The following is a 57,671-nucleotide window of genomic DNA, read 5'->3' on the forward strand; positions in this document are numbered from 1 at the left end:
TTCACCATATTCAGAGTGTAAAATTCTCGCTCCTTCCTTGATTGTGCGAATGTAAGCTTCTAATTCTTCTACTTTTTCTGAAGGAGCTAAATCGGTTTTGTTCATCAGCACGATATCTGCAAATGCTACTTGTTTTAAAGCTGCTTCGCTGTCAAAATGATCGGTGGTGAATGTTTCGCTATCGATTACAGTGAGTACAGAATCTAGACTGGTGAAATCACGCAATTCCGTGCCGAGAAAGGTCAATATAATCGGCAGCGGATCGGCAACTCCGGTGGTTTCAATTACCATGCAATCGATACGGTCTTCCCGCTCTAAAACTCGGTATACTGCATCAACTAAGCCTTCGTTGATGGTACAACAAATACAGCCGTTGCTGAGTTCTACCATGTCATCTTCGGTAGAAATTAAAAGCTGTGAATCGATGTTGATATCGCCAAATTCGTTAACTAAAACTGCTACTTTTAAATCTTGACGATTTTTGAGGATTTGATTGAGTAAAGTGGTTTTGCCACTGCCTAGAAAGCCGGTAATTATAGTTACTGGCATCCCTCTCTTGGGAAAATCGGAAATTAAATCTGGGGTTTGTACAGTGAGATTAGTCATTTTCCCTCGTTGATTAATTGTAGAGGCCCTGCTGTTAGTTCAGAAAGCTGCTAAGTATCCCAAAGCTCTTGTGGATAGCACTTCCTAGCCAAAATTTAGGTGCGATCGCCTGTATTGCACTGATTGAACATGATAATCATTATCATAGTACCTCAGATGTGCTTTAAGCGCAAGCCCTAAAATTATTGCTCAGGTAGCTGATGACTCATAAACACTTGACTGTCATACCTTTTCCAGACAAATCCCATGTTACAAACGGGAAGTTAAGACAATGTATTGAGGGCGAGTGCGATCGATAAATCCCTCTTCTTCCAGCCTCCCCATCAGCCGCGTTACCGTAATCCGCGTAATTCCAATAGCTTCGGAAAGCTCCTGGTGAGTCAATCTCAAATCAATTAACACTCCTTGTGCGACTTCGCGACCAAATTTTTGTCCCAACCAAACCAATAGTTGCAGCAGTCGATCGCGCAGAGATTCGGTGCGAAGTATGTAGAATAATGCTTGAGTTTGCTGGATGTGTTTGAAAATTTCATCTAACGATCGATCGCACAAATTGGCAGGAATGTAGCTAATTTCTACATGAGTCTTGCACTCAATTTGATAAGGTTCGACACCTGACAGCGGCTGACCGATCACGTCCCCAACTCCCCAATATCCCAGCGTGATTGCTGTCCCCTGGTCGCTCCAAGTCACGGTTCGGACAGCTCCCCGTTCTATTCGCAGCAAGCCTTTAGACGGCACGGGCACTAACTGACGGTGGGTATAAGTCTGGTGTTTGAAACTAGCGTACAAGCCTGGAGTGTAGGTGGAAAGAGTCATGGGATTCACCGCTACTTTGAATACAATATGCAGTTTAAAGTAATTGATAATTTATGTCAACTAACTCCCGCGGAAATCAGGTCGGAAAAATCAAAGAAACCCGGTTTCTCTGGCGATCGAGTGCGTAAGTTCTAGGAATTTTTGTCAGCATCGATCCAGGGGAATGCTAAGCCCCAAACCCTTTGCGCCTGCTGTAGGAGAGGTTTCTGAACTTCACAATATCCGTGTCGGGGTCGTAAAGAGTATAGGTTGCCCGATCGGGCAACCTACCAACATTCCCCACTCCAACCACCCGCCGCGGGGTCGCAGAGACCGTTGAGGGCGGCTCTTGAGAGTCAAGAGTCTGGACAGAGTTATTGATAATAGTTTGCTGTAATTGATACTCAAATGCTAAGCCCGTGAAGCGAAGCTATCCCGTAGGGAATCGCCCGCAAAACAAAGTATTAACATCAGCGCGGATTACGCGATCGAGCATCACAGGCGGCGGAGTCTCCGGGGTAAGCTCATCAGACGCGCTAACGGTACTCCCGTGAATCAACAAACAATCCAATTCATGAAAACCAAAGTTCAAAGAGCGCAACCACTCTACAGTTTTCCGGCTAACAGAATCCCAGAGCAACTTAATCGTGTCTGCACCGTATTTTTCTCGGAGTTCTGTCGCATCAGGGCTAGAACCCACTCCGTGCAGGTTAAAACACTGTTCTTCCCACCACCCGATACAGATTTGAGGTTCGATTTCTCCTCGTTTGGGCGATCGAACTCGCTGCACTAATTTTTCGCACTCAGGATTCGGCCCGACTAAATCGCCCAAGATATATAATTCGTCAACGCGAATTTTCAGGCGTTTTATGTCAGCTAGTACAGCTTCATAAGCAGCTAAATTTCCTTCGATTCCTGTTAGTATTGCCCAATTTTTCATTGTTTATATTTCCGAAGATTAGGTTCGTAGTAACGACTTCAGTCCTCTTCTAGGTTCGTAGTAAGGACTTCAGTCCTCTATCTGTGAATTTTAGTCAATTAGGACTAAAGTCCTTACTACAAACAATTGCAAGGAGCGGTTTCAACCACCGATTTATATCGTTTCCGGTTGCATTGAACTGTCAACTGTCAACTGTCAACTGTCAACTGTTTAACTACCTCTCACAAACATGAGTAGGATCATCAGCTCTTTCGGCATATTCCAAACCTCTAGCCAAACGCCATGCAAAAATCGGTGGCAAACCTTTTTCAATAATTGCAGCGCAAGTAGCCTGATAGTCATATTCTACTTCTCGCAATGTTACCTGTTGCGCGTCAACATCGTAAATCACGTAGGTAGCATTGGGTCTTCCGTGGCGCGGTTCTCCTACAGAACCAACATTTACAATCCGCTTTAAAGGAGCATTGAAACTTAAATTTTTGTCTCCTTCAATGCTCGGCCCGCTGACTCGAACTTGCATATTTCCAGCATCTAAAGTGCGAACGTAGGGTACATGAGTGTGACCACAAAACAGCACGTCAGCACCCGCCGAGAATACCCGCTCTAAGGCAGAAAAAGCATCCATTGTCGGCAGTAAATATTCATGATTGCTGTGAGGGCTGCCGTGAACAAAACACATATTGTCTTCTCGCAAACTATGTGGCAAAGTGGCTAAATATTCCCGCGTTTCTGGGAAGATTTGATTGTTAGTCCATTCGTGGGCTAACTTCCCTCTTTTTTCAGCTAAAGCTGAGGGATAGCTGCATTCGCAGGAGTTCAATCCTTCGACTATATCTTCATCCCAACAGCCGATGCAAGTGGGAATGTCGAGGGATCGAATCATTTGTACTACTGCGTGGGGATTCGGCCCATAACCGACTAAATCTCCGAGACAAAAGATTTTGTCTGCTTGTTGTTCGTCAATATCTGATAAAACTGCATTTAAGGCTTCGTAGTTGCCGTGAATGCAAGATATAACTGCTATTTTCATGATGTTTCTTCTTCTCCTAATAATAGTGATTCTTTGACTTGTTGCTGGTAATTCAACATGACTGCTTCGGACAGACAGCAATCTTCTAGGGTTTGTCCTAATGCTGTTTTGTCGAGATTTTCGCCGACTATTTCTATGCCGCTAAATCTTTGGGGACGGCCTTCGAGCCAGCGGGGAATTTGCAATTCTTCGTGGGCGGTTTCTTGAAATTTAGCGGCGAAGTCGAAGTAGAACGATCGCCCGTCGGCTATGTCAAAGATGCCTTTGGCTCTGTGAACTTTGCCGTAGGCTCCTTGGGTCATTTCTTCGTACCAAAACAGATCGAGGCTGGCTGGATCGAGGACTTGGCCGCTGGCGGGGCTACGCCAAATCGATAGTTTGTCCACTTCCCCGCTGACGGCTATTCCTTCTACAATTACATCGCCCCACTGATGCCATTCGGTGTCTTTGATTTCCGGGGGCACTACGCTGATCCGGCGACTGGGGAAGGCTTGGAGCAGGTTTTCTAGCGTTGTCAGTTGCAGGTGAAATCCCAGTTCGATGTAGGCTGAAACGCCGTTTTCTAGGTGTTTGGCGAGTAGGGACTCTTCGCCGTCTGTCAGGGTTTTGATTTGGCTAAATTCGGCGGCGATGCAGGTTTGGTCGATCGGCACATTGCCGCTTCCGGGGCAGAAATACAGCACGGGTGCTGTCTCCGCTGCTAGCTGCTGTCGAATCCAGGTAGTTTTGCCGCTTCCGGGCGGGCCCGCTACGGCGGTGATTGTAGATTGACTCATGAATACAATGATAATCGTTATCATACTTTTAGGATCACTAATCCGATTTTTTGTGACAAGGATCACCGAATTTCCCGATTCCAGTCAATGTAATATAAGTTAATAATTTGTTACATTTATTTACATAAAGCAATCAGGAAAAACAAATGAGCTCACCTAAACTTGTGATTGACGACCAAGGCCTGCTGAACAACTTCGCAGTCGAGCCTAAGATGTATGTAGACACGACAGTCAGCACTGGGTTTACCAAGTACGCCGAGAAAGTTAACGGACGTTTTGCGATGATCGGATTTGTTTCCTTGCTGGCGACAGAATTTTTGACCAGACAGAGCTTGATCAGCTTCCTCAAAGATGCTTTAGGCCAGGGCGATCGGTTACATAAATTTAAGATAATCTTCGTTGAATAGCTCATAATAAAAAATGTTTGTAGTCAGGACTTCAGTCCTAATTGCAAACCATTTTTTTGTTTAAAATATGTTTGCTATCGCCGCTTGTAGCGAATCAAACTGCACATTTGCTCAAACAGCTTTGCTTGCCAAAAAATCTCTCATGTACCGATTCACTAACTGCGGCTTTTCCTGTTGCACCCAGTGGCTGCAATTGGGAATATACTGAATCTGAAAATGCCGCACATAATCTGCGGTATCGTAGGTTAACTCTTTGCCGAGGGCGCGATCGTTTTCGCCCCAAATCATCAGCGTCGGAACTTCGAGGACATCCCAATGCGGGCGATCGACAAATCCGCGAGCAATATTCCGGTAATAATTGATAGTAGCAGTCAGAGCGCCAGGTTTGGCAGCCGCATCTTTGTAAGCTTGGATATCGAATGGGGTAAAGGTGCTTTTGTCAACTGCCATGCCTCGTAAAGCGCGATCGATCGCCCGATAGTCGCCCAACTTAATTAAAAATTCCGGCAAAAATGGCAACTGAAATAAAAAGATGTACCAACTTTTGAGCAATTGTTGGCGAGTACGCAACCCTTCAGCAAACTTTGCGGGATGCGGTATATTCATCACAATTAATTTATCCACCATCTCAGGATAAGCATAAGCAAAACTCCAGGCGATCGCCCCTCCCCAATCGTGGCTAACTAAGACGCAACTTTCGTATCCCAAACCCTGAATAACTCCCTTGACATCTTGCACAAACTCCGCCATCACGTAAGCTGATTTATCTTTGGGTTTGTCGCTGTCGTTGTAACCTCTGAGATCCACAGCCACAACTTGATAATCTGATGCAAATTCCGGGATTTGATGGCGCCAAGAATACCAGAATTCAGGAAATCCGTGCAGCATCAGCATCAGCGGCCCAGAGCCTTGAGTCACATAGTGCAGTTTGATGTTATTTGTAGTAATAAATTCGTGTTTCCAAGCAGCTTCTACGACAGACATGATATTTCCTATAGCTATAAAGATATCCTAGCAGTTAGACGATTTTAGATTTTAGAATTGAAGAATTCAAGAATCAGTGAGGACTATCATGCTTTTGTTATTCCTTTGTGGAACAGGCGTCTCGCCTGTAGGTATGTGTGGAACAGGCATCTCACCTGTAGTTTTTCGGCAAAAATTGCTCTCGAAGTTAAAATATTAGTATAATGTAGTTTGCATACCGAAAACCGTTAAGCCAAAAAGCACTCATTTTCTAGCTATCGAGCAGCTACAACCACAACAGTTGGATAATTGATGAGAGTGCCAGTCAAATAATAGGTTAAAGAATAGATAACTGTTGAGTCCACGAGGCATAAAAGGAGTTAATACCATGTCTGGCGATCGCCTGCAAAACATTGTAAACCGCTTGACAGAACGTCTCAACCGCGACGTATTAATCGAAAAGTCCCTCTACGAGATTCGAGAAGTTTTGCAGAGCGATCGCGCCGTGCTGTATTATTTTTACCGGAAGTGGCAAGGGCGAGTGACTTGTGAGATGCTAAGTGCGATCGAACTCTCAATCTTGGGATCAACCGGGCCAGACGAGTGTTTCAACGGCGAATACGCTGCTTTGTATGAAGCGGGCCGAGTCAGAGCAATTACAGATATTGAAACAGAGCCAATTCACCAATGTCACCGAGAGTTTCTGCACAGCATGAAGGTGCGCGCGAATTTATCTGTGCCAATTTTAACGAAAAAAGGACTGTGGGGGCTGTTAATTGCTCATCAATGCAGTGGGCCGCGCACTTGGTTGCGATCGGACATTGAATTCATGCAAAAACAAGCACAAAATATGGCAATGTCTCCCACAATTCAAGATAGTTAACTAATTAAAATTGACACTGGTTGCTGTAGATGATAGCCTAGCATTAGAAATTTATAGGCTATATTTATCATGTCACTCTTGAATAATGTTCAACTTTTAAATAAAGCATTGCCTACCGTTGTCTTAGGGTTATTCCTTAGCAGTTATACCACCAACATTGACTCGGAAAAAGTGCCTAACAGTAACTCGAAACTCAGCAACAATCAATTAACGGCACCTAGACTCACAACTTCAACAGAGATTCTAGCTGATAACAGCAGCGAGCAAGCAGCAATAAAATTATCAATTCAGCAACAGTTCAAAGCTTTGAACGAAAGAAATCCTGAAGCCTATATGGCGACAATAGATCCAACCTCTCCTGGTTTTCAACTAACAAAGAGTACAATTTCAGAAGTATTCAAAAGACAGTTAAAGTACGAACCAACAAAAATTGAAATTTTGGCAATTTCAGGAAACGAAGCACAAGTAAGAATCGAACAAACAACCACAAAGATTGAGGGGCAATCTTTCAGAGATAATAGGATGGTAATATTACATACGTTACGCAAATCAAATGGAGAATGGAAATTTTTTAGTTCTGTACCGGAAAATGTTCAGTATTTAAATTAGCCTAACTTATACCATGAGAGCAAAAATCGTCCTACACAATAATTTGGGGGCTTGCTTGCTTCACTCATTTGTAAGGTGCGTCGCCATGATACTTGCGATTGAATGCTAGAGATTAAACATGGCGACGCACCCTACGATCGGACTTTAACCGCCCGATATTCAACCCGCGGAGGCGGGTTTTGTTTGTATAGGAGCGATTTCAATCGCCGTCTTATCTACACCACTCCCTAATGGATGCTGCTGCAAAACAGCTTGCAAATACTTGCCAGTATAAGACCTCGGATTTGCCGCCACCTCCTCCGGCGTTCCCGCCACAATAATTTCTCCTCCCTTATCTCCTCCTTCCGGGCCTAAATCGATCGCCCAATCGCAGCACCGAATCACATCCAAATTGTGTTCGATGACCAAAATTGAATTCCCCTTATCCACCAATCTTTGCAGCACATTTAACAAATGGTGAACGTCATAAAACGACAAGCCAGTCGTCGGTTCATCAATCAAATACAACGTCTTCCCAGTAGCGCGGCGCGACAGTTCAGTTGCCAACTTCACGCGCTGCGCTTCGCCCCCAGAAAGCGTCGGTGCGGGCTGTCCTAACTGAATGTAACCCAAGCCAACATCAAGCAAAGTTTGTAGTCTCATGGCCGCCCTGGGAATATTTTTAAACATCTCCAAAGCTTCCTCAACAGTCATGTTCAAAACATCAGAAATTGACTTGCCTTTATACTTCACTTGCAGCGTTTCCCTGTTGTACCGCGCGCCCTTACAAACTTCGCACTGCACGTAAACATCCGGCAGAAAATTCATCGAAATTACGTTCACTCCTTGACCGCCGCAAGCTTCGCACCTTCCACCTTTCACGTTAAAAGAAAACTGTCCGGCTTTGTAACCTCTTGTCTTCGCTTCAATGGTTTCGCAAAACAAATCTCGAATCACATCAAAGACTCCGGTGTAAGTAGCAGGATTGGAACGTGGAGTGCGGCCGATGGGAGATTGATCTATTACAATTACCTTATCAACTACATCCTCTAGAGAACGTTCGCCCTTGGTTTTTAGGGCGTCCATATCGGGCGGCAAAGGAACTTTTTTAGTCAGATAGTGTTGCAGTGACGGATACAACAATTCGTTGATTAAAGTTGATTTTCCTGAACCGGAAACGCCTGTCACGCAGACGAGTTTTCCCAGTGGAATTTCCACATCGACGTTTTTTAAGTTGTTGCGGGTCGCATTTTTGATCGAGAGAGCTTTACCGTTGCCTTTTCTTCTTTCATTGGGAGTTTCAATTACTCGTTTTCCTGACAGATAAGCACCAGTCAAAGATTCTTCGGCCGCCAGCAAGTTTTCTAAGCTTCCTTGCGAGATGATTTTGCCGCCGTGAACGCCTGCGCCGGGGCCGATATCGACAATGTGGTCGGCGGCACGCATAGTTTCTTCATCGTGTTCTACCACAATCAAAGTATTGCCTAAATCGCGCAACTTTGTTAGGGTTTGCAGCAACCTAAAGTTGTCTCTTTGGTGCAGTCCGATGCTGGGTTCGTCTAAAACGTAGAGGACGCCGGTCAAACCAGAACCGATTTGAGTGGCGAGGCGAATTCGCTGGGCTTCTCCGCCGGAAAGTGTCATTGCTGCACGGTCTAATGTCAGGTAATCTAACCCGACATCGAGCAAAAATTGCAGCCTTGCTTTGATTTCTCTCAGAGCTAAATCGGATATTTGGAATTGCCGATCGCTCAATCCCAAATTATTGACTCGTTCGCGACAGTCGCGAATCGAAATTCCCGTTAAATCGACAATGCCATACTGTCCCAACCGTACCGACAGCGCCTCTGGCTTCAACCGCTTACCCTGACACACGTCGCAAGAGCGATCGACCCGATACTGTTCCAGTTTCTGTTTGATCAAATCAGACCCAGTATCGTCGTACTGGCGCTGCAACATGGAAATTACACCTTTAAAATCTCTCCTCAAATCGCTGGTGTTGCTGTCTCGTTTCTTGCTGTCTGCGGTTTGTTTTGACTCGTTACCATACAAAATCACCCGCTGGTGTTCGGGCCTCAAGCGGAACCAAGGAGTATCGATATCAAACCCGCAAGCATCAGCAACACTGCACAGCAAAGAGAGATAATAGGAGTTGTCTTTGTCTGACCAAGGGGCGATCGCACAATAAAGAGGCGCTTTCTCGTCGGGAATCACCAACTCGGGCGCAAAAGTTCGCAAACTCCCCAAACCGTGGCAGTTTGGGCACGCGCCGTAGGGCGAATTAAACGAAAACAACCGGGGCGAAAGTTCTTCCATTACCGCGCCGTGTTCGGGACAAGCAAAGTTTTCCGAAAAGACGATCGGCCCATTTGCTGGTTCGGAATTTTCGTCAGCAGGTAACTCTTCGACGATCGCAATTCCCTCAGAATGGCGCAAACAAGTCGAGAGAGAATCCACTAAACGTTCTTCTAAACCAGGTTTTTTAACTAACCTGTCAACAACTATCTCGATGTTATGCGTATGATTTTTATCTAATTCGATATTTTCCGAAAGTTCTAAAATTTCTCCGTTAACTTTCACCCGAATAAATCCTTCGGAAGCTAAACTCGACAGCAATTTGCGGTGAGTGCCTTTTTTTCCGCGTACCACAGGCGCTAGCAAGTGAAAGCGAGTACCGTCGGGAAGAGCCATGACTCGATCGCACATTTCATCAATTGTCTGCGGCGCAATGCAGCGATCGCAAATCGGACAGTGCGGTTCGCCAGCTCTGCCGTAGAGTAATCTGAGATAATCGTAAATTTCTGTAACAGTGCCGACAGTCGATCGCGGGTTGTGAGAAGTTGACTTTTGGTCGATCGAAATAGCAGGGCTCAACCCCTCGATCGCATCCACATCCGGCTTGTCCAACTGTCCCAAAAACTGGCGGGCGTAGGCGCTGAGAGACTCCACGTAGCGGCGCTGTCCCTCGGCAAAAATTGTATCGAAAGCCAGGGAAGACTTACCGGAACCGGAAACGCCAGTAAACACGATCAGTCGATCGCGCGGCAATTCCAAATCGATATTCTTAAGGTTGTGCTGTCTCGCACCGCGAATCCGAATCGTATTTTGGCTGTTGGAGTTAGAAGTCGTCACATTATGCCCGTTGTGGGATGCACTTGGCTGACTTTTTGAGGTTTTGGCGCGTTGGGACATGAGAGTAGTGCAAAACAGTGCTTAACCATCTTAGCGCTGCCTTTGGAATAGCTGGCATCCAAACTCAAGAATATCAAAGAATCTTAAACAGTTGACAGTTGACAGTTGACAGTTGACAGTTGAGGGTTCAGTTTTAATGCCCGCTGCTGTTTGCACAGTAGATTGCATAATGTTTACTTCTCCTCAATTAAGATTAACCTTAAAGAATTGTCAAATATGTTTCCGTCGGCCCGTCGGGCAAAACCTTCAAACTTTGATGCTTCAAATCCACTTCAATTCCCAGCGCTTCCATTGGAATTACACCTAACAGTGGAGTTTTCCCCTCTGGTAATTCTAAACACTCAAAAGTGCCTTCGCGCCCGCACAGAGAAATTTTAGCATCTTGAAAAATCCTCGCCTCGCTAATGCCAGTTGCAGTTTCAACAACCACTTGCTTAAGAATTTTCAAACCCAGTCTCGCAATGACATCTTTCGGCAAACACAAAGTTGTCGCGCCCGTATCCACCAAAACATTTTCTAGAGTAACATACCTGATTTGCTCTACTGGAATCATGCCTCGTTCGGCATCAGCCTGATCTATCAGATTTTGAATCGCTAGCGTTGTTATAACTTTTCCTATGAGGTTTTTAGTAGTTGATTGCATAATTTTTGTCCGAAAAATTGCCACCTTGATTTTAGCACATACTTCTTGATTTGAAGTTAATCTCAAATAGAATGGAAAATTGCTGTTTTACAAAAGTGTTTTTTGGATTGCGATCGTCTCACTCAGTCAACCAATTTTAGATTTTAGATTTTAGATTTTAGATTGACCCCACGGATAAATGCGGGGGCTTGAGGATTTTAGATTTTAGATTTTGGATTGATTCCACGGATAAATGCGGGGGCTTGTACCACCTTTGAAATTCTTGGTCAAGCATATATTTTAATACGATTTATATCGGATAATACGGCAGTTTAAACCGCCCGTTCTGGCTTCCCAATTATTACAATTTATGGCAAAATCCTAGGTCTCAGCAATCAAATCGTAGACAAAGTGCATTTCTCAAGTAAAATCGAGCATAATCCTTATGATTTGAGGCATCGTCTCATGCCCATTCCCAAACTCAGCGAAACGATCATCAAGAATAACAGTTCTGAGCGATCGCTCAACCGAGCCGAAGATTACTATCTCGGTGGCAATGTTACTAACGCCGTCCTCCGTGGCAATATGGTGCAAGCAACAGTATACGGTTCTCAATCTCAAGCCTACAGTGTTAGCCTGCCCTTTACTCATGCCGGATTAACATCTGGAGTATTCTGCACTTGTCCTTACGATAGCGATGGATGGTGCAAACATATTATCGCTACGCTGTTTTTGTGTCTGCGAGAACCAGAAAAAATTGAACAGGGCGAGAGGCTGGAAGACTTGCTTTCTAGCCTCAACGACGCCCAAATCTATGAGTTAGTAGAGCATTTAGTGGACAACGAACCGTTGCTCATAAATGCGATCGCACAATACGTTAACTCAAACGCTATCTCTGCGCCGACGAACCAACCGACTAAAATACCGCGCCGCAGTGCGATCGATCCTGCTCTCTTTCGGCGACAAGTACGAGAAATTTTCCGAAAGGCTGAGGATTATTGCGAGTATGAATATGACTATGATGAAGAAGACCTGATTACAGAAGAAATTTTAGAGCTGATTGATCAAGCCCAGGAATTTAGCAAACACGGAGATGGTAAAAATGCTTTAGTAATTTTAGAAGCAATTACGTCTGGTTGCGTTGATGATTGGCATGACGTAGAAGAATATGGTTTTGAAAGTTCTCAAATAACTAATGCTTTAGATGAAGCTTGGACAGAAGCCATTTTGACTGCTGAGCTAACTGCTGAAGAAGAAATAGATTTCCAGGTGATGTTAGAAGGTTGGAACGATGAATGGGATTGTGATTTTAGCATGAGCTTGGAAGCTTTACGCCAAGGTTGGGACTATCCGCCACTCCAGCAGATACTGGAAGGAAACATTAATGGGGAAGGGATTTGGGATGTTGACGCACCAGATTATGCTCATGACTTAACCTTGATTCGATTGCAAATTTTCGATCGCCAAAATCGCGACGCAGAATACTTATACCTAGCCCAAGCAGAAGGCTGTACTCAGCAATATCTGACCATGTTAGCTCGTTTGGACAGAATAGAAGAAGCTGTGGAAGCTGCTACAACTGAGATGACATCCTCGGGAGAAGCTTTTGCTCTCGTTCAAATTTTAGAACAAGACGGATACTCAAAAGAAGCTCTCATAATTTGTCAACTTGGCTTAGATTTGCCTGGTAATGACAATTACAAACTCGCAGTCTCTATGAATGACTTGGCTGTTGAATTGGGAGAAAATGAAATTGCTTTAAAGGCGAAAATCAGGATTTTTGAAATAGAACCTTCCCTGAAAGATTATCTGTTAATACAGAAGTTGTCAGGAGAGCGTTGGTCAACCTTGAAAGCAGATTTCCTGGCAGACTTCAAAACTAATAAAAATTACGGTGATACTGAAGCGCAGGTTGATATTTGGCTGCACGAGGGACTGATTGAAGATGCGATCGGCCTGGTTGACACATCCTACGGCTCAAAAGTGGTTCACCAAGTCATGGAGGCCGCAATCTTCCATAACCCCGATTGGGTAATCGCCAATGCTTGTCGGCGTGCAGAATCGATTGTAGATCAAATGAAATCAGCCCAGTACGACATTGCAATTGAGTGGTTGGAAAAAGCCTACACTGCGTATTTGAAAAATGGGCGCAATGCAGAGTGGTCTGCCTATCGTGCTGAACTTATGGAAGTACACGGTCGGAAGCGGAAATTCATCGGGCTGCTCAAAAGTGCAGGTTTAAGTTGAGTCTTAATTTTACCCTAAACTGGAACCAGTGAAAACGACAAAATAAAAAGTCGTAGGGTGCGTCGCCATCGACAATCCTTGCATAAAGAGCGACAATCTGACAGCGACGCACCTGACACGATTCCATACGGTTCAGTTAACGGTTGTCCGAAGAGAGCAACGAAGCAATCTCCGTATCTCTTTTTCATAGGTTTTCCCTGTTGGAATCTCTTATCCCAAGCGTATTGACACGATTCCCATGTGTTAGGTGCGTCGCCCTGAGATAGTCGATTAAATTTTGAGATTAAAGAATAGCGACGCACCCTACGATTACTATAACTGAACTTATGGAAGTACACGGTCGGAAGCGGAAATTCATCGGGCTGCTCAAAAGTTCAGGTTTAAGTTGAGCCTTAAGTTTACCATAAATTTTTGGCAAAAGTTGCAGACTATTTTGAAACAGTCTGCGTTTATCTGTGTTTATCTGCCTCACATCTGCGGTTGACATATCAATATTATTTTACCACAGCACTCGGTGCAACCATATTCCAATTTACCCGAGAAGCACCGTACAAAATAAAATTATTCAAAAGTCCGTAAGCATCCCCGCAATTGTAACCTTTAGCATTAACACACTTCTTATCCGCCCTCTGATTCACCGCCACAAAAATATCAACTCCATCCGGCAATATGCCCGCATACATTTGCAGATTAGCAAAATCATCAAGGATGCGACCTTTATCATCCACAGGCGGCAATTTCCACTCTTTCGGATTACTATTTCCTCCTAATTGAATTGCCCAAGCCTCAGTACCATCAAGCGCTCCGTTATGAGCAGTATATCGATTCCAAACATTATTGCGCTTTTCCCCGATGCGCGGATTATTCTCATAACCACCCACCCAATATTCTGACATAAATTTGAGAAAAACTCCAGCTTCCGCAGCCAGCGAACCAGTGCCGGGACTCAAATCTGTGCTTCTGCGGGCAAAAGGAACTTGGCTTAAATTCCAAGACCAGTTTATCGTCCCCGGCTGCGGATTTATCCATCTCGAAAAGTCGCAAAAGCTGCCATTCAAAATGCAATGCGGTCGCTTCAAATCCCATCCCTTACCATAGTAATTTTGCCCGTTCCAGTGGCGTTTTTCTGGCTCGCGGTCGCCAAAATCTTCTACTCCTTGGCTCATAAAAATTCCCTTGGTAGCCGTTGTAGGAATTCCCAACTCTGTTTTGAAGAACACTTCCAAAGCAGAGCCTTGATGAGTTTCTAGTTTACCCGTTTTAGCAGCATATCTGCCGGAAGCTACAACCTGCTGCAATATAATTGTAGGAAATGCCGGACTGGTATTAGAATAATGATATTGACCGAGAGGATACTGAAGGCAGCGCCCAGCCAAAACTATCAGAGTTTCTTCTAAAGAAGCACTAGGCAAAAAATAGCCTGCGTTAGCAGAGATGCCGAGTTGATTTTTAGCGGAACTGACAGATTTGTTGCCCCATTCATTGACAAGTATCTGCTCTTGTGATTTAAAGTCGGCTGGGGTTTTAAGATTTCGGAGGACTGGCAAATTTGCGGTGATATCTTCGCCGTATCTGGGCGCGCTCCGCTGAAGTCCCGATCGATGCGATAGCAGGTGTCCGAGGGTGACGTTTTGCCACTGTTTGTCTGCAAACCCCGAGTTAAGATTGCCACAATTAGTGTCTTTAATTGCCACGGAAAATTTTACTTTTCCCGAAAATAAGGCGTGCAATTTTTCAGGGATAATTGCTACTGGATATTGCTTGTTCAAACCGGGAATTAGCGGCGGATAATGCTGCGGATCGAACAATTTCATTCCTTCGATTTGCTCGTCAGTCAGGTCTAAGCCTGCCCGATCGCGCGCCGTCTGTTTTAGCGCCCAGCGCACCATCGCAAAGGTAACAGGCTTGCTGATACTGCCCATCCGCATGGGGGTATCTGCGGGTACGATCGCACTCAGAGGACTCTGCATATCGTCGCCGCAAGCCGGATTTGAGTTATTTGTCGATCGGCCTTTCATCCGCCCCAAACCCCAAACACCCACCGGCTTACCTTTGACAGAAACACCGAGGACAGCCGCACCGACGCAGCGGTAGCGCATAAATTCAGTTAGGGATTGCAAAATCGGCTGAAGTTGCGCGTCACCGCTACCGCTAACGGGGATGGTTTCTTCCGCTAAAGCTATGTTGTTGTTGGACTCGGAAACCTTTCCCAAACTTCCTAAGAGGCTAGCTGCAATTAAGGTCACAGTTGTGCAGAAAAGTCTGTTGATTTTTGGTCGATAGCCCGCAATCTTCATGATAGAAAACTCCTGTTTTAAAATATAGGACGGAACTCATTTATCCGCCCTTTCGTCGCAAAAATTAAGACTATTGAGGGATGGGAGGCGCGGACAAAAATACTTGATTATGGTTAACATTAGCTAAGTTTTTGTCGCGCACAACCCCAATCAAATTGTCCTTGTAGAAGATACCAGTATCTTGAACATTGTTGCCGTTCCAATCGCCAGCCTTGAGAGAATAGCCGTCTGCTAAATTACCTTTAATCTGGATTTTGTCTTCAGCTAAACTAAAATCGGTAATCGTAGCATAGCCAGTGCCGAGATAGTAAACATTATCAACATTGCCGAGTACAAATGTGTCCGCACCCGCGCCACCGGCGAGAGAATCGGATTCACTACCGCCGCCGATACCGTTACCAGCACCCGAAAAATTAGCACCGTCAAGATAATCGTTACCATCCCCGCCAATCAGATAATCTTTGCCGCTTCCTCCGAATAGATAATCGTTGTGAAGGCCGCCAGACAGTGTATCTGCACCGCCTCCTCCATACAGGAAATCCTCGCCAGCTTCGCCGTATAATTTATCATTACCCGCGCCGCCATCTAGGTTATCGCTGCCGAAGCCACCGTAGAGGATGTCATCTCCGCCGCGACCTGACAAGATATCATCGCCTTTATAGCCGTAGATTGTATCATTTGAAATCTGAATTTGACCTTGACCGTTGATTGTAAAATCATCTCCAACTAAGGATTTGTGGAGTTTTCCGTCGCCGTTGACAGTGTTGTTGTCGTTGAAGTCAGTGCCTTTGATAACTGATGACATTTTTGTTGATCCTTGTAGTTTTCCAATTAGTGCAAGGGTGAGAAAGACTCAACTAACTTGCTTGATGTATTTAGTTTCTCCTCTGAGCAAGCAACCGACAATGGGAATAAAATCCGGTGTTTAAATCAACAGTAAAATGACCCGCAGCAGTGATTTATAGTAAAAACTCAGGTGAAATCAGTTAAAATAGGGAAAAGTCAGGGTAAACAGTTGACAGTTAACAGTTGACAGTTGACAGTTAACAGTTGATAGTGCGAGATATTAAGCTCGCGCACCTTTTCATTTGACAGTTAAGGGCGAGGCTTTTATTTTTAATACGAGGATTTCAACCATCGCCATAAAACAACCCGCGCGATCGGGGGCGGGGGTAATAACTCTTAATATTTAGTAACTTTCCCGTGCAGGAACAAAAGCTATCTTGTCCAAGTCTGCATATTTACGTATATACGTACTTTCTGCAATCTAATGAACTCTGAATCTGAATTTCCGTGGAGCAAAACCAAAGAATCAGCCGATCGCATTTTTGCTCAAAACACCGGCAAATATCTCAGTGACATCGAAATGAAAGTCCTTCAAGGTTCTTGGGAAGGCAAAAGTTACGATGAAATCGCCAAAGCTTACGGCTACAGCGCTGAATACCTTAACAAAGATGTCGGTAACAAATTGTGGCACAAGCTTTCAGAAGCCTTGGGAGAAAGAATTACCAAGAAAAACTTTAAAGAAGCTTTGAGGAGAGCTTATGAAGCAGAACCAAGTCAATCTCTGCATACAAATCCGCCTTTACAAACATTGCCAACGGCAGCAAACTTGCAGTTTCCCGAAGGTTCAGTAGCCTTAGATTCACCTTTTTATATAAAGCGTGCCAGCATCGACTCTCTCTGTGGCGAAACGGTTCTCAAACCCGGTTCTCTGATTCGGATTAAAGCACCGGAGATGATGGGAAAAACTTCACTGATGACCCGGATTTTAGATCGGGCTGTCCGGGAAAACTATCATGCAGTTTATTTAGATTTGAGCGCTGCCGATCGAGGAATATTAACAAATCTCGATAAATTTCTGCGCTGGCTGTGTTTGATGGTCAGCCGACAGTTAAAGTTAGAAAACAAGTTAAATGAGTATTGGGATACCGATATTTTAGGCAGCAACGATAACTGTACTGTATATTTTGAAGAGTATTTGCTGGCCCAAACAGCAACTCCTCTAGTGTTGGGATTGGATGAAGTCGATCGCCTATTTCCCTACACAGAAGTAGTTGAAGATTTTCTGGGAATGCTGCGAAGCTGGCACGAAAAAGCCAAAATTTCTGATGTTTGGAAAAACCTACGGTTAGTAATGGCGCATTCTACAGAGGTTTATATTCCTTTGGATATGAACCAATCTCCGTTTAATGCGGGAGTCCCCGTGGAACTGCTGGAGTTTGACAGCCAGCAAATCCACGATTTAGCTGGGGTTCACGGCTTGGATTGGGGTGATGTGCAGTTGGGAAAGTTGATTTGGGCGATCGGCGGACATCCTTATTTAGTAAGATTGGCAATGTATGAGATTAGTTGTGGCAAAATCTCACTAACTCAGCTATTAGAAAATGCCGCGTCAGAATCGGGAATTTACAGCAGTCACTTGCGGAGGCATTTAGAAATTCTCCAACAAAATCCCGAATTAGCTTCAGCTTTGAAAAAAGTTGTTAATTCCCCTGAAGCAGTTGAATTAGATTCAATGCAAATTTATAAGTTGCACAGCATGGGAATTGTAAGGCGGCAAAACAATTATGTGATGCCGCGTTGCAATTTGTACCGCGAGTATTTCTGTCGTGTTTTGGGATGAAAAGCATAGTTTGCAGTTCATTGTATCCGATCGATCGACCACGATTGCTGTAGCGCAGTTAAGTGAATAGTAGGGTGCGTTGTTAATGCACCCTACAAATAGGGTCTAACCATTTTTTTTGCAAACCCGAGAAATTGTGATTATACCTACCCAAGTCGCGTTGATTTCAAAGCCCTTATTACCGCAGTAATCACTAGCCCAATCCATCCATTTTTTGTAAATCGCTAGATGAATTTTGATAGCCGTGGCAATAATACCACCTAATGGTTTGATAGCGGCAATAGCTGTTAAAAATGCGGTAACTGCTGGGTTGCTTACGCCTTCAATAATCTTGCGGCCTAAACACTCATTAACGGTAATCTGCAAACCAAACCAGCGCCATTTGTGAGAGGATTGATTTTGGCACGCCGCAGAATTGGTACTCGTAGTAACCGACTCATCAGCGTAGTCAAAAGTTGCTTCATAGCGGTACTGTTCGTCGGTCAAGTTGTTGAATTGATCCACCATACGCTGTACTTGGGCAACTTCTTCGCGGCTTAAAACCTGATAAATATCATGGTTTATGCGGGCGGTGCGACCCTCCTCGTACACATAATGGTCGGCTTTGGCAACCAATTCCCAGTTAGGGTCAGGTGTGGGCGGTATAAACTTATTACTGAAGTTAGTGCCTTCGATTTTCATTTCAGTTATTCCTTCTTGTTCAAAGTGTTCAGAGTATTGAATGTTAGCGTTTTTTTTGCTGCATCTTTCGCTTCTTGTTATCAGTTTGTTGCTAAAATTGCTGAACTGCAATGGTGAAACTATCAGGTATTATAGGAACTGATAAATAGCTTCAGATTGTGGATTTATAGGAAAAAATCAGGTGCAGCCTAACAAAGCATCATAAAAATCAGGACTTAGGTATCAGACTCAAGAAACCGGGTTTTTACCTAAGCTGTCGGCTACAACGAAAGATTTTTGTAAAAAACCCGGTTTCTGACTGCCGATTCGTAAGTCAGAAAAATTAGAAAAAGTCAGGTTTTTGGGTAAATCGTTAAATAGTCATGTTAGCTCTCTTATAATCAAGTCAAGATTTTGGTGCAAGCAATGATGAAAGAATTGCCAGTTAGTTATGAATATCAGATTGGCGGGAGTCTTCCAGCAGATGCGTCTAGTTACGTGACGCGGCAAGCAGACTTGGACTTTTACGAAAGTTTGAAAGCGGGTGAGTTTTGTTACGTTTTGAATTCGCGGCAAATGGGTAAGTCGAGTTTGCGGGTGCGGGCTATGCAAAGATTGCAAGCTGATGGTACTGTTTGCGCTTTTATCGATTTAACTGGGATTGGTAAGGAAGATGTCAATCCCGAAAAGTGGTATGCTGGTATTGTTAATTCTTTGGTCAGTAGCTGTCAGCTAGGAAATCAAGTTAATTGGCGGAGTTGGTGGCGCGATCGCCGGGATTTGTTCTCGCCTCTCCAGCGGTTTAGTTTGTTTATTGAAGAAGTTGTTTTAGTTGAAATAGAATCAAGTATTGTTATTTTTGTTGACGAGATCGATCGCGTTTTGAGCATGAACTTTTCTACGGATGAGTTTTTTGCTCTAATTCGCTGGTTTTACAATCAAAGAGTTGACAAGCCTCTCTACCAACGTTTGACTTTTGCACTGTTGGGGGTGGCGACGCCTGCGGATTTGATTGCGGATAAAACTCAAACTCCTTTTAATATTGGTAAGGCGATAAATTTAGGCGGTTTTACGATTGATGAAGTGCAGCCTTTGATTGATGGTTGGCACGGGCAGGTTGGTAATGCTGAAAGTGCGTTAGCGAAGCCCTCGCAGAGGATCGCCCAAATTCTAGATTGGACGGGCGGACAACCTTTTCTCACCCAAAAGCTGTGCAAACTGATGCTTGAGGAATCAGCATTGGGCAATTCGCGATCGGTTGAAGAGGTGGTGCAGTTGCGGATTGTGGAGAATTGGGAATCCCAGGATGAGCCTGAACATTTGAAAACTATTCGCGATCGCATTTTGAGAAATCAGCAAAAAGCAGGCCAGTTATTGGGGCTTTACCAGCAAATCTTGCAATCCGGAAAACCCCCCCAACCCCCCCTTGCTAAGGGGGGGCTAAATGCTGAGGAATCTTCCCTTAGCAAGGAGGAAATAACCGGAAACCCCCCCCAACCCCCCCTTGCTAAGGGGGGGCTAAATGCTGAGGAATCTTCCCTGACTCAGGAAGCAATCACCGGAACCCCCCCCCAACCCCCCCTTGCTAAGGGGGGGCTAAATGCTGGTGAATCTTCCCTTAGCAAGGAGGAAATAACCGGAAACCCCCCCCAACCCCCCCTTGCTAAGGGGGGGCTAAATGCTGGTGCATCTCCCTTTAGCAAGGAAGCAATCACCATAAAACCCCCCCAACCCCCCCTTGCTAAGGGGGGGCTAAATACTAAGGAATCTTCTATTAGCAACGAAGAGCTAAATGCCACTCTTACTCCCCCCCTTAGCAAGGGGGGGCTGGGGGGGGTTCTTGCCGATGGTAGTCGGGAACAAACTGAACTCCGGCTGTCGGGTTTGGTGGTTCATCATGCAGGTAAATTAAAAGTTTACAACCGAATTTATGCCGAAATTTTCAATATTGAATGGGTAGATAAACAGTTGGGAAAGCTGCGCCCTTATGCGGAAAATTTTAATGCTTGGAATGCTGCCAATTTTGAGGACAATTCGCGGCTGCTGCGGGGAAATGCCCTGCAAGAAGCTCTGGAATGGGCAAACTATCAAAGTTTAAGTCCTTTAGATTACCGCTTTTTAGCGGCGGCTCAGGATTTGGAAAAGCGGGAAGTGGAATTGGCTTTTAGGCTGCAAGCTGAGGAAAGTCAAATATTAGCACAAGCTAATGAAACTTTAAATTTAGCTCAACATCAAGCTCGCACAGAGTTAACGTTAGCTAAAAAACAAGCTAGAAAAATAATTGCGATCGGCTCAACTATTTTAACGCTATCTTTAGCGGCGGCGATCGCCATACAATTGCAAGTAGTCAAGGCAGATCGCTCCCTCGCTGAAACAAAAATTATCCTCGAAAGTGTGTCGTCAAAAACAACTTTAGTCTCAAACCCTTTTGCAGCAATGATTGAAGCACTGCAAGCAGCAGATAAACTGAAAAAATTAGAGGCCTTCAGTCCGGCAAAATCCGATACTAAAACGCAAGTATCGATCGCCCTCCAACAAGCAATTTACAGCATCCGAGAGCGCGATCGACTTGCAGGCCACCAAGCTTTCATCAGAAACGTCGTTTTCTCGCCCGATGGCAAAATCCTCGCATCCGCTAGCGCCGACGATACAATCAAACTCTGGAATCCTGACGGCACATTGATCAGAACCCTCACCGGACACGGCGATAACATTTTGACTGTCAGTTTCTCACCCGACGGCAAGACGATCGCCTCTGCTAGCGAGGATGCTACGATCAAAATCTGGAACCTCGCCAACGGCACTGAAATCAGAACCCTTACAGGACATAAGGGCTGGGTGAGAGGAGTCAGTTTTGCTCCCGATGGATTGACGATCGCATCTTCGGGCTCCGACGGCACTGTCAAACTCTGGAATCCGGCAGACGGCAGTGCAGGCACGGGGGCACTGCCCCTACGAACCTTTACAGGACATAGGGGCTGGGCAACAAACGTCACTTTTTCGCCCGACGGATTGACGATCGCATCTTCCGGTAGCGATCGCACTGTCAAACTCTGGAATCCAGCAGATGGAACGGAAATCGCCACGCTGACAGGCCATACCAAAGCTGTGAGAAGTGTCAGTTTTTCTAACGACGGCAAAACCCTAGCATCGGCTGGCGAAGACGGTTTAGTCAAGCTGTGGGATGTCCAAAACCTGACTCTCCTCACCACCTTGCAAGCCCACAACAAGGAAGTCTGGAGCGTCAAATTCAGCCCTTCTGGCAGCCACAGCCCAACTCTGGCTACCGCTAGCGAAGACGGAACCGCCAAATTGTGGAATTTATCGCGGTTGGGAGACATCGAGCCGCAAACGCTCAAAGGACACATCGGCAGGGTTGCAGGGCTTAGTTTCAGTCCCGACGGCCGCACTTTGGCAACGGCAGGTACCGATCGCACTGTACGACTTTGGCACCTCGCAGGCATCGAGCCGAAAGTTCTGGAAAGCCACCGCAGCCAGGTTTTCAGCGCTAGTTTTTCGCCAGACGGCAAAACAGTTGCTTCCGGTAGTGGCGATCGTACTGTAAAATTGTGGAATGCACAAAACGGTACCGAAATCAAAACTTTTATAGGACATCAAGGTGCTGTCACCAGCGTCAGTTTTGCCCCAGATGGCAAAATTTTAGCATCCGCGTCGGGCGATCGCACTATTAAATTGTGGAACCTAGAAAGCGGCAGCGAAATCAAAACTATTTCAGGACATCAGAGCGGAATAGACAGCGTTGTTTTCAGTCCAGACGGTAAAATTTTAGCATCATCCGCGATCGATAAAACTGTTAAATTGTGGAACCTAGAAAGCGGCACCGAAATCAAAACTCTCACAGGACATCGGGAAAGAGTTAGAAGTGTCAGATTCAGTCCCGACGGCAAAACCTTAGCATCCGCAGGAAACGATCGCACGATATTATTCTGGGATTTAAACAACTTAGAATCTCCCCCAAGAAGCATTCAGAAAGCGCATAACAGCCGAATTACCAGCCTCCGTTTCAGTCCTGACGGCAAAATTTTAGCATCTGCTTGCGATGACAGCACGATTAAATTGTGGAATGCAAAAACAGGCACCGAATTGAGAACTATTCAAGGACACGGAACTTGGGTAAAAAGCATTAGTTTCAGTCCCGATGGCAAAACCTTAGCATCTGCAAGTTTCGATCGCACAATTAAACTGTGGAATGTCGCAGACGGCAAAACCGCCTCGGAAGCTGTGCCGCTACAAGTTTTTGAGGGACATCGCGATCGAGTTAACGATGTTAACATCAGTCCCGACGGCAAAACTCTAGTTTCTGCCAGCGATGATGCTACTTTAAGGATCTGGAATTTGGAACTCGATTTAGATACCTTAATGAAGCTGAGTTGCGAATGGCTGAGCAATTATATTGCCAACCATCCTGAAGAAAAGGCGATCGCAGATTTGTGCGATCGTGCAAAAAATTGAATAATATCGTGTCGAATCGATTGACTGCAATAGACAAGATTGCAAAAATTACAAATTATCTTGAAACTATCTGCGTTTATCTGTGTTTATCTGCTTTTTATCTGCGGTTCCTGTATTAATCAAAGATTTTTGCAATCTTGTCTAATCAGATTATTCGATCGCGCGTGCGTCCTGGCGTCCGCTTCAATGCTGCGGACGCCAGGACGCACTACGAACCATTTTTTGTGATATTAGCAGATTTTGATAGATTGTCTGTGGGAATCAAAGATGGTTGGCTTTCCCCGCTCTTACAGAATTTTTGGATGTTTATTGCACACCAATAAACTTGTGAGTTTGCAAAGACAACCTATAACTCGGATGCTGTTTCAGTAACTCCAAAATAATCGGAATTGCCCGATCGCGTGTTCCCCATTCCGGCTGCAAGTATACAGGAATATTCACATTATCAACCAAATACTTACTGTAAAAATCAAGTTCTTCACCAGTGCTAACCACCAACTTAACTTCATTAGCTCTCTTCCATAAAATCTCTTGCACTGGATATTTAGGATTGATGTGCTCTTTAGGAGAAAGAGTAATCCAAGCCAGGGGCGAAACATTCTGCCAATAAGCGCCCGAAGTTTCAATACTCACCTGCTTGTCAGCTTCTAACAAAGCTAGAACTAACTCCGGCAAATTCTGGTGGATGAAAGGTTCGCCGCCAGTAATCACAACCCTCGGAGACTGGAGTTGAGCTAGCAATTGGGCGATCGACTGCGGCACCGACGGTAAACCTTTACCACCATTAGAATAGCCAGTATCGCACCAAGGACATCCCACAGGACAACCTGCCAATCTGATAAAATCAACTAAAGCACCAGTCCAGTAGCCTTCGCCTTGAACCGTACACTGAAAAGTTTCGTGAATCGGTAATTTTACTTGTAAATTTGATACTAGCATCTTTGTCTCAGATTAATTTAATGATATTTGTTATTAGTTTTAGTAATTGTAATTTTTTATCTGTAATTGATGTAGTCCTGGATGCACGGGTAGGTAGAAACCGGGTTTTTTACGACAATACTGTACCGCAGCGTTCAATACAGATAAAAACCCGGTTTCTTTGGTGTTAATCAAGTTCCCGCAGATTTGAAATCTTTAATTGTGTTCTTCAGGTTCCATCATAATAGCCCAGCGGCGTTTCAGCGCCAAAGTCAGTCCGTCACCAATGGGAACAACACTCAGAGTAATTCTCGGATCGTTACGCAACTTGTCGTTGAAACTGCGAAGGGCGAGGGTACTTGTGTCTTGTACTTGAGGATCGGCAACTCGTCCTGACCACAGAACGTTGTCAATTACAATTAAACCGCCATTCCGTACCAGTTGGAGCGATCGCTCAAAATAAAGCTCATAATTTTCTTTGTCGGCGTCGATGAACGCAAAATCAAAGGTTCCGGCTTGTCCGTCGGCTATAAGTTTGTCGAGAGTATTTAGTGCTGGGCCCAACTGCAAAGAAATTTTGTTTGCGACACCCGCAGCTTCCCAATAGCGTCGCGCGATCGAAGTATATTCCTCGCTGACATCGCAAGCAACAATTTTACCGTTTGAAGGCAGTGCTAAAGCTACGCACAGCGAACTATAACCAGTAAAAACGCCAATTTCTAAAGTTTTTGTCGCTCCCATAAGCTGCACCAGCATCTCCATAAACTGGCCTTGTTCGGGAGCTATTTGCATCATACCCATAGGATGATTAGCAGTTTCTTTTCGCAGTGAAGCGAGAATATCTGGTTCCCGCAGAGAAATAGATAACAGATAATCGTAAAGTTGATTTTCTAGGCCAAGAGTTGAGTTCGCCATCGGTTTGTCCTTGCTGCTAACTTTTAATTTTACGTGGTAGATGTGCAGTTATTGGAAATTGCAGACGGTAGAGTTAATTTAGGCACCTATTTTGCTGTCGTTTCTCTCGGGGTAAGACTATCGCCGTCTCCGTTACAAGCTGGTAACTTGCTCTCGCGGGCGATCGACCTCCCGATCAGTTTATCTCAGCTATAGGTGATTGAGTAGCCCTGGAAAAGAAAACACCTTCAGTTGACAGTTGACAGCTAGCCCTCGGAGCGAAGCCGAAGGGTTGACTTCGGAGGGCGACCTCTCCCGGTCAGGAAGAGGGTTGGAGTAATGAATCGTGTTCTTTTAATTTCTCGCTTACAAGGGAGATGCTTTCAACCAATTCTTTTTGGTAAAACCCTGAGTGATACCAGCTTAACAAAATAATCCAACCGCCGGCAAGCTGCCAACCCATACACAATCATTCATTCCCATCTCAAATTTTAAATCTCAAATGGTGTTAGTTGGGAAAATACGACTTCATCCTGACCGCTAATCGCCAAGGACTAATAATTCACAACTAATGAATACGGTTCAAGATGACGATTTGTCAAGTGTCACATCTTATTCATCCACATCGAAAAAGTTGTCGAGAATCTAAATAACATTCCATTAAGGCAATCGCAATGTATTATAGTTTTGCAGGTTTCGGTGCCTTCACAGGCATATTTTTATTGTTGGTTTTTGCGATTCTGCAATTGCTGCACGTTTCCGCCGGCAGTTTTATTGATTGGGTAATTGCCCTAGCTATTTTTGAATGGCTGTTGCTAATAGTTACAGTTCCCTGGAATATCCATTTTGAAGCTAAGGAAGTTTTAGCGCAAGGTGCAGAATCTACTAAAAAAAATATTGCTGTCGATTCCGAACAACTCAAATACGTTACTGTATTAGCTAGCCGATCGCTCTTTGTGGCGATCGCCCTTCACCTGTTTAGCGCGATCGCACTTTACGCCCTAGCCGCCACCGGCATTAGTTCTGTTGGCTATCTAAGTTCTGGTGCAGCACTCCTCTTAACCATACTGCGTCCAGCTATCCGAGGCTATCAATATTTAGCCCAGCGCCTGACAAGCATCCGCAGCCAATTCTTGCACCCCCGCGAAGATATTGTCGAACTCCGCAGCCGCTTTGCAGAATTAGAATCTACAGTCAAAAATTTGGCCGCTCAATTAAATTCAAATGATGAAACTTCTTGGGCTGCTCTCCAAGAGCGGCAGCAACGAGCTACCAAAGCAGGATTAACTACTTTAGCTGCATCAATAGAAGATTTGCGATCGACAAACCAGGCAGAACACACTAAACTTGCAAGAGATGCTGAAAGTGCGATCGCCCAACTCACCTCGGACGGACAATTTCTCAACCACGTCCGCGAAATCATCCGCTTCTTCAAAGAATCGTGAAGTCTGTTGACTGTTGACTGTTGTCAATTACCAATTAGCAATTACCAATTACCAATTCCCTACCTTTAGATAGATGTCAAATACTCGCAGATTGTGAATGTTTTAATAAAAAAATAAATTTATCAGTCTTGAGGAAGACTCAATAAATGTATTTTAGATAACAGCAATTTCTCGCAAACTCTAACCAAAGATAGTTTGTGAATGAGTTAGCTTCGGCTTAATATTTGAACATAAGCCAAAGACCTTTTGAAAAAATTGAAGAAGGAATAAATCATGACTAATCGCCAACCAACACCGCCCGACGAACAAATTAGCAAATCAACACCGGCCGACGAACAAATTGAAGCTAATATGGAAGCCCCCCACTACGATCGGGGTATTACTCCTGCTGAGACAGCAGCGCGCCAAGAACGCGAAGGCTCTAACTTCATGCACACAACCACTGAAGAGAAGCAGAAAAGCGCCAAAACAGACGACCAAACCGATGACGAAAGCATTCACACTACAGATGGTTATACAGTAGACAAAGAAGGTTTGGTTAACAATTACGCGATCGAACCGGAAATGTATATCAACGAACCTGGAGATTTGAGAGAAAAAGAAGAAGCAGAAGCAGCAGAACGTGCTCGCATTCTTGCAGAAATCAAAGATAAAAAAGGCGAAGAAGGAAAGCTGACCATGGATGCAGACACCCGCGGCAAAGGCCCGGGAATTATCTAGGTTGTTTGCTCGGTACTTGTCCTCTAGCGCTAGGGTTCCTAACTGTTGCCAAAATACCTAGATTTACCTATGATTTAGAGGACGAATTCTCGGCACGGCATGGACAGACTGATCAGTATTGGGGAATTAGCCCAATTAAAAGCAGTCAGCGTTGACACTATCAGGCGTTGGGAAAAAAACGGAAAAATAGAATCAGTCCGTACCTGTAAGATGTACAGATATGATTACATTGAGAGGTCGAATCAATGCCATCCCTAACCTACGTCAAAGGATTGCCCACTCCAGAGTCAGAACTGAACGCTTTAGGATTCAGTCAGATGGAGATGTTTTTGACCGCCTTTGCCCCCATTTTTAGGCTGGCTGCAATTGAGACAGTTAATCAGTTGCTGACTTGTACCGATTTCAAGAAGTCGAAATGGAATACCCACCTTCAAACAACTTACTCGCTCAACAAGCGTCACGCAAACGGGGTTATCGCGTACTCAAGGGGCAAAGTTGACGGTGCTGCATTGCATCGCTCATTGCATATCAAAACATTAACGGGCAAGGCGAAGTCGATTGAAATTTGGTTGGGTAAGGCAGAGAAAAAGTTAAAAGCAGCAAGTAAGTTTTATGCCAAAAAGAATTGGCCGGGCAGTCAAACTTGTTGTAATTTCCCTGTGTCTTGTTCGCTCAAGTATAGGGAAACTAATTGGCAAAGTTTACGTTGTCAAATTCATCACAAAAAGCGTAAACTTTTTCTCGTCCAGAACAAGCTAGCCACACTGAAGATATTACCAATCAAGGTGTTCGTGCCTCACGATCAAGTTTTCCTGGTGGGTTCTAAGGACGAAACACTGGGAAATGGTATTGCACAATGGAACGGTTCTACCTTAAAGATTAGAACCCCTGCTTGTCTTGAAGGGAGTTTCGGCAAAAATGTTTCAGCCGAGATTGGTAATTTTGACCGTAATATTAATCGCTTACCGACCTGCGGTGCAAAGACTTGGCATCTATTCAAGAAAGAAGGTAAATGGAAAGTCGCGGTATCTTTTACGCCAATCCCTGTAAAATCTCAATCTTTTGACCAAGTTTACGGCTGCATTGGGATTGACATGAACCCCGGTTCAATTGGTTGGGCTTATATTGATACCGATGGCAATTTAAAGGCTAAAGGTCAAATCCCCTTGCAGGTGGGCTTACCCAATGGTGTACAGCAGGCTCAAATCGTTGATGCTTGCTTGCAGTTGGCGACGTTAGCTCTGCTCTATCAATGCCCGATTGTTTGCGAGGAATTAGATTTTTCAGACAAAAAGCAGCGCCTAGGTGAAGCGAGTCGCAAATATGCGCGAATGCTCTCTTGCTGGGCCTACAACGAATTCTACAAGCAATTGAACTCAATCCTTGCCAATCGTGGAATTGAATTGATTACAGTCAATCCCGCTTTTACAAGCATTATTGGTTTATTTAAATACCTTAAAATGTACGGGCCGGCCTGCGATGAAGCGGCTGCTTTAGTGATTGCCCGTAGAGGCATGAGACTAGGTGAAAAACTCCCAGACTCCATAACCGCCTATGTCGAGGTGAACTCGGACAAGCACGTATGGAGTCAATGGGCCCAATTAAATAACAAGACCAAGCAATCCGGTAAAATAACTCGTAGACACGATTATTATACCGTTTCTAACTGGAGTTTTCTGGTCAACCCCAAAGAAGTCTGCGGGGAAGCGTTCGCGCACTAGAAAAGATTCGCTTAAACTTATACCGTAGAAGTTTATATCTAGATTTACCTAGGTTTTTAGAAGCGGTGCGCTAGGTAGCAATTGCCAAGCAAAGGGGCCGGTTTTTTTAGTTCCGGTAGTTGTCGCTCTTTCCGGTAAAACCCGCCCCTATTCTGGTGTCGAATTATGTAGTGAGATTTGAGACTTTACATACATTCAGATTGAATTAAAATTAATTAAGCCCTGACATTTTCGCTCAACCAATTAAATTTAGCTTGAGCAAGGGCTAAATTTTCCAGGACGTTAGGATTAATATCCTCGCGATCGAGTTCCTGCGGCTCCAATTCTATATTACGACCGTATTCTATATGTCTGATGGTACCGCGCATCCGGTCTGCCAGACACAGCGAAATTCCATAATAGAAGCGGGAAGCAAAGCCCATATCGTGTTGCAGCTTGATTACTAACTGCCGCCTCGGAATCGCCAGCAAGTGAGTTTCTTCGAGTGCCTTTACGGTGGCTAAAGGAGGGCGAGCATCAATGAAAGAAACTTCCCCCACAAGTTCTCCGCTGGATATTTTCGCCAGTTCTTTAGTTTCCTGCGCGTCGAGCAAAACGCTCAAATTGCCCCTCAAAACAATGTATAGCGCATCGTGCTGTCTGCCTTCATGGATCAAAATCTCGCCCGGAGCGAGAATCTCTTTTTTGCCTTTTTGGACGATCCAGTCAATATCGTCATTATTTAACTGGCTCAAAATAAAAAGTGCTTTTTTTCTGCTACTGTCGGCCATAATTTAAGCTCCAGATCGCTTCTTGATATTAAATTAAGATGGCAGGCGGTCGTAACTTCTTCCGAAGCAGTCACTCTTCGCTGAATATAGTTTTTTTATCCAGCCTAACTTGTTTGCAAAACGCTTTAAAGTCAGGCCTTGCCAATAGTAGATGAATCACACTCAATGATAATCTCTCAATACTAGCATTTGTTGAACAATCTTTTTTAAGTCGATCGCTATTTCCCCAAATCCTACTTCATTTCCGTCTTAAAACCAACAGAGCTCGCCCCCACAGCTAGGGCGCGGCAGGGGCGCAGCAGACAATACTCTGCGCCCCATCTCTTTCGCTAAATCGATCGCAAATCAGGATAGCCAGCCAACATATCATCAGCAGTTAGAGTGTCGCCGTTAGCTTGAGGAGTCCACAGCACCTCCACCGCCAGCAACTGCTCGCTCGACACTCCTCCAATCTGGCGCAAAGCTTGGCGCAAATCTTCAGAGTTTTTCACTGCTGGCAATTGCAACTTGCCTTGAGTACCGACAATCACCGTCACCACAATAAATTCTCCGGGTTCTGAATTCAAATCAGAACCAACTAACGCGCCGTTTTCCTGCACAACAGGCAGGTTATTGTTGCTCCCTGCTTGCCGGAGCTGGTTGTTATAATTCGAGAGCGTTTCTTCAGTAAACTTGCTGCGTTCTGCCAAAGAAAACTGGTTAAATTTAGCTTCCGCTGCTTCCAAACGAGTTTGCACAGAGTCAGCACCCGCGTAAACCCAATATTCAGGATGCCGCAGCATCGCCAGAGTAGATTCTTGCAGCACTTGAGCGCGACCGGCCGCTGTGTCTGTATTCGCTTTGCGCGCTAGCGAGTCGAGTTCGGCTTGCAAACCGCGGGCTTCTGCTAGCAAACCAACTTGCAAGCGGGCCACAGATACCGTGGTAGTAGCGGTGCTGTTGCCGAGTTCGTCAGTTCCACCCCCGGCGCGGCGGAAGCTTTGCACTAGGAAATTCGCGATCGAAATAAAAATCAAAATTGAGAACAGCCCGCCAAAACCGCCTCCAAATCCGAAAAACGGCAGCAAGAAGGGGAATCCGAAACCGCCACCAAATCCGCCACCATAGCCGCCCGGGTAGTAACCCCCTCCAGACGGTGCGTAGGTGCGGCTCGGCGACGAGTAACTGCGCGCAGGAGCTCTAAAAGATCCGCCCCCGATGCGTCCTCCGCTGCGGGCCGCCAGAGCTCCGTCAGCGTTACCGAGGGCTAGCGTCAGTACCAGACCGATCGCAAATAGTGATTTCAAAAGCGGTTTGATCTTTGAAATTAGTTGCTTGTACATAAGACCGTTACTATTCGATACATTTATAATTTACAGTCTATCCTCGCCGATGGGCAGCCCGGTTGCAGGTGTGCAGCCAGCGAGATATCCGTACCAACCCATCCCAGCACCCTCACAGAGCTGAGTCTGGGAACCAGAAAGGGTAGAGAGTAGAGAGGACTAAAGTCCTTACTACGAACTTTTGAGGACTGAAGTCCTTACTACGAACTTTTGAGGACTGAAGTCCTTACTACTAACTTTTGAGGACTGAAGTCCTTACTACTAACTTTTGAGGACTGAAGTCCTTACTACGAACTTTTGAGGACTGAAGTCCTTACTACTAACTTTTGAGGACTGAAGTCCTTACTACGAACTTTTGAGGACTGAAGTCCTTACTACGAACTTTTGAGGACTGAAGTCCTTACTACGAACTTTTGAGGACTGAAGTCCTTACTACGAACTTTTGAGGACTGAAGTCCTTACTACGAACCATGGATCTCGCGGGTTTTACAGAACTTTACTTAGGTTGACGGCGATCGGCCAACAATAAGCTTTAGACTTTTAAACAAAGGCCGCCAGTCCCAGAAAGCAGGACTTTATCTACCGTAAAAAAACATTATGTTCCCCACTCACCGCCCCCGCCGCCTCCGCAACCATCCCCAACTCCGCCGGATGGTACGCGAAAATATCTTGACAACCAGCGATTTAATTTACCCTCTCTTTGCCGTACCGGGGGAAGGTTTTGCTAAAGAAGTTAAATCGATGCCCGGAGTTTACCAGCTATCGGTAGACAAAATCGTAGAAGAAGCAAAAGAAGTTTACGATCTCGGCATTCCCGCAATTATTTTATTCGGCATTCCCGCTGACAAAGATACAGACGCGACAGGTGCTTGGCACGATTGCGGCATTGTTCAAAAAGCAACGGCAGCAGTCAAAGCAGCCGTACCAGATTTAATCGTCATGGTCGATACTTGTCTGTGCGAATATACCAGTCACGGTCACTGCGGCTATTTGGAAGTCGGAGATTTAAGCGGCAGAGTTTTGAACGATCCGACGCTAGAATTGCTTAAAAAAACCGCCGTTGCTCAAGCTAAAGCTGGTGCAGATATTATTGCACCTTCGGGAATGATGGACGGTTTTGTGGGAGCAATTCGCGAAGGATTGGACAGTGCTGGATTTGAAGATATTCCCATCATGTCCTACGCGGCAAAATATGCCTCAGCTTATTATGGCCCGTTCCGGGATGCGGCGGATTCGGCTCCGCAATTTGGCGATCGGCGCACCTATCAAATGGACCCAGGAAACGGTCGCGAAGCTCTCAAAGAAATTGCTCTCGACATTGCTGAAGGTGCGGATATGCTAATGGTCAAACCCGCTTTAGCTTACATGGACATTATCTGGCGCGTCAAAGAAGCAACTAATTTGCCAGTTGCTGCTTACAACGTTTCTGGAGAATATGCGATGGTGAAAGCCGCCGCCCTCAACGGTTGGATTGACGAAGAAAGAGTTGTGATGGAAACCTTGACAGGATTCAAGCGTGCTGGTACCGATTTGATTTTGACTTATCACGCCAAAGACGCCGCCCGCTGGCTGCAAAACTGATTGACTCGTGATGTCCCAATTTGGGTTCGGAATACCGGGCGGTTGAAACCGCATCTATACAAACACTCACGCGCAGGCGTGCTGGTTGAAGACAAGGAGGTAAAAATTACGAGATATTCTTCAGGAATACCGGGCGGTTGAAACCGCGTCTATAAAAACAAAACCCGCCTCCGCGGGTTGAAGACAAGGAGGTAAAAATTACGAGATATTCTTCAGTCCGCGGAGGTGTTCGGCGAGCGAAGTCGAGTCGCGGACTTCGCTTGTCTAGAAGCGGTTTCAACCGCCGTCTAATCTGGCTTTATACAAAAAAGTATTAATAATTACGGAAATTAGTTACAAAATATGTATCAATAAGTATAGTTTTGTAAATCGGGAATTCAATCATTGAAGGTTCCCAAGCAAAATTCACTTTCACTCCCTGCAAGACAGTAAAAGTAACACAGTTTAGATAAAACTTAAAGGCACATTGAGCATGACATCAACGACTAGGGATTCCAGTCACATTCAATTTTGCACAAGTCGCGATCGCGCCGACATCGTACAAATCCAAGAACTATTTAAAGCCGCCGCGTTTTGGGCGAGGGCGCGCAAGATAGAAGATTGGGAAATCGCGATCGCCAACAGCGAACCAGTTGTGACAGTTTGGGACGGCCCGCGGGCGATCGGCTTCGCCAGAGCCACCTCAGACGGCATCTATAGAGCCACCATCTGGGATGTCGCCATTCACCCCGATTACCAAGGTGCAGGACTCGGCCGCAAATTAGTACAAACCGTCTTGAGTCACCCTCGAATGTGCCGAGTAGAACGAGTTTACCTAATGACAACTTACAAACAAAGCTTCTACGAGCGCATCGGTTTTCAGCACAACGCCAGCACCACAATGGTACTAGAAAATCAGCTCCTAGAAGAGAATGTCGAATTAGAAATTAGCAACGGCGAATTGCTAACTGCTATTTGCTAAGCAAGCACAAAACTCCCACCAAAATCTCTAATAAGTAGGGTGCCCATTGTGCACCTTACTACCTATCAATAGACCAATACGGTTCACTTAAGGTTTATTTGTCATTGCGATCATAGAGAGAGCAATCGCAGCGTCTATTTGTCACATTATTTTCCCCGTGAACTGTCTTAAGTGAACCGTATTGATCAATAGACAAGATTGCCTCAGTCCTTTTAATCAAATTTTGGGACGGGCTAGAAGCCCATCCCACAAGAAAAAAAGATTTTTGTGGGACGTTGCTCCCAGCAGCGTCCTAACTATTTTTGCAAGAAGTCTAATAATTAAATCCGTTAAATTCGTTGCCCTCTTCTCGACCTCCGTTAAATCCGTTACAGAATCCGTTATCTTCTTCCTTCTTCACAAACTTGCCATAGGAATAGAACACTGAGTGCGGTTAAAATTAGACTCTTCCGACTCAGAAGGCACAGCCAGAACCTCCAACTTGCCATTCATCAAAGTTAAAAGAGTCTGATTCATCAATAACCTCATCCCAGAAGACACCTGAGAATTATCGCTAGTCTTAGTAGCATTACACTCCAAATCCTGCTTCAGGAGATCCCAAGACTCGCTCCAAGCACTAACTGAACGCTGATCGTCCACCCAAATCTGAACGCATCCAGATTCCGGCGAACAATGGGCAGAAACAGAAATACTACCCTCCTCCATCTGAGCAATAGCAGTATCTACCAAATTGACTAAAACTTGCCTAAACCTCGGCAAATCTGCCAATACATAAATCCCCGGATCCGGCGGCAAAATCTCCAAACGAATGCTGCGATTAGCAGCTTGCAAATAAGTTAAATCATCAAGTTCATCAAAAACCTTAGCTAACTGAATCGGCTCAATATCCATCTTGTCACTGCCGTGTTCAGTTTTAGCAACAGAGATAATTTCATCTATCAATTTCACCAGCTTGAGTGCTGCAACGTGAGCTTGTTCGACAAATTCTCGTTCTTCAGCAGCATCGTCGCACAAATCCGAGAGAATTAATTGCAGCGTGCCAATCATAGTGCTCAGGGGCGATCGCAACTCATGAGAAGTTCGAGCCAAAAAACCAGCCTTAAATAGACTCATCTCCGATGCCATCTGATAAGCCAATTGAGTTTGCTTCAGTTGCTCGGAAAGGGCATCAAACTTCTCTAAATCATTTTCTTGAGGAGTTGGCGGCACATAGGGCGCAGGTTCTGGCTGTTGCAAGCTTTTTTGCCGCGGGCGCCAAATCAAACTGCTGCCCAAACCCAGTCCCAGTCCCATACCTAAATATATCAAGTCGCTCCAGCCGATCGGCGCCATATTACTTTGCCTAGGAGTTTAGCTTTTAGCATTTTAGCTCGATCGCGCCTTGTCGCAATATTTCCCAACCGCCACCAGTCCATTTAGCTACAGTCGAAGGCAAACTCGAAGCTGTTGTAACTGTTGCTGCTGTTGCTAATTCAGCAGCAACTAATGTCAAAACTTCGGGAAACTGCGCCTCAATTTCTGCCACCGACTCCAAAGGCGCTTGGCCCGATAAATTAGCACTGGTAGTAGCCAAAGGGCCTGTCTGCTCTAAAATCTTGAGAGCAAGGGGAAAATTAGGCACTCGTACTCCGATCGTACTTTGATCGATCGCATTCATCGCAGCCGGCACCAGTGGCGAAGCCGGCAGCACCAAAGTTAGCGCCCCGGGCCAATAAGATGCAGCCATTTGCTGCCACAATTTGAACTCTGCTGGACTCCCCTGCACATAAGGCCACAAAGCCTCCGCGGATGCTGCCATCAAAATCAGCGGTTTGTCTTGACTGCGCCGTTTAGCAGCAAAAATCAACTCCGCGCGATCGGGCAGCGTCGCCAAAGCAGGTACAGTATCAGTAGGAAAGCTGACAATATAATTACCAGAAATTGCCCCTTGAACTAAGGCATTTATCGAAACTTGAGTCATCCGATTTTAGATTTTAGATTTTAGATTTTAGATTTTGCATAAATCTTTGATGCGAGCCGGTTAACCGCAGATTTCAGGCAGATAAACACAGATAAACGCAGATGCTTTTTAAGAACCCAGCATGAATTCAATCTTATCTATTTTATAATTGCAGCATATATTGGGAATCTAAAGACGATAAGCTAAAGCAAAGCGATCGATTCGGGCTAAATCCGAAAATATCTGAACTTCACCGTAACTCCCGTGACTTTGCAGCATATCAGCCACCACCTCAGCTTGTCCCGCCATCATCTCCACCAACCAAACTCCCCCAGATTCTAAATAATCGGGAGCCGTTTCTACCAAATGCCGGATGCAATCTAAGCCGTCTAAACCGCCATCTAAGGCTAGGTGAGGTTCGTGCTTCAAAACTTCCGGTTGCAAGGTCAGCACCGTGCTGCTGGGAATGTAAGGCGGGTTAGACACCATCCCGCTCACTTTACCTTTGAGAAATCCTAGCGGTTCCCACCACAAACCTTGATAAAAATTAACTCGCGATGCCAAGCCCAAATTCTGGGCATTCAGTCGAGCCACTGCCAAAGCTTCCGAACTGCAATCAACTGCATGAACCGTAGCATTTGTCAACTCTGAAGCCAAGCCGATCGCGATCGCCCCGCTACCCGTTCCCAAATCCACCCAATCCGATGTTGGATTAAATGAAGAGCTTTTAACAGCATCCACAGCCAAATCAATCAGCAATTCCGTTTCAGGACGAGGAATTAGCACCGCCGGCGTTACTTTCAGCGAAAAATCCCGCCAATGTGCAACTCCCGTTAAATACTGCACGGGCACCCGTTCCTGCAACCGCTGCTGCCACAGTCGATCGACTTCTGATAAAGGCAACTTTAATTCAATTTTTGGCAAATCTTTAAACCACTCCAAGCGCAGAGCCAACTTATCCAAACCCGCCAGCTCTTGCAGCAGCCAGTCGAGTTCTGATAAAGGAATGTCGGAGGCGATCGCCTCTATCTTAGCTTGATTCACCCATTGCCAAAGCTCTAAACCCGAAACAAACATCATACTTTTTGGTCATTAGTCATTGGTCATTAGTCATCTCGCCCGCTCGCGAAGTCGAAGGGTGGTCATTGGTCATTGGTCATTGGTCATTGGTCATTGGTCATTGGTCATCTCGCCCGCTCGCGAAGCCGAAGGGTGGTCATTGGTCATTGGTCAGTTGTCAGAAGTGCGAGCGCCCCCTCCGAACGTTATTAGTTATTGGTTATTAGTTATTGGTCAGTAGTCATTGGTAGGTTGAGTTGAGAACCCAGCCTACTAACTGTCAACTAAGTAGATGAGTGGGAAAACAAATAAGCCCTAGAGGTAAAGAGTGAAACGCAGTGAAACTAACTTCTGAGCGATCTCGCCATGAAAGAAATCGCTCTTGTTATGACAGGAATACACATTTTGTAACGAGTGGCAAAGTTTATTTGCACCTACCTACTTAATCACCAATGACTAATGACAAATGACCAATGACAACTGACAACTGACTAATGACTAATGACCATTAGCGAGCTGGTCGAGCTGGAGCTGGAGCTGGAGCCGATCGAGCTGGAGCCGCCGGAGTTCCTGGAGCCGATCGAGCTGGAGCCGCCGGAGTTCCTGGAGCCGATCGAGCTGGGGCCGCCTGTGGATTTTGGCCAGCACCGGCTGGTTGGAGCGATCGTACAAAATCCACCGACTCCCGCGACGGAACCAAAATCATTTGGCTCAAGGACGGGTCGTTCTCAGTGCGAAAAGCTTCCAAAATCCTTTCTAAGTTCACCACTTCAATTTTAATGGTGGAAGTCACGTTGGGCTGCTGCTGTTTAAAACGCTCCACCATTTCCTGCAAATCTTCCTTGTTAAAAAACAGGGGAAGCTCCTCTTGCTGGCCCCGCTGAATCGTCAAATAACCATTGTCTGCGCCACCTCTGGCCAAAAACAGAGGTACACCGTTTAACTCGGTAACTTGTTGTCCAGTCTGCTGAAGTAAAGTTTTAGCTGACTGCACCTGCTGCGGAGCCGGAATAAAAGCAAACAGCAGTTGATCCGGCTTGCCTTTATTTGCTTGAGCGATTTGATAAATTTCCTCCAGCGAAACCAGCATCACCCGCGCCGACGCCCCCAACTGAGGATTTTTGGTTTTCACCTGATCGAGAAAAGCTTGAGCATCTTTCTGGCTGATGAAAATTCTAGCGACAGAAGCATTGCCTGTTTGACCCTGACCAGGCTTGGGAACAGTATCGATCAGGAAGGCACCTTGAGCGTTTGTAATCGTAAATACCGGCACCGATCGCAATTTTTCCAAAACTTGCGGCTCGGGGAGTGCCAGTGCAGACATTTTGCCGATGGGAGAGGGGCCCAGCAGAGTGCACCCTACAATTCCTAATATTGCGCCGAGACGAACTAATGATTTCATGTTTTTTCCACCAGGAGCGATCCTGAAACACATTAACGCAAAGATTGCCCCATTGACACGATCGACAAAAACTGCCTCAATCAATTTTCATTTTCAACAAATGCAAACAGATTGAGACAGTTTCTGCTGGAATCTATGATTTAACGTTGTGCGATCGGGATGACAGGATTTGAACCTGCGACATCCTGCTCCCAAAGCAGGCGCGCTACCAAGCTGCGCTACATCCCGGTGTGATTTTTAGCTTTCCTTCGTCTATTAACACACAAAACCCCCGGCTTGTCAAGCTTTTTTTTATTTGAGTTTTCCTTGGTTTGTCGCACCTGCTTTGAGCTTGTGAAGTTTGACAATAGCTCCAGCTCGATCGCCGCCAAAGCTGCCGGGATACATCCGGGCGTAATTAACCGCAGCGCAGAGGCTTCTGAGGTATTGGTCGCGTCAACATTGCATTTTTGGCGGTATAAAAAGACGCCCACTTAACTTTAGTTGCTTAAAGCCTGTTGAAGTTGATCAACTACGCTATTGAGGAGTATTCGGCTATCTCAAAATAAGTAAGCACGATCTGAAACTCAAGGTTGTGTAGTTAAATTTGGCACCTAAACTTCAATCAGTATATCTAGAAGAACCGATCTTTCTCGATCAAATTTAAGTAGGTTTCTCAACTATTTGCCCCTTTAGTTACGCTCAACAAATCAACGCTGACGGACACCTCGCTGGCTAATCTGGATACCAGAACATACCTTTAATCCCTTCAGGATCGGACATAAAGCCCAAATTTCGGTAAAAATCCACAACCTGAGGGTCAGCAAATAAGGTAATGTTGCTGATGTCTTCACTGCGGAGTTTTTTAATGATGTATTTCATCAGCGCCTTGCCCATGCCCTTACCCTGGTAGTCAGGATGAACTACCACATCCCAAAGCGTGGCATTAAAAGCATGGTCTGAAGTCGCTCTGGCGAAACCGACCAGCCGTCGCTGGTTGCCCCGCATCTCCCACATAGAGACGACTAGGAAGCTGTGCTCAATAGCTTTTTTGACTTTACGCAGGGGACGGCGGGACCAACCCACTGCATTACAGAGTTCTTCGAGTTCGTAGAGGTCAATGTCCCGATCGCAACTGAAAAAGATGCGAGCGTTGCTGGCTCCGGCGGGTTTGCGAAACGTTGGGGAAAGCGGATCGCCTGACCCTAGAGCAACATCTTCCTCAAATTGAGCTGTTTGGGGTACAGAGGCAGACTCAGAACTACTAAATAAGTTTTTCCAAAAACCCATGCAGGCGCGGTTAAGGTAGTAAAAGTTGGACGGAGTAAAAGAGAACCCGATCGATAAACCCACTCCGAGTGGGGTGGGATGAATTGCGGGTAGCCTCTTGAGGAACAGTTTACGGTACACTCATCTTACGCCGAAAACAGGTATTTGTCGTCCTACATTGAGCGTTCGCTTTTTTGATTGTCGTCAATTTTGGTACAAATGTTGTGCTAGCCTGTGTCCGGACAACCCGCTGTTAAGGTAAAATTTGTTCCCTGGTCAGGACAGAGGCATTTTTTAAATTGCTTCTTTTGAGTCGGGCCGATCGCGCCGGAACTTATACTCTTGGTGGGAAGTACAGATAGAATGGCGCAACCGTGACATTCTAGTCCTACGTTCCCAGACAGATTTGACTTCTGCTTTTAGCGAGGAGACGGGCACAATTCGAGTCTAATCGTCAAATCTAAAATCCCATTGCCATAAGGCATGGGAGAGTAAATACCTAGTATGTCTCCCGCACCTTCCCCTCAATTATGGCTTCGGGTTTAAAACCATCTACGCTAGAACTTCTCAAACGCTTTAACCGAGCGTTTCCCCAGTTTTACGAGCAATTTGTCAGCAGCGAAATCCAACTGCAAAACCTCAAATTAGCTTATCAGCTTTACAAAACTCGACAAGCAGTCATCGAAATCAGAGCCGAAGGTAACAAAAGTGCCCTGCATTTTGCTTACCGGAACCAGTCTTTTCTACTGAGCGATATTTTTGGTGTCCTCGCTGCTTACGGACTGACGATTCACAGTCTCAGTCTCTACGGTCAAATTTACCCACCGATGCTGGTATTTATCAAATTAGTAGTATCTCGCGGCGGCAAGGTACTGGCAGATAAAACAGCAGAAAACGTCTGTAGGGCGGTTCGAGAAGCCTTGGCGGGGCATTTTGAGGTTGAAGAGATGTTGGCCGTGGAATTTAATCTAGACGCGGGTTTGGAGGATGTGGCTACTGAATTCTACGTCGATCCGGTTTTCCACTTGCCGGCTCTGCTGATCGAAGCAGATAACCAGCCTGGACTTTTTTACAAAGTTATGTATGCCATCTGGCAAGAGGATTTGTTGGTGGTAAATGCTAATTTGCTGGTTTGGCGGGGGCGAACTCGCCTGATTCTCTACTTGTTGGGGCCTAATGAAAGTTTAATTCCTGAGTATCTGGGGCAGAAAATTGCTGAGGGGGTACGACAAAGATTGCTGGGCGAGCGGTTTTAGGGATAGCACTGATGCTGGTGAAACTCGGTTTTTGCTGGATGTTTGGACTCAATCCTGACAGAACTTAGGCAGATTTACCAAAAAAATCGCGTTTTTTAGTACATCTGCTGGTGGTAACGGGTCTTTTCCTAAAACAACCCGTTTGCTGAGTGCCCTTGCGTCTGGCACTCCCTCAGAAAGTTAAATCGAGTCGATCGCCCGACTGGAACTGGCGATCCCTGTGTGTTGATTTCAAGATAGGATAAAATTATGGCAACCATAGACATCCTAGGGGTTCGGCACGCTTGCGATTTGACGGCTCCCACTGCAACTTCCCCGGTTCTGGTATTTGTCCACGGCTGGCTGTTAAGCCGTCGCTACTGGCAACCTGTGACCGATCGCTTGGCACCTAACTATCAGTGCCTCACCTACGATTTGCGCGGGTTTGGCGATTCTCAATCCGACGGCGGCGAGAGTCGCGAGCCACCAGAATCGCTAAATTCCTACTACACTCCGGCAGCTTACGCTCGCGATTTGGCAATTTTACTCGAAAAACTCGATATTTCTAATGCTTGGCTAGTGGGACACTCTCTCGGCGGTACGATCGCTCTGTGGGCAGCCAGCCAATTGTCCGATCGTATTCAAGGTGTCGTGTGCATCAATGCAGGCGGCGGCATCTATCTAAAGGAAGAATTCGAGCGGTTTCGAGCGGTGGGTACGCAGCTAGTAAAAATGCGTCCCCGCTGGCTGCCTCACTTGCCGTTAGCAGATTACGTGTTTGCCCGCGATTCTGTGGCAAGATCGATCGGGCGATCGTGGGGACGGCAGCGCTTAAAAGACTTCGTGGCGGCTAATCCAGAGGCAGCTTTGGGGGCTTTGTTGGACTCCACCACAGAAGCCGAGATTCACCTGTTGCCACAAATAGTATCCCAACTCAAGCAGCCTGTTTATTTTATTGCCGGCACTAAAGACAAAATTATGGAACCAAAATACGTGCTGCATTTGGCTAGTTTTCACTGGATGTTCCAAGGTTGTGGCGAAAATGTCCTTCAGCTTCCCAATTGCGGTCATTTGGCAATGGTGGAACAGCCGGATGCAGTAGCTAGTTACCTGCAAAATATTTTGAAAGAACATAATTAGAGGGAATTGGGAATGGGGCATGGGGCATGGGGCATGGGGCATGGGGCATGGGGCATGGGGCATGGGGCATTAGAACTTGCAAATAACCAATCACCAATAACAAATAACTAATAACCAATGACCAATCACCAATAACCAATCACCGATAATCAATAACCAGTAACAACTGACTTCTTCCTTAACCTAAAATCTGTTATGTTAAATAAAGAACTCTGCCCGATCGCCCTTTTGGGACAGAGGTTTCATCAAATAGCGGCTTTCAATTCTCAATCATAATTCTGCTTAAATATCTGTGCGCGTTAACCTCACCGATCGGCAACAACACATCCTTTGGGCAACGGTTCGCCACTACATAGCAACAGCGGAACCCGTTGGCTCAAAAGCTTTGGTTGACGAATACAACCTCAGCGTCAGCCCAGCTACGATTCGCAATGCGATGGGGACTCTTGAAAAAGCTGGACTGCTCTATCAGCCTCATACTTCTGCCGGACGAGTCCCCTCTGACTCCGGCTACAGAATTTACGTAGACCAGTTGATTCAGCCATCTGATACCCTCGCCCGCAAAGTGGAACAGGTACTAGATCAGCTCAACTGGTCGGACGGTCGCATGGATGCGGCACTTCGTGGCGCTGCTCAAATCCTGGCAACAATCAGCGGTTACATTGCCATGATCACCATACCGCAAACCAATATGGCTTGCCTGCGCCACTTACAACTGGTGCAGCTAGAGGCGGGAAAGGTGATGCTGATCGTGGTGACGGATGCCTACGAAACTCATTCGGTTTTAGTACAGTTGCCCAAAGGCGCAGAAGGTAATTTGCCTGATGTCGAAATTGTCGATCGCGAATTGCAGATTTTGTCCAATTTTTTGAACAGCAAGTTACGCGGGCGATCGCTCTCGGAACTCTCGACTGTAGACTGGAGCGAGTTAGACCGGGACTTTGAACTGTACGCTGAGTGGATGGAAACCATGCTGGCTGCCTTGAGCAGCCGCCAAAGCAATCCCACCTACACCCGGATTCTGATCGGCGGTTTGGCAGAAGCCCTGCGCTTACCTGAGTTTTCGCAGTTGCAGCAAGTTCAAACTCTGGTGCAATTGCTCGAACAAGAGCAGGAACTACTTTGGCCTTTGATTTTTAAATCCCCTGATTTGGACTCGCCCGGGAAACGGGTAACGGTGCGTATTGGCTCGGAAAATTCGTTAGAACCAATTCGGGGCTGTACTCTGATTTCTTCGACTTACCGCCGGGGATCAGTGCCGGTGGGTAGCGTTGGGGTTTTGGGGCCGACGCGGATGGTTTACGAAAATGCGATCGCGGTGGTGGAAGCTGCGGCGGATTATTTGTCCGAAGCTATTGGCGGAAATCGAGTTAATTTTCCCGAAGGATAATATATTGTTGTACTTACCACAATTTAGATCGCCCTAAGCTTAACAGGCTTGGGGTTTTATTGTTTTTGCCGGACGGACTGCCAACATCAAGAAACCGGCCTTGGTTGACAACAAAAGTCTGCTTTCACGCTCTTGTTGGGGCAAGAATCTAAAGCATCGTGCTGCGCGGGATTTTTGTCAAAAACCAGGTGGCAGCAGGAAGGAGCGGAGCGGACACTGGCAGGAGTTGCGGGCGATCGGGGTTTTTGATGACAAGTGGGGCGATCGGGCATTAACAAAAAGTTGTCGCCAACTCCCTGTTAATCTAAGAGTTTATCTGCCGAACCGAGCATTTTTGGTGCATACCGGGTGGGCGAGCCCCGATTTTTGGGCGCGGCTGCAAGCAATGAATTGAAGACCCGGGATCGATGCTCCTAGGGGGGCGCGAAGGCAGCAAAATGTCAAATTATTAAGACATTTTAGAGAGATCGTCAAAAAAATCTAAAAAAGATTAGTGTTGATCTGAAAGCTATATTTCTTTTGGAATAGCTCGGGTTAGACAATAGCCCAGAACTTGTAGCAATTTGGGCTTGATTGCCCGCTCCAGAAAAGATTTAAGCGCTGAGTTAAGATCGAAACTAAATTTAGGGAATTTTCTTTTACCATTCAATGAAATCGACCGATAAAACAAAGAATACCTTTGCAGTAACAACGCCTCTGTATTATGTCAATGATTTACCTCACGTTGGCAGCGCTTACACAACTATGGCTGCCGATGCCCTAGCCCGATTTGAGGGGCTGCGGGGTAAATCAGTGTTGCTGGTTACGGGGACGGACGAACACGGGCAGAAAATTCAGCGCACGGCCGAGAGTTTGGGACGATCGCCCCAAGCTCACTGCGATTTAGTGGTTCCGGCCTTTGAGGCGCTGTGGGAGCTACTAGATATCCAGTACGATCGATTTATCCGCACAACTTCGCGGCGCCACGAGTACATTGTCAAAGAATTTTTCCAGCGCGTCTGGAACTCTGGCGACATCTACTTGAACCAGCAACAAGGTTGGTACTGCGTCTCCTGCGAAGAATTCAAAGACGAACGCGATTTATTGCCCGGAAATCGGTGCTCTGTCCACACCAGCAAGGAAGTGGAGTGGCGCGACGAAGAAAATTACTTTTTCCGCCTGTCGCGCTATCAAGACCAACTGCTGGCATTGTACGCAGAACGTCCCGACTTCATCGCGCCGGAAAGTCGGCGCAACGAAGTGCTGAGCTTCGTCAACTCGGGACTGCAAGACTTTTCGATTTCTCGGGTGAATCTGGCATGGGGCCTGCCAATACCAGTTGACTCCAGTCACACCATTTACGTCTGGTTTGACGCTTTGCTCGGATATGTCACAGCCTTGTTAGATCCGGACAGCGACCCGCTGTTAGAGAATGCTTTATGTAAATGGTGGCCGATTGACCTGCACTTGATCGGCAAAGATATTCTCCGCTTCCACGCAGTTTACTGGCCGGCAATGCTGATGTCAGCCGATATGTCGGTGCCGGGCCGCGTCTTCGCTCACGGTTTTTTGACCAAAGACGGCAAGAAAATGGGCAAAACGGAGGGTAATACTTTAAACCCAGTCGAATTGGTGAATAAATACGGCGCTGATGCAGTTCGTTACTATTTCCTCAAAGAAATTGAGTTCGGAGAGGATGGCGATTTTAACGAAACTCGGTTTATCAATATATTGAATGCTGAGCTAGCAAATGATTTGGGAAACTTGCTTAATCGCACGTTAAACATGGCTCGCAAATATTGCGGTGGCTGCGTGCCAAATGTGTCAGGGGAAAACATTTCTGGCGACAACCTTCTCAAGGGTATGAGCCTGGATTTGGGCGATCGAGTAGCGGGTTTTTATGAAGAGTTGGCTTTTAGCAAGGCTTGCGAAGCTGTGCTGGCATTAGTTAGAGCAGGTAACAAGTTTATTGACGTACAAGCACCTTGGACTTTGTACAAGCAAGGACAACTAGAAAGTGTCCAACAAGTGCTATATTCTGTTCTGGAATCTGTTAGACTAGCATCTTACCTTTTATCGCCGATTATCCCGAGTATCAGCAACGCTATCTATCAGCAGCTAGGTTTTTCAATAGACTTTAACGATCGGGTTGCAGTTAAGAGTTTAGCGACTTTTGCAGATCATGCTGTCTGGGGCGCTTTGCCTGCGAACCAAACTCTGGGGGAACCCCAACCAGTGTTTAAGCGGCTGGAACTACTGGAAACAGTAACGTCATAGTCAGCAGCTCGCGATCGGGGTGCTATGACAGATTATGAATTAGCACTTATTTCCTTACCAATCTTTCATAAAAATTGAGGCATAACAATCATGTTGAATAGAATAGAAAGCAACGACCTTTTTACGCCGGAACAGGTTCTGGAAAATCGCGGTCGAGTGGCAATTTTTATTGATGGGTCTAACCTTTTTTACGCGGCTTTGCAGTTGGGAATTGAAATTGATTACACTAAGCTGCTGTGTCGCTTAACTGCGGGTTCGCGGCTGTTGCGCTCTTTTTTCTACACTGGTGTCGATCGCACTAACGAGAAACAGCAGGGGTTTTTGCTGTGGATGCGCCGCAACGGCTATCGCGTGATTTCTAAGGATTTGGTGCAATTACCCGACGGTTCTAAGAAGGCGAACTTGGATGTAGAAATCGCTGTGGACATGATGGCGTTGGTGGGGTCTTACGACACGGCGGTTTTGGTCAGTGGCGACGGCGATTTGGCCTATGCTGTGGATGCTGTGAGCTATCGCGGCGTGCGGGTTGAGGTGGTGAGTTTGCGATCGATGACAAGTGACAGTTTGATTAATGTAGCCGATCGCTATATCGATTTGGAAATGATCAAAGACGACATCCAAAAAACTTCGCGTCCTAATTATGCTTACCGGCCGTTGTCGGGTTTGAGCTTGATGGACGAACACGACGACAGATAGGGATTTGGTAATGGGTGAGGGTTCAGTTGACAGTTGACAGTTGACAGTTGACAGCACTTTACATAAAAGGAAGAGGATTGAAACAGTGAAGAATTTTCTTTTATTTCCCCCTAGAAGGAGGAGGCTTTAAACCCATTCTTCTTGGTAATGGTGATGGGTGATGGATTGAATAATTGAGAATTAGAAGTTAAAAATTTAGACAAAGTATGACACATTTTAAATTTTTGATTGACTTTTTCAATACCAAATTATCAATTACCAATTACCGATTACCAGTTTCCAACTCCCAATTGCCAATGATTAATCTCAAATCCCAAATTCTCAATCTCAAATCCCCAAAATTAATGCAGCTACTCTTAGCAGCACTGATTTTGGGGATTAATGCTTGTGGGGCTGCGCCAGAGACTCAAAAAAACAAATTAGCCGAGGATCTCAAAACTGCCCAGCAGTCAAACAGCACTTTAACTTTGAACAAAGTAACCCTAGAACAAGCAAATGAAAAGGGCGAAACGTTCTGGAAAGTCAACTCAAAAAATGCCGTTTACAGCAAAGATCAAAAGACAGTTAACGTTCAGAAACCTGTCGGCAAATTGTTTCAGGACGGCAAAGAAATTTACGACATTCAGGGAGAAACCGGGCAGGTATTTCAAGAAGGAAATCAAGTTTTTCTCAAGGGTAACATAGTCGCTACTGACTTAAAAAATGGCGTGGTATTGCGGGGAAACGAGTTGGAGTGGCGGCCGAAGGAAGATATTTTAGTTGTCCGTAATAATTTGACGGGAGCGAACAACCAGGTAACTGCTTCAGCAAAGGAAGCGCGGGTTTTCAGCAGAGCGAAAAGAATGGAGTTATTCGGCTCTGTGGTGGCGAATGTTAAAGATCCAATTTTACAATTGCGTACCGAGCATTTAGTGTGGTTTGTGGAGCAGCAAAAGGTACACAGCGACCAACCAACTCAAATTGACAAATATAAAGATAAAACAGTAACAGACAGCGGTTTTGCTGACAAGGTAGATGTGGACTTAAAAACCAAGATTGCGACGCTAACCCAAAACGCTCAATTGATGCCATCAGATCCGCCGCTACAAATAGAAAGCAGTTTGATGAGTTGGAATTTTCCGGCGCAAAATGTGGTCTCGCCCGGGCCTGTGAAGATTTTTCACCGCGTGGAAAAGGTGACGATGACTGGGGATACCGGGCGGGGAGATTTAGATAAAAAAATATTTTATTTGACGGGAAATGTGGTAGGAATTGGGGAAAAACGTCAATCTCAATTGAATACCGATCGCGTAACGTGGTATTTAACTAACCAGACGTTCGACGCCGAAGGAAATGTGGTTTACAAACAACTAAATCCGGTGTTTAATTTGACTGGGCCGAGGGCGGCCGGAGAGTTGAAAAATCAAACGGTGGTTGTCAAAGGTAACGGTGGTGGCGGCCAAGTTGTGACGGAATTTGTGCCGGATGAGAACAAGGAAATTTTCGGAAAGTAGATAAGATTATTGCGATTTTTCGAGGTTCGTAGTGAGGACTTCAGTCCTTCTTAATGCGGACTGAAGTCCTCACTACGAACCTTTGGAGGTTGAGGGTTTGACCGATCGCGTTATGACGGGTTTCGATAGGGCTAAAAAAATATAAAATTGGAATGCAGTACAGTTTATAATTAAGATGGGATTGAGTAAGGAGGGCTGGGGATGACGACAACTTTAGAAAAGTTAGAACGAGTCGATGAACCAATCTTAATTGACGGCATGAGCTGGAGAGAGTTTAAAGCTGTTGAACAGTTGCTCGATCGCCCGGGAGTGAGGCTGTCGTTTTTAGATGGGGTATTGGAGATTAGACGTATGCCTGGAAGAAAACATGAAACCGCCAAACAGCGGATTTCAACGCTCGTGGATCTGTATTTGGAATATGCAGGGATTGATTTTACTCCAACCGGCTCGGTGACGCTGGAAAGTGAATCTGGAAAGGTGAAGCGAGAAGCGGATCTGTCTTACGAATTGGGTGCTAACCGAGAACGTCCTGATTTAGTGGTGGAAGTGGTGGTGACTAGCGGCGGGATTAATAAGTTGGAAGCTTACAAACGCCTGCAAATTCCAGAGGTTTGGTTTTGGGAAAATGGTAGGCTGCGTTTGTACTCGCTTTCGGAAGATGGATATGCAGAGGTCGATCGCTCTTTGGTACTCCCAGATTTAGATGTGCTACTATTGGCACGGTGTATCAATATAGAAAATCACCTTCAGGCAATGCGCGAATTTAGAGCAGCGATTCAAAGCGTTTAGAGAGCTTGTTTGTGGAAATGAAAAATTTAAAGCAGCAGCTATTTATCGCCACACTCGCCTCAAAGAGAGCACAAATCCGGGCAATATATCTTCACCGGACAACTCGGCTGGACTAATTAATATTTCTACTTCTGCTTGTTGTCGATAAATTTCTACCCGTTGGTTTTGCGGGTCAATTAGCCAGCCCAATCTCGCCCCGTTTTCCATATATTCGCGCATCTTTGTTTGGAGGGGCGAGAGACTGTCAGAGGCCGATCGCAATTCTACTACAAAATCGGGACACAGAGGAACAAAGCCTTTGCGTCCTTTTGGTGTTAGCGCTTCCCAGCGATCTCTACTCACCCAGGAAGCATCGGGAGAAAAGCGAGCACCGTTAGGGAGGATGAATCCGGTAGAAGAATCAAAGCCTTCTCCTAAATCCTCGTTTGCTTCACACCAACGATCGAGTTGTCCGCTGATGCTAAGGTTGCGACTACCTGATTCTCCTCCGGTGGGTGGATTCACTATTAACTCTCCTTGTGACGTTCTTTCTAATCTCAAGTCGGGATTTGCCAATGCTAGGGCCTCGAATTGCTCGCCGGTGACTAATAGGGCGATCGAATTTGGCACTTCTAGAGATATGGTTTCTGGTTCAGTAAATGTTTGTACCATATTCAATTACAAGCTTTGTTTTTGAGTGGAGTGGGGCCAGTTTTTGATTTTTTGGATATCTTTTCAAGCAATTGGTTAACCCACCCCTTCTATCTATAGGTTTGTAGTGAGGACTTCAGTCCTCTCTTTGATGCGGACTTCAGTCCTCACTACAAGCCGTTTTTGATAACTAACCAAAACCTTGCGGACTGAAGTCCTCACTACAAACCTTTTTTGATAACTAACCAAAACTTTGCGGACTGAAGTCCTCACTACAAGCCGTTTTTTACAACTGACCAAAACCTTTTTTAGGCTTGTTTTTTTTCTTTTTCTTCTGGCCGGGCATTCCCTGCATTCCTTGCATTCCCGGCATTCCCGGCATTCCCGGCAATCCTCCCATTCCTGTAAAGTTTCCTTGACTCATTTGCTGCATCATGGTACGCATTTTTTGGAAGTCGCTGACGAGTTTTGTTACGTCATTTTCTGCGTAGCCTGCGCCTTTACCGATGCGACGGCGGCGGGATGGAGAACTTGCTAACAGTTCGGGATTGCGACGTTCTTCAACTGTCATCGAATTAATCATCGCTTCGGTGCGTTTTAGCTGCACTTCGCCTTGCCGCATTTGTTCGTCAGAGAGTTTGTTCATCCCCGGAATCATTTTCATGATGCCGCCGAGGGAACCCATGTTTTTTAATAGTCTGGTTTGCTTGAGAAAGTCGGTAAAGTCAAACTTTGCCGTGAGCATTTTCTCTTGCATTTTTTCGGCATCGGCGATGTCGAATTCTTCTTGAGCTCTTTCGACTAGCGTCAAGACATCGCCCATACCGAGGATTCTCGATGCCATGCGATCGGGATAAAATGGTTGCAATGCTTCCACTTTTTCGCCGACGCCGACAAATTTTATCGGCGCGCCGGATATTTGCCGCACGGACAAGGCTGCACCACCACGACTGTCGCCGTCTAATTTGGTTAAGATGGCGCCGGTAATGCCGATTTGTTCGTGGAAGGTGCGGGTTAAATTTGCTGCTTCTTGGCCAGTCATGGCATCAACAACTAACAGCGTTTCGTGGGGTTGTACTGTTTGTTTGATGCGGGACAATTCTGCCATCATGTCTTGGTCGATTTGCAGGCGGCCTGCTGTATCGACGATGATGGTATCTACGCCTAGTTGTTTACCGTATTCGAGGCCTTGGCGGGCAATTTCTACGGGGTCAGTATCAGTGCCTAATTCAAATACGGGTACGTCGATTTGTTTGCCGAGGGTGAGCAATTGGTCGATCGCAGCGGGTCGATAAATATCCGTCGCGACTAGCAGTGCGGTAAGATTTTGCTTGCGGAGGTGTAGGGCTAGTTTGGCGGTAGCTGTGGTTTTCCCGGTTCCTTGCAAACCTGCCATCAGGATGACGGTGGGCCCAGATTCGGCGGTGGCGAGGGGTACATTGGTTTCCCCCATGACGCGCACGAGTTCGTCGTGGACGATTTTGATAAATTGTTGGTCGGGACGGACGCCTGAAACGACTTCTGCCCCTTGTGCTTTGGCTGTTACCTCTGTGACGAAGTTTTTGACGACTTGGAGGTTGACATCGGCTTCCAGGAGGGCGCGGCGGACTTCTTTGATGGCGTCTTGGATGTTGGATTCGGAGATTTTATTCTGTCCGCGCAGTTTTTTCCAGGTGGATTCGAGTCGATCGGCAAGGGCTTCAAACATAGGGCTTTGTTGGCTAGTCAGTCTTTTTAATTTTAGGGCTAAATGGGGTTGTTTGGCCCAAAGTTCTGGAGAAAGTTAGATTTTTGGTTTTTTTAACCGCTGATGAACGCGGATTAACGCTGATTGGTTTGGATGTTTTGTTATCTTATTTAAACGCTTTTGCAGTTATACGGCCTGCGATTGCGCTTCGAGAAACAAGCTAATATCGACTCGGAAAAACTCGGCGAGTTTTCTAGCTTCATCTCTTTCGATAGCCCTTCGATCGAGCATAATTTCCTCAACCGCTTTTTCCGTTCCCAAAAGGGGAATCAAGTCAGATTTGTCTAAATTTCTCGCATCCATTAAATGTTGCAACATTGAAGCTGAATCTCCTGCGGGAATCGGATAATTTTCAGATTCAAATTTTTCGATGAGTGTGATCACAAGCTCCAGAAATAGCTCTTCCTCCAGCGATCGCCCGGGGCGGTGTTCCAGTTCGCGAGCGAGAGCGATCGCGACCTCGTTTTCTGCTTCATTTGCGATCGGTTTGGGTTGATATTTAACCAGCAAATCTGTATAATATTTTGCATCAAAAGTACGGATCATTTTTCCACTCATCCTTATCATACTCAGCGTGAGTTAAAATATATTTGATGTAGATTCTTTGAGAAGCGTAAATTAGATCGACAATCAGCCGATAGCGATTTCCCTTAATATTAAATACAGTAAAATTTCCAACTGCCTCAGCTTTTGGATAAGTTTGCTGAACATCAATTAAGTTCTGCCATTGGGCTTTACTTGACACTCTATACCAGTCATAAAGTGCGTCGCAGGAATCCGCATGGCTTGCACAGAAATCTCGCAGAATTTTTCGGCTAATAACACGCATCTCACCCTTTTTTTCCAAGCTACATCATATTTTTACGCACCGATCGCATTATAAACCTTTTTTAAGTGCGATCGCAACATTGTTAGATAGTATTCCAGTTTATTGATATTTTTATTTTTTAACGGCTGATGAATGCAGATTAATCCTGATGGGTTTGAATATTTTACTGTTATTTAATGTTGGTTTTTACATATTCTGCGATCGCCCGCCGGACAGTAAACAACGAACACTCGCCTGAAGGCACTTTTTCTATCAACAACCTCCGTCTCAACGATTCCAAGGCTTTGAGGAATTCTGACGGCGATAGTTCGAGATTCCTTGGCTTGTTTGAGATTTCCACTGCTGCGGTTTCATTGGCTAACCAGGACATCACCTGTTTTTCTGGTTGCGACAACCGCTGAAAATGTTGGTGTAATAAATATTCTAAATCTCCTAAAACTAGGCTATCATAGGATAAGAATGCTGAAATTTTTCCATCAAATAAGTCTTGAATTATTGTCGATACTATATTTAACCACAATGGATTGCCGTTGTAAAGCTCAATCAATTCTGACCACTTTTCTGATTCAGCTAAACCTTTTTCTGTGAAGAGTTCTCGTGCTGATTCGCCTAAACCGTTGAGTTGCAATGTTTGACAATTTTTGTCACAGTTTTCTAATGCTGCAATTTCTCGGGGTTTTTCCCAACTGAGCAAAACTAAGCAACTGTTGTGACAGGATTCTGCTATTTGTTTGAAGAATGCGCCGTAATTTTCATAGCCTGGTTTGTAATTTCCGGCTAGTTGTTGGCTGCTGAAGATTGTTTGGACATCATCGAGGATGATCAGACAGCGGTGCGATCGCAAATATTCGATTACCCCCCCCAACCCCCCCTTGCTAAGGGGGGGAGAAAGAGGTTGAATCTCTTCGCCCCAATAGTCTATTACCCCCCCCAACCCCCCCTTGCTAAGGGGGGGAGAAAGAAGTTGAATCTCTTCGCCCGCCCTGGGATAAGGAGGTTGAATCTCTTCGCCCCCCCTTGATAAGGGGGGGTTGGGGGGGTTAGTTTCTTGCTGCGGCGATAGGGATTGAATTAAGTCGGTTTGGAGTGCACTCAGTGGTGGAGAGTTGCGGAGACTTCGCCAGATGATGCAGTCGAATTGGTGGTGAAGTTGTGGGATGAGTTGGAGGGCGATCGCACTTTTGCCGCTTCCAGCCAATCCTAGGATCGCTATCAGACGGGTGCGACTTGCTAAAATCCAGTTTTCGAGGGTGGTGAGTTGGGAAGTGCGATCGTAAAATGTCAGGATTTCCGGTGCGTCGCTTAAGTCGATGCGGGGCTGTTTGGCTGTTGGTGGCGGGTTTTGGGGTGTTTTGGGCGATTCCCTACGGGATAGCTGCGCTTCACGGGATTTTTTAGAACAAATATTAAGCTTATTATTAACTGTTACAGTCTCACCTGTTATATTTTCAACAATAGCTGATTGATAATTATAAAATGTACCCTTTTCTAATATTGGTTTCAAACTAGCTTTAGTAATATTTTCGCCCAATCCTTCAGAAAGTATTTTCCAGAGTTCCGATCCGACATTTCTCACATGACTTGAACTTGAGTAAACTTCCTTAGCAATTTGCGTGTAGGTGCGTTTTTTGAGAGTTCCCCGCAGGATAGCTTCTTGCACATAATCTAAGCGCTTTCCGGTTTGGACAAAAACTAGGTCATCAGCCAGTTTTAAAGCTGCGGCAATATCCATACATAAAGGAGACGCTGGAGTTTACACGATTTATTGTACCTGACATTTCGTACAAATGAGACAATTTAGATTTTGCGATCGATCTAAAGTCAGGACTTTTCCTACACAGCTCATCCTTTATAGTAGTTTATTAAAGTTTTGGCAATATATTTTATGAAGCGAGTTCGGTGGCTCAGCGGTTTGTTTCTCGCTGGGATGTTATGTGTGATGTTAGGGACTGTTGGCGCACAAGTGGCACAAGCCCAGCGCCCCATTCCTTTGGAAGACCTCCAATGTGTTAAGCGATCGGGTGATTGGGGTGCTGAGAAACGAGATATTTCTGTAGGCAGACAAATTTACACCACTGTTTTATACATTAACCCTGATACCGCTTTAACTTGTAGGCTTCCAGGTGGCCCCGCTTCTCTCCGATTCGAGTTTGCGATTCCTGACACTTCGCAAGCCCCACCAGCACGAATAGATGTCTATGTAGATGGAAATCAAGTAGCTTCTCGCACTGGCGATAGAGGTAAAGTACATACAATGCTAGTAAATATTAGTAATGGCAAAAGTCTAGCAGTAGAAGTATTTTGTGCTAGAGCCACAAATTGCGGTAGTGGTAGATACTGGTTTATGAAAGCTCAAATTGAGCCGGGGGCATCCTCTCCAGGAGGTCGATAAATTATGAGTATCAGCCGCCGTCAATTTAATCGTATCATCATCTGGGGTGGCTCTTCTTTTGCTGCTTCCGCAACATCGGGCATTTTCTTCCCTAAACCTGCCGAAGCTTATTCCCTAGAATTTCCGATTAGTGCCTTATCAGCCGATCGCGTTTTCAGCGGTATTCAAAAATATTGTGGAGCACAGCCCATTCCCGGCGTTCTCTCACCAATCTTACAAGGAAATAGTAATGTTAGCAATAAAATAGAATCAGCCGCCGCTAACGCTATTCGCACGGCAGACAAACAATTTGTAAATCGCAATTTTACCAGCAAAAGAACCGAATTAGCCGTAACTGGCAGCGGTTCTAAGAATGCGGCCGATACCAGTCGGCTGTGGGGGCGGCAAAGACAGGATAAAGTTGGCCCGAATGTCGGTTTTGGCTTCGTACAAAAATATGAAGATCAATACAGTGATTCCAAAATTTCTGGACCGACAATGTGCGCCATTGATAACGCCCAAAGAGTCTTAGCTGATCAAAGATTAACACCGCCAGAAATCGCGGCTTCCCTATTACCAACTCGCTCAAGGTTGGATGATTTGAGTTCTTGGGGAGGTGATAGCGATGCGTCTGCTGGGAGAAATCCTGGTGCTGTTTTTGCTCAATATGACACAGCGGCGGGGACGGTGACTTCTCGCTACGATTTAGTTGAACCGGGGCCGAAAGGTTTTGGACGTGTTGAGTATACTATTGAAGCTGAAAATCAGCCTCGGCGGGTGATTTTGGTGACTGTGAGGTTTTAAGGGAATTATCTCATCTCGAATCAAATTCGGCGGTTGAAACCGCTACTACACAAACGAAGTCCGCCTTCGCGGACTGAAGAATTAAAGAGATTTTTAGTCCGCGCAGGCGGACTTTGTTTGTGGAGCATCGGAATTACATTCGGTGGGGCTATTTTTGCAGGATTCGGCGGTTGAAACCGCTACTACACACACGAAATCCGCCTTCGCGGACTGAAGAATTAAAGAGATTTTTAGTCCGCGCAGGCGGACTTTGTTTGTGGAGCATCGGAATTACATTCGGTGGGGCTATTTTTGCAATTGACCAATCAAATCTAATGCTTTTTGAGCATCTGCACTCATCCCTTGAGCCCGAAACAAACGGGCGGCTTGCTGCAAATCCGCGATCGCCCCTGGCCTATCTCCCATTCTCACCAAGGTAATTCCTCGATTAGCATAAGCCTTAGCATAGCTGGGATTGAGTTGAATTGCTTGGGTGTAATCAGCTAGGGCAGAGCGATCGTTATTGATGCGAAAAAGCGCTAATCCTCGGTTAAAATAAGTGTTAGCGCGACCTGGATTGATTTGCAGTGCTTGATTGAAATCGTCGATCGCCCCTTTTTGATCGCCCAAGTCCGAAAGCGCTACACCTCGGTTGTTGTAAGCCGCTGCAAAGTTTCGATCCTGACGGATGACTTGAGTATAATCTGCGATCGCCCCCGGTTTATCGCCCATAGCCGACAAAACCAGCCCCCGATTGTAGTACGCATCGACATAACCTGCATTTAGGGCGATCGCCTTGCTATAATCAGCAATACTTCTGGGAATTTCCCTCAAATCAAAATACGCCAGTCCCCGATAAAAATAAGCTTCTACATAATCGGATTGAGTTTGAATCGCCTTGCTAAAATCGGCAACAGCCCCTGACGCATCTCCATTATCAAACCGAGTTAAACCCCGAACGTAATAAGTCTTAGCATCTGGGGGATTGTTGAGTTTCAGAGGCGCATTAGCGGTGGGAGAGGAATTGATTAAAAGTGCCGATCGATTTAAACCAGCTTCCGATAGTTTAGCGATAAAAGTATTAATAGGAACCGCAGAATTAAATCCAGTTTTAGTGAGAGGCCCCTCAAACGATTGATCGTTAGTGACAAAATCTAGTTCCCCTTCCCCATGAACTCCAATTACCCGTCCTTCCCCATCAAATATCGGCCCTCCACTCATTCCTTTTATAGTTACAGCAATGTAACGCAACGTATAACCGCGTCGATGAGCTGAAAGGCGACTGGTAACATATCCCGGTACAAACTCATAATTGCGCTTAGTTCCAGACTTATTTCCTAAGCGATCTGGATAGCCAAACACAAACATTGGTGTGCCAGCGCCCGCTTGTTGGGAATCACCTAAAGTCACGACAGGATAAGAATCTGTACTATTAAAAGTTACTACTGCTAAATCCGGATCGTTGTTAATTTTTTGCAAGCGAACAAAACTGGTTACTTGATAATCTTTTCCTGTAGAAGTGCGAATCGTATAGGTAGGCTCGGTATTCTCAACAACGTGATTAGCTGTCAGTACAGTATAAGTTGTACCTTGTTTAGAAATAATAAAACCAGAGCCACTCTTCACTAAATTTCGATTGGGAGATTGACCGTTAATTTGAACGCTGACCGAATTAGCTAATTCGGCAATTTCTTGCGGAGTTTTTGCTAAAACTGGTGCTTGTACAAAGATGACTATTCCTGCTAGTGTTACCGTTCCTGCTAGGATACTGGTGAGGGAATCAAACCGCGAATAATCCCTATTCATAGGTAATTGCTGAAGAGTGAGATTTTTTATACTCCGAATAGTATATGCGAAATAAAATGACCTCAAACCAAATATGCTATGCGTTGCCAGATAATTATGACATTTCGTACATTTCGTACATCATGCCTAATTGGTTGCAAATATATAGAACTGTGTGAGATAATTTATAGTAATTTTCGACAATCTCTGTTAAAGTAAGGCGCGGTATATCAATATTTGATGTTGTGAGGAATGCGAGCATTACCATGAAGTACAAAATTTTGATAGGCTTAGTTGTCTCGACAATCACAAATATTATTATTTGTCAACCAAGCAATGCAGAAAACAGTAATTTCTTCTGCGGCATACTCAACAAACAGCCTGTTACTTTAATGCGTACTGTGCGGGGTAACGTCGCGATGATTCGCTGGGTTTCTCACAACTATTTTCCGCCACCGTGGACTGCACAAAGACGCTGCCAAGAAGTGGCTAGGAGATTTCAGCGAAACTATGATAACGGCAATCTAAAATATATCATACCTGGAAGGCTTAATGGAGAACCAGTGGTATGTGCAGCTCTTAAAAAAAGCGATCGTTGTACAAATATAAATTTGTTATTCACCCTCAAGCAGGGAGCTAATGCTGACCAGACTTTGCAAAGATTAATGGATCGTGGCGCATTGGCGGCTGGATATGTTCTATCTGAAGATGGATCTGCTGCTGTTGATGTGGAGATATATTTAGATGAAGCAACGGTTGAGCCAAATGTTTCTCCTATCGAGAATGAAACAGACACAAAACCTTAATTAAAGATTGAATGTCATATCTGTAGGGACACGGCACTGCCGTGTCCCTGCAAATTCCGATAGTAGGGAAACGGCACTGCCGTGTCCCTGCAAATTCCTCTTGCAATGGATGTAACAACCTTAAATTATTTGCCGCCTTGAACTTCAACGGACTTAATCATTTTTTCAACAACTGGCAAAAACTCCTCATACTTCCCTGCTTCAGCCTGATAAGTAATCAAATAAGCGCGATCGTGTTTCAGAGTCCAAACCTGCAACTTTTTCAAATCTAGATCGCCTTGTTTTGTTGTATAAACAACTCTATGCCCGCTTTGCTCTGCCAGAGTAGATTCACGATCTTCAACTATTTTGGCATTTTTATCTAACTTTAATATTTCTTGTTTAGATGATTTAGTATAGTCATCGAGGGTCTTATTGCTACTACGTTCAACCATGACAGTTACCTGTTCTTGAAAGCGATCGCCATCTTTTTGTATAGGTGAAATAAATTTAACAACCTCTTGAGAAACAGCATTAGACAGTGCTTGTTTATCCCAATTTCCGGGATATTTCATCTTGAGTGAATTTTCCAAATTTTCATAACTCGTAAAACGATCGGCATCCTCCAATCCCATAATTTTTCTAATTTCTGGT

Annotated in this window: 52 protein-coding genes and 1 tRNA gene (1 of these 53 running past the window's edge); 24 read left to right on the top strand and 29 right to left on the bottom strand. The window is 45.5% G+C overall.

Annotation, left to right across the window (positions count from 1 at the left end; all coding sequences use genetic code 11):
• From QZW47_RS14350 to QZW47_RS14370, 5 genes are all read right to left on the bottom strand, one after another.
• Nucleotides 1-606, bottom strand: a 606-nt coding sequence (locus QZW47_RS14350) for a GTP-binding protein (RefSeq protein WP_293128121.1), incomplete at its 3' end; no start/stop codon positions are given.
• Nucleotides 607-855: 249 nt separating this feature from the next.
• The gene (locus QZW47_RS14355) at nt 856-1,425 is read right to left on the bottom strand and encodes a Crp/Fnr family transcriptional regulator (protein WP_293128122.1); all 570 of its coding nucleotides are present in this window, start codon (nt 1,423-1,425) and stop codon (nt 856-858) included.
• Between the two features lie 409 nt (nt 1,426-1,834).
• Nucleotides 1,835-2,344: a metallophosphoesterase family protein gene (locus QZW47_RS14360; RefSeq protein ID WP_366930881.1), complete on the bottom strand. Its 510-nt coding sequence runs from the start codon at nt 2,342-2,344 to the stop codon at nt 1,835-1,837.
• Nucleotides 2,345-2,558: 214 nt separating this feature from the next.
• Nucleotides 2,559-3,374 (bottom strand): metallophosphoesterase family protein, encoded by an 816-nt coding sequence (locus tag QZW47_RS14365; RefSeq protein WP_293128123.1) that lies wholly within the window; start codon nt 3,372-3,374, stop codon nt 2,559-2,561.
• Complete coding sequence (locus QZW47_RS14370) at nt 3,371-4,150, bottom strand: GTP-binding protein (RefSeq protein ID WP_293128124.1); 780 nt, start codon at nt 4,148-4,150, stop codon at nt 3,371-3,373. Before QZW47_RS14370 ends, QZW47_RS14365 begins: the two co-directional genes overlap by 4 nt.
• Before the next feature lie 146 nt (nt 4,151-4,296).
• Between QZW47_RS14370 and QZW47_RS14375 the strand changes: the two genes are divergently transcribed.
• Nucleotides 4,297-4,557, top strand: coding sequence for a chlorophyll a/b-binding protein (locus tag QZW47_RS14375; protein ID WP_293128125.1), 261 nt, complete (start codon nt 4,297-4,299; stop codon nt 4,555-4,557).
• Nucleotides 4,558-4,668: 111 nt separating this feature from the next.
• On the opposite strand, the gene QZW47_RS14380 is transcribed toward QZW47_RS14375, so the two are convergent.
• Nucleotides 4,669-5,541 (bottom strand): alpha/beta hydrolase, encoded by an 873-nt coding sequence (locus QZW47_RS14380; RefSeq protein ID WP_293128126.1) that lies wholly within the window; start codon nt 5,539-5,541, stop codon nt 4,669-4,671.
• 367 nt (nt 5,542-5,908) lie between these two features.
• Between QZW47_RS14380 and QZW47_RS14385 the strand changes: the two genes are divergently transcribed.
• Nucleotides 5,909-6,403 (top strand): GAF domain-containing protein, encoded by a 495-nt coding sequence (locus QZW47_RS14385; RefSeq protein ID WP_293128127.1) that lies wholly within the window; start codon nt 5,909-5,911, stop codon nt 6,401-6,403.
• 69 nt (nt 6,404-6,472) lie between these two features.
• Nucleotides 6,473-7,012 (top strand): hypothetical protein, encoded by a 540-nt coding sequence (locus tag QZW47_RS14390; RefSeq protein WP_293128128.1) that lies wholly within the window; start codon nt 6,473-6,475, stop codon nt 7,010-7,012.
• Between the two features lie 159 nt (nt 7,013-7,171).
• Here QZW47_RS14390 and uvrA read toward each other — a convergent pair whose 3' ends face one another.
• Nucleotides 7,172-10,183: an excinuclease ABC subunit UvrA gene (gene uvrA / locus QZW47_RS14395; RefSeq protein ID WP_293128129.1), complete on the bottom strand. Its 3,012-nt coding sequence runs from the start codon at nt 10,181-10,183 to the stop codon at nt 7,172-7,174.
• Nucleotides 10,184-10,382: 199 nt separating this feature from the next.
• A complete protein-coding gene (locus QZW47_RS14400; protein WP_293128130.1) occupies nt 10,383-10,826 on the bottom strand; it encodes a retroviral-like aspartic protease family protein in 444 nt (147 codons plus the stop codon).
• Between the two features lie 444 nt (nt 10,827-11,270).
• Between QZW47_RS14400 and QZW47_RS14405 the strand changes: the two genes are divergently transcribed.
• Nucleotides 11,271-13,052 (top strand): SWIM zinc finger domain-containing protein, encoded by a 1,782-nt coding sequence (locus tag QZW47_RS14405; RefSeq protein ID WP_293128131.1) that lies wholly within the window; start codon nt 11,271-11,273, stop codon nt 13,050-13,052.
• 494 nt (nt 13,053-13,546) lie between these two features.
• Here QZW47_RS14405 and QZW47_RS14410 read toward each other — a convergent pair whose 3' ends face one another.
• Both QZW47_RS14410 and QZW47_RS14415 read right to left on the bottom strand, forming a co-directional pair.
• On the bottom strand, nt 13,547-15,349 hold the full coding sequence (locus QZW47_RS14410) for a serine hydrolase (RefSeq protein WP_293128132.1): 1,803 nt from the start codon (nt 15,347-15,349) through the stop codon (nt 13,547-13,549).
• Nucleotides 15,350-15,419: 70 nt separating this feature from the next.
• Nucleotides 15,420-16,154 carry a calcium-binding protein gene (locus QZW47_RS14415; RefSeq protein ID WP_293128133.1) on the bottom strand — a complete coding sequence of 245 codons (735 nt, stop codon included), beginning with the start codon at nt 16,152-16,154 and terminating at the stop codon, nt 15,420-15,422.
• Nucleotides 16,155-16,619: 465 nt separating this feature from the next.
• On the opposite strand from QZW47_RS14415, the gene QZW47_RS14420 reads away from it, so the two are divergent.
• Nucleotides 16,620-17,975 (top strand): AAA-like domain-containing protein, encoded by a 1,356-nt coding sequence (locus QZW47_RS14420; protein ID WP_293128134.1) that lies wholly within the window; start codon nt 16,620-16,622, stop codon nt 17,973-17,975.
• A 105-nt stretch (nt 17,976-18,080) separates the two neighbouring features.
• On the opposite strand, the gene QZW47_RS14425 is transcribed toward QZW47_RS14420, so the two are convergent.
• Nucleotides 18,081-18,656: a hypothetical protein gene (locus tag QZW47_RS14425; RefSeq protein WP_293128135.1), complete on the bottom strand. Its 576-nt coding sequence runs from the start codon at nt 18,654-18,656 to the stop codon at nt 18,081-18,083.
• A gap of 396 nt (nt 18,657-19,052) precedes the next feature.
• Here QZW47_RS14425 and QZW47_RS14430 point away from each other — a divergent pair, with 396 nt between their 5' ends.
• Together QZW47_RS14430 and QZW47_RS14435 are read left to right on the top strand one after the other, a co-directional pair.
• On the top strand, nt 19,053-23,108 hold the full coding sequence (locus tag QZW47_RS14430) for an AAA-like domain-containing protein (protein WP_293128256.1): 4,056 nt from the start codon (nt 19,053-19,055) through the stop codon (nt 23,106-23,108).
• Nucleotides 23,109-23,245: 137 nt separating this feature from the next.
• Nucleotides 23,246-23,431 carry a hypothetical protein gene (locus QZW47_RS14435; protein ID WP_293128136.1) on the top strand — a complete coding sequence of 62 codons (186 nt, stop codon included), beginning with the start codon at nt 23,246-23,248 and terminating at the stop codon, nt 23,429-23,431.
• On the opposite strand, the gene QZW47_RS14440 is transcribed toward QZW47_RS14435, so the two are convergent.
• The gene (locus QZW47_RS14440; protein WP_293128137.1) at nt 23,415-24,047 is read right to left on the bottom strand and encodes a 7-carboxy-7-deazaguanine synthase QueE; all 633 of its coding nucleotides are present in this window, start codon (nt 24,045-24,047) and stop codon (nt 23,415-23,417) included. The two genes, QZW47_RS14435 and QZW47_RS14440, sit on opposite strands and share 17 nt — an antisense overlap.
• Before the next feature lie 195 nt (nt 24,048-24,242).
• Nucleotides 24,243-24,941, bottom strand: a complete 699-nt coding sequence (locus QZW47_RS14445) for a class I SAM-dependent methyltransferase (RefSeq protein WP_293128138.1) — start codon at nt 24,939-24,941, stop codon at nt 24,243-24,245.
• A 653-nt stretch (nt 24,942-25,594) separates the two neighbouring features.
• On the opposite strand from QZW47_RS14445, the gene QZW47_RS14450 reads away from it, so the two are divergent.
• The 4 genes from QZW47_RS14450 to QZW47_RS14465 all read left to right on the top strand — a co-directional run bounded on the left by QZW47_RS14450 (nt 25,595) and on the right by QZW47_RS14465 (nt 28,806).
• Nucleotides 25,595-26,365 carry a hypothetical protein gene (locus QZW47_RS14450; protein ID WP_293128139.1) on the top strand — a complete coding sequence of 257 codons (771 nt, stop codon included), beginning with the start codon at nt 25,595-25,597 and terminating at the stop codon, nt 26,363-26,365.
• A gap of 273 nt (nt 26,366-26,638) precedes the next feature.
• Nucleotides 26,639-27,085, top strand: a complete 447-nt coding sequence (locus QZW47_RS14455; RefSeq protein WP_293128140.1) for a hypothetical protein — start codon at nt 26,639-26,641, stop codon at nt 27,083-27,085.
• A 99-nt stretch (nt 27,086-27,184) separates the two neighbouring features.
• Nucleotides 27,185-27,343, top strand: a complete 159-nt coding sequence (locus QZW47_RS14460; protein WP_293128141.1) for a MerR family DNA-binding transcriptional regulator — start codon at nt 27,185-27,187, stop codon at nt 27,341-27,343.
• Nucleotides 27,331-28,806 carry a hypothetical protein gene (locus tag QZW47_RS14465; RefSeq protein WP_293128142.1) on the top strand — a complete coding sequence of 492 codons (1,476 nt, stop codon included), beginning with the start codon at nt 27,331-27,333 and terminating at the stop codon, nt 28,804-28,806. Before QZW47_RS14460 ends, QZW47_RS14465 begins: the two co-directional genes overlap by 13 nt.
• Before the next feature lie 215 nt (nt 28,807-29,021).
• Here the strand turns inward: QZW47_RS14465 and QZW47_RS14470 are convergent, their stop codons facing one another.
• Both QZW47_RS14470 and QZW47_RS14475 read right to left on the bottom strand, forming a co-directional pair.
• A complete protein-coding gene (locus QZW47_RS14470; protein ID WP_293128143.1) occupies nt 29,022-29,576 on the bottom strand; it encodes a cyclic nucleotide-binding domain-containing protein in 555 nt (184 codons plus the stop codon).
• A 329-nt stretch (nt 29,577-29,905) separates the two neighbouring features.
• Nucleotides 29,906-30,898 carry a DUF1517 domain-containing protein gene (locus tag QZW47_RS14475; RefSeq protein WP_293128144.1) on the bottom strand — a complete coding sequence of 331 codons (993 nt, stop codon included), beginning with the start codon at nt 30,896-30,898 and terminating at the stop codon, nt 29,906-29,908.
• 597 nt (nt 30,899-31,495) lie between these two features.
• Here QZW47_RS14475 and hemB point away from each other — a divergent pair.
• The gene (gene hemB, locus QZW47_RS14480; RefSeq protein WP_293128145.1) at nt 31,496-32,479 is read left to right on the top strand and encodes a porphobilinogen synthase; all 984 of its coding nucleotides are present in this window, start codon (nt 31,496-31,498) and stop codon (nt 32,477-32,479) included.
• Between the two features lie 472 nt (nt 32,480-32,951).
• Nucleotides 32,952-33,440, top strand: a complete 489-nt coding sequence (locus QZW47_RS14485; protein ID WP_293128146.1) for a GNAT family N-acetyltransferase — start codon at nt 32,952-32,954, stop codon at nt 33,438-33,440.
• A gap of 396 nt (nt 33,441-33,836) precedes the next feature.
• Here the strand turns inward: QZW47_RS14485 and QZW47_RS14490 are convergent, their stop codons facing one another.
• From QZW47_RS14490 to QZW47_RS14520, 7 genes are all read right to left on the bottom strand, one after another.
• A complete protein-coding gene (locus tag QZW47_RS14490) occupies nt 33,837-34,772 on the bottom strand; it encodes a HAMP domain-containing sensor histidine kinase (RefSeq protein WP_293128147.1) in 936 nt (311 codons plus the stop codon).
• Between the two features lie 25 nt (nt 34,773-34,797).
• Complete coding sequence (locus QZW47_RS14495; protein WP_293128148.1) at nt 34,798-35,400, bottom strand: L-threonylcarbamoyladenylate synthase; 603 nt, start codon at nt 35,398-35,400, stop codon at nt 34,798-34,800.
• A 168-nt stretch (nt 35,401-35,568) separates the two neighbouring features.
• Complete coding sequence (gene prmC / locus QZW47_RS14500) at nt 35,569-36,456, bottom strand: peptide chain release factor N(5)-glutamine methyltransferase (RefSeq protein WP_293128257.1); 888 nt, start codon at nt 36,454-36,456, stop codon at nt 35,569-35,571.
• Between the two features lie 490 nt (nt 36,457-36,946).
• Nucleotides 36,947-37,840, bottom strand: a complete 894-nt coding sequence (locus QZW47_RS14505) for a Tic22 family protein (RefSeq protein WP_293128149.1) — start codon at nt 37,838-37,840, stop codon at nt 36,947-36,949.
• A gap of 154 nt (nt 37,841-37,994) precedes the next feature.
• Nucleotides 37,995-38,068: transfer RNA gene (locus QZW47_RS14510), tRNA-Pro, on the bottom strand.
• Nucleotides 38,059-38,313 (bottom strand): hypothetical protein, encoded by a 255-nt coding sequence (locus QZW47_RS14515; RefSeq protein ID WP_293128150.1) that lies wholly within the window; start codon nt 38,311-38,313, stop codon nt 38,059-38,061. The genes QZW47_RS14510 and QZW47_RS14515 overlap by 10 nt, the downstream gene beginning before the upstream one ends.
• A gap of 241 nt (nt 38,314-38,554) precedes the next feature.
• Entirely contained in the window at nt 38,555-39,109 is a 555-nt protein-coding gene (locus QZW47_RS14520; protein WP_293128258.1) for a GNAT family N-acetyltransferase, read from the bottom strand.
• 509 nt (nt 39,110-39,618) lie between these two features.
• On the opposite strand from QZW47_RS14520, the gene QZW47_RS14525 reads away from it, so the two are divergent.
• From QZW47_RS14525 to QZW47_RS14560, 8 genes are all read left to right on the top strand, one after another.
• Nucleotides 39,619-40,344 (top strand): hypothetical protein, encoded by a 726-nt coding sequence (locus QZW47_RS14525; RefSeq protein ID WP_006631881.1) that lies wholly within the window; start codon nt 39,619-39,621, stop codon nt 40,342-40,344.
• Between the two features lie 249 nt (nt 40,345-40,593).
• Entirely contained in the window at nt 40,594-41,463 is an 870-nt protein-coding gene (locus QZW47_RS14530) for an alpha/beta hydrolase (protein ID WP_293128151.1), read from the top strand.
• 292 nt (nt 41,464-41,755) lie between these two features.
• Nucleotides 41,756-42,853: a heat-inducible transcriptional repressor HrcA gene (gene hrcA, locus QZW47_RS14535; RefSeq protein ID WP_293128152.1), complete on the top strand. Its 1,098-nt coding sequence runs from the start codon at nt 41,756-41,758 to the stop codon at nt 42,851-42,853.
• Between the two features lie 100 nt (nt 42,854-42,953).
• A complete protein-coding gene (locus QZW47_RS14540; RefSeq protein ID WP_293128153.1) occupies nt 42,954-43,247 on the top strand; it encodes a hypothetical protein in 294 nt (97 codons plus the stop codon).
• A gap of 254 nt (nt 43,248-43,501) precedes the next feature.
• Entirely contained in the window at nt 43,502-45,109 is a 1,608-nt protein-coding gene (gene metG / locus QZW47_RS14545; protein WP_293128154.1) for a methionine--tRNA ligase, read from the top strand.
• Nucleotides 45,110-45,199: 90 nt separating this feature from the next.
• Complete coding sequence (locus QZW47_RS14550; protein WP_096831201.1) at nt 45,200-45,805, top strand: NYN domain-containing protein; 606 nt, start codon at nt 45,200-45,202, stop codon at nt 45,803-45,805.
• A gap of 296 nt (nt 45,806-46,101) precedes the next feature.
• Complete coding sequence (gene lptC, locus QZW47_RS14555) at nt 46,102-47,298, top strand: LPS export ABC transporter periplasmic protein LptC (RefSeq protein ID WP_293128155.1); 1,197 nt, start codon at nt 46,102-46,104, stop codon at nt 47,296-47,298.
• A gap of 201 nt (nt 47,299-47,499) precedes the next feature.
• The gene (locus QZW47_RS14560; RefSeq protein ID WP_293128156.1) at nt 47,500-48,087 is read left to right on the top strand and encodes a Uma2 family endonuclease; all 588 of its coding nucleotides are present in this window, start codon (nt 47,500-47,502) and stop codon (nt 48,085-48,087) included.
• Between the two features lie 42 nt (nt 48,088-48,129).
• On the opposite strand, the gene QZW47_RS14565 is transcribed toward QZW47_RS14560, so the two are convergent.
• The 5 genes from QZW47_RS14565 to QZW47_RS14585 form a co-directional block, all read right to left on the bottom strand.
• The gene (locus QZW47_RS14565; protein ID WP_293128157.1) at nt 48,130-48,738 is read right to left on the bottom strand and encodes a Uma2 family endonuclease; all 609 of its coding nucleotides are present in this window, start codon (nt 48,736-48,738) and stop codon (nt 48,130-48,132) included.
• A gap of 265 nt (nt 48,739-49,003) precedes the next feature.
• Nucleotides 49,004-50,425 carry a signal recognition particle protein gene (gene ffh, locus QZW47_RS14570; RefSeq protein ID WP_293128158.1) on the bottom strand — a complete coding sequence of 474 codons (1,422 nt, stop codon included), beginning with the start codon at nt 50,423-50,425 and terminating at the stop codon, nt 49,004-49,006.
• 165 nt (nt 50,426-50,590) lie between these two features.
• Nucleotides 50,591-51,022, bottom strand: a complete 432-nt coding sequence (locus QZW47_RS14575; protein WP_293128159.1) for a transcriptional regulator — start codon at nt 51,020-51,022, stop codon at nt 50,591-50,593.
• Nucleotides 50,994-51,293, bottom strand: a complete 300-nt coding sequence (locus tag QZW47_RS14580; RefSeq protein ID WP_293128160.1) for a type II toxin-antitoxin system HigB family toxin — start codon at nt 51,291-51,293, stop codon at nt 50,994-50,996. The genes QZW47_RS14575 and QZW47_RS14580 overlap by 29 nt, the downstream gene beginning before the upstream one ends.
• Before the next feature lie 169 nt (nt 51,294-51,462).
• Nucleotides 51,463-53,025, bottom strand: coding sequence for an ATPase (locus tag QZW47_RS14585; protein WP_293128161.1), 1,563 nt, complete (start codon nt 53,023-53,025; stop codon nt 51,463-51,465).
• A 153-nt stretch (nt 53,026-53,178) separates the two neighbouring features.
• Between QZW47_RS14585 and QZW47_RS14590 the strand changes: the two genes are divergently transcribed.
• Together QZW47_RS14590 and QZW47_RS14595 are read left to right on the top strand one after the other, a co-directional pair.
• Nucleotides 53,179-53,685, top strand: coding sequence for a hypothetical protein (locus QZW47_RS14590; RefSeq protein ID WP_293128162.1), 507 nt, complete (start codon nt 53,179-53,181; stop codon nt 53,683-53,685).
• 3 nt (nt 53,686-53,688) lie between these two features.
• Nucleotides 53,689-54,468 carry a Tat pathway signal protein gene (locus tag QZW47_RS14595; protein ID WP_293128163.1) on the top strand — a complete coding sequence of 260 codons (780 nt, stop codon included), beginning with the start codon at nt 53,689-53,691 and terminating at the stop codon, nt 54,466-54,468.
• Nucleotides 54,469-54,753: 285 nt separating this feature from the next.
• Here the strand turns inward: QZW47_RS14595 and QZW47_RS14600 are convergent, their stop codons facing one another.
• Nucleotides 54,754-56,253 (bottom strand): tetratricopeptide repeat-containing serine protease family protein, encoded by a 1,500-nt coding sequence (locus QZW47_RS14600; RefSeq protein ID WP_293128164.1) that lies wholly within the window; start codon nt 56,251-56,253, stop codon nt 54,754-54,756.
• A 245-nt stretch (nt 56,254-56,498) separates the two neighbouring features.
• On the opposite strand from QZW47_RS14600, the gene QZW47_RS14605 reads away from it, so the two are divergent.
• On the top strand, nt 56,499-57,038 hold the full coding sequence (locus QZW47_RS14605) for a COP23 domain-containing protein (RefSeq protein WP_293128165.1): 540 nt from the start codon (nt 56,499-56,501) through the stop codon (nt 57,036-57,038).
• Between the two features lie 125 nt (nt 57,039-57,163).
• Here QZW47_RS14605 and QZW47_RS14610 read toward each other — a convergent pair whose 3' ends face one another.
• Nucleotides 57,164-57,671 carry the end of a serine/threonine-protein kinase gene (locus QZW47_RS14610; protein WP_293128166.1) on the bottom strand. 962 nt of this gene lie beyond the right edge of the window, so only the last 508 of its 1,470 coding nucleotides appear in the window; the start codon falls outside the window, past its right edge; the stop codon is at nt 57,164-57,166.

The organism is Microcoleus sp. bin38.metabat.b11b12b14.051, from assembly GCF_013299165.1.
Taxonomy (GTDB): Bacteria; Cyanobacteriota; Cyanobacteriia; order Cyanobacteriales; family Microcoleaceae; genus Microcoleus.

Coding starts and splice junctions, on each gene's coding strand:
- QZW47_RS14355 (WP_293128122.1), bottom strand. CDS start 1,425: ATGACTCTTTCCACCTACACTCCAGGCTTGTACGCTAGTTTCAAACAC.
- QZW47_RS14360 (WP_366930881.1), bottom strand. CDS start 2,344: ATGAAAAATTGGGCAATACTAACAGGAATCGAAGGAAATTTAGCTGCT.
- QZW47_RS14365 (WP_293128123.1), bottom strand. CDS start 3,374: ATGAAAATAGCAGTTATATCTTGCATTCACGGCAACTACGAAGCCTTA.
- QZW47_RS14370 (WP_293128124.1), bottom strand. CDS start 4,150: ATGAGTCAATCTACAATCACCGCCGTAGCGGGCCCGCCCGGAAGCGGC.
- QZW47_RS14375 (WP_293128125.1), top strand. CDS start 4,297: ATGAGCTCACCTAAACTTGTGATTGACGACCAAGGCCTGCTGAACAAC.
- QZW47_RS14380 (WP_293128126.1), bottom strand. CDS start 5,541: ATGTCTGTCGTAGAAGCTGCTTGGAAACACGAATTTATTACTACAAAT.
- QZW47_RS14385 (WP_293128127.1), top strand. CDS start 5,909: ATGTCTGGCGATCGCCTGCAAAACATTGTAAACCGCTTGACAGAACGT.
- QZW47_RS14390 (WP_293128128.1), top strand. CDS start 6,473: ATGTCACTCTTGAATAATGTTCAACTTTTAAATAAAGCATTGCCTACC.
- uvrA (WP_293128129.1), bottom strand. CDS start 10,183: ATGTCCCAACGCGCCAAAACCTCAAAAAGTCAGCCAAGTGCATCCCAC.
- QZW47_RS14400 (WP_293128130.1), bottom strand. CDS start 10,826: ATGCAATCAACTACTAAAAACCTCATAGGAAAAGTTATAACAACGCTA.
- QZW47_RS14405 (WP_293128131.1), top strand. CDS start 11,271: ATGCCCATTCCCAAACTCAGCGAAACGATCATCAAGAATAACAGTTCT.
- QZW47_RS14410 (WP_293128132.1), bottom strand. CDS start 15,349: ATGAAGATTGCGGGCTATCGACCAAAAATCAACAGACTTTTCTGCACA.
- QZW47_RS14415 (WP_293128133.1), bottom strand. CDS start 16,154: ATGTCATCAGTTATCAAAGGCACTGACTTCAACGACAACAACACTGTC.
- QZW47_RS14420 (WP_293128134.1), top strand. CDS start 16,620: ATGAACTCTGAATCTGAATTTCCGTGGAGCAAAACCAAAGAATCAGCC.
- QZW47_RS14425 (WP_293128135.1), bottom strand. CDS start 18,656: ATGAAAATCGAAGGCACTAACTTCAGTAATAAGTTTATACCGCCCACA.
- QZW47_RS14440 (WP_293128137.1), bottom strand. CDS start 24,047: ATGCTAGTATCAAATTTACAAGTAAAATTACCGATTCACGAAACTTTT.
- QZW47_RS14445 (WP_293128138.1), bottom strand. CDS start 24,941: ATGGCGAACTCAACTCTTGGCCTAGAAAATCAACTTTACGATTATCTG.
- QZW47_RS14450 (WP_293128139.1), top strand. CDS start 25,595: ATGTATTATAGTTTTGCAGGTTTCGGTGCCTTCACAGGCATATTTTTA.
- QZW47_RS14455 (WP_293128140.1), top strand. CDS start 26,639: ATGACTAATCGCCAACCAACACCGCCCGACGAACAAATTAGCAAATCA.
- QZW47_RS14460 (WP_293128141.1), top strand. CDS start 27,185: ATGGACAGACTGATCAGTATTGGGGAATTAGCCCAATTAAAAGCAGTC.
- QZW47_RS14465 (WP_293128142.1), top strand. CDS start 27,331: ATGCCATCCCTAACCTACGTCAAAGGATTGCCCACTCCAGAGTCAGAA.
- QZW47_RS14470 (WP_293128143.1), bottom strand. CDS start 29,576: ATGGCCGACAGTAGCAGAAAAAAAGCACTTTTTATTTTGAGCCAGTTA.
- QZW47_RS14475 (WP_293128144.1), bottom strand. CDS start 30,898: ATGTACAAGCAACTAATTTCAAAGATCAAACCGCTTTTGAAATCACTA.
- hemB (WP_293128145.1), top strand. CDS start 31,496: ATGTTCCCCACTCACCGCCCCCGCCGCCTCCGCAACCATCCCCAACTC.
- QZW47_RS14485 (WP_293128146.1), top strand. CDS start 32,952: ATGACATCAACGACTAGGGATTCCAGTCACATTCAATTTTGCACAAGT.
- QZW47_RS14490 (WP_293128147.1), bottom strand. CDS start 34,772: ATGGCGCCGATCGGCTGGAGCGACTTGATATATTTAGGTATGGGACTG.
- QZW47_RS14495 (WP_293128148.1), bottom strand. CDS start 35,400: ATGACTCAAGTTTCGATAAATGCCTTAGTTCAAGGGGCAATTTCTGGT.
- prmC (WP_293128257.1), bottom strand. CDS start 36,456: ATGTTTGTTTCGGGTTTAGAGCTTTGGCAATGGGTGAATCAAGCTAAG.
- QZW47_RS14505 (WP_293128149.1), bottom strand. CDS start 37,840: ATGAAATCATTAGTTCGTCTCGGCGCAATATTAGGAATTGTAGGGTGC.
- QZW47_RS14520 (WP_293128258.1), bottom strand. CDS start 39,109: ATGGGTTTTTGGAAAAACTTATTTAGTAGTTCTGAGTCTGCCTCTGTA.
- QZW47_RS14525 (WP_006631881.1), top strand. CDS start 39,619: ATGGCTTCGGGTTTAAAACCATCTACGCTAGAACTTCTCAAACGCTTT.
- QZW47_RS14530 (WP_293128151.1), top strand. CDS start 40,594: ATGGCAACCATAGACATCCTAGGGGTTCGGCACGCTTGCGATTTGACG.
- metG (WP_293128154.1), top strand. CDS start 43,502: ATGAAATCGACCGATAAAACAAAGAATACCTTTGCAGTAACAACGCCT.
- QZW47_RS14550 (WP_096831201.1), top strand. CDS start 45,200: ATGTTGAATAGAATAGAAAGCAACGACCTTTTTACGCCGGAACAGGTT.
- lptC (WP_293128155.1), top strand. CDS start 46,102: ATGATTAATCTCAAATCCCAAATTCTCAATCTCAAATCCCCAAAATTA.
- QZW47_RS14560 (WP_293128156.1), top strand. CDS start 47,500: ATGACGACAACTTTAGAAAAGTTAGAACGAGTCGATGAACCAATCTTA.
- QZW47_RS14565 (WP_293128157.1), bottom strand. CDS start 48,738: ATGGTACAAACATTTACTGAACCAGAAACCATATCTCTAGAAGTGCCA.
- ffh (WP_293128158.1), bottom strand. CDS start 50,425: ATGTTTGAAGCCCTTGCCGATCGACTCGAATCCACCTGGAAAAAACTG.
- QZW47_RS14575 (WP_293128159.1), bottom strand. CDS start 51,022: ATGAGTGGAAAAATGATCCGTACTTTTGATGCAAAATATTATACAGAT.
- QZW47_RS14580 (WP_293128160.1), bottom strand. CDS start 51,293: ATGCGTGTTATTAGCCGAAAAATTCTGCGAGATTTCTGTGCAAGCCAT.
- QZW47_RS14585 (WP_293128161.1), bottom strand. CDS start 53,025: ATGGATATTGCCGCAGCTTTAAAACTGGCTGATGACCTAGTTTTTGTC.
- QZW47_RS14590 (WP_293128162.1), top strand. CDS start 53,179: ATGAAGCGAGTTCGGTGGCTCAGCGGTTTGTTTCTCGCTGGGATGTTA.
- QZW47_RS14595 (WP_293128163.1), top strand. CDS start 53,689: ATGAGTATCAGCCGCCGTCAATTTAATCGTATCATCATCTGGGGTGGC.
- QZW47_RS14600 (WP_293128164.1), bottom strand. CDS start 56,253: ATGAATAGGGATTATTCGCGGTTTGATTCCCTCACCAGTATCCTAGCA.
- QZW47_RS14605 (WP_293128165.1), top strand. CDS start 56,499: ATGAAGTACAAAATTTTGATAGGCTTAGTTGTCTCGACAATCACAAAT.